This window comes from Moritella sp. PE36, assembly GCF_000170855.1.
Lineage (GTDB): Bacteria > Pseudomonadota > Gammaproteobacteria > Enterobacterales > Moritellaceae > Moritella.
Map to the genome: position 1 here is coordinate 1 of NZ_ABCQ01000014.1, position 57,671 is coordinate 57,671.

Consider the following 57,671-nt stretch of genomic DNA (forward strand, 5'->3'; position numbering starts at 1 on the left):
GCGGCTATCTTGTTGCTCATCATGTTTATTCTTGTCAGACAGTAGGATCTTATCTACCCAGCTGCATAACGAACGTCCAGGGCCCATTTCAATAAATACCCGCGCACCTTTATCATGTAAGGTATTCACTAGACGTGGAAAGTCCACCACATCACACAAGCATTTAGCAATACTGTGCGAAATCGCTTTGCTGCGTTGCGGAATAGGTAAATAACATGAGCTTGAATACATTTTGGTTTTGATACGTTCAGTGACATCCATATGATATAACTCAACCATATTGTCATATTCGGCATAAGCTGGAGCACTGTGGATCGCGTTGGCCATATTTAATGCCATTGCCCGCTTGCCTAATTTTTTAATCACTCGCTGGCAAGCTTCTGGATAACCCGCCAGTAATAAACTATCAGGCGTATTGATAATGGTGCAGTACACACGATCTTCATCTGCAGCCGCGATCTCGACCTGTTCGATAGTCGCCTTGATGGTATAAGTTTCCCAGATCTGCTCAAAAGTACCGTTAGCAACATCAGCCATGCCCCAATGCTGGCGTAAGGTTCTTAACTCACCACAAAGCTGGTGATTAAAGGTATTTGATTGTGCCAAACGCGCACTCATCAGTCCCGGTTGTTGCCAGCAGCCGAGTGCTGCATACATACTGACTTCACCCATGCTATAACCCGCGGCAAAGTCTGCTTTAACCGCAAATACTTCTTCAAAAACCTTGGTAAATACACAAGCAAAACCCACACCCGCTTCGGCTATATTGGCTAGGTTGCCACGCAGATCCAGATCCAGCTGTTTTAGCTGTTTGAAACTATGGCGCGTAATGCTGCGCGGATTAAGTAAGGTATCTTTCAGGCTAGCGCCAATGTCATCTGCTAAAGCAGCGACAGGCTGGAAAATTTGAGGGAATAAATGAAATAAATCACGGCCTAAACCAACATAAGTAGCGCCGATACCCGGGTATAAAAATGCCACACCACTTTGCACGTTGTTATCCGCATCGCGGTTAGCTGGCTGCCCAGTAAAATAACTGCCCTTCGGGGTTTTCCATTCATTGGCATCATTGTTAAACACACTAGCGATACCTGCAAACGCAAGGGTGATCTCTTTGCTTAACTCTTCAGCTGTCTCGGCAATAAGTACCGCGCTATAAACTTTGTTGGTATCAGTACGGGCATAACAATCCGCCGCGATCTGTTTAATATCGGTATTATTTAATTCTCCGGCAATAGTCTCTAATTCACTGCGTAATTGTGCTTCGTCATTACCTTGAACAATAACCAGTGCTAAATCGCTCGATGCAAAAAAACCATTACTGCGCACATCGCTAACCGGATGAACTTGGCCGGCAATCTTAACCTTGTTTTCTTGTAAGATTACGTGACAATAGCCATGTTCTAATATCGATTCTGATAAGGAATGAGCAACGCAACTATAAGCCGCAACATGCGCGCTACCATCTGCATTCGGAAACCAAGGTCTGGCATCAACAGGCATATAGAATGGCGAACGCTGCCACTGTGACATTTGTGTTGCAATAGGTTGTTGCCAGTCTTTAATAGCGGGTATATAACGCTGATGTAAGCTAATTACTGCTTTTAATAAACCCGCAACCTGCGAGAAATACCCGTCTTCACCAGTCACACTACTTGCACAGCTTAATGCGGTATGTAAAGTTTGCGTATGATTATAAGCAGACATTAAACCCTGGCTTTCAGATAACGCCAATGCTGCTTTAGAATCTGCAGTGACTTCTAATAGACCAACCTGCTGAGCTGTGATTTGAGCTTGCTGTAACGCGAGGCTGGCAGTATGAGCAATGTTTTCACTACTAAGCTGAGAGTTTACAGCTAACTGAGCGAAACCTTTAATGCTGGCATAAACATAACATTGATTGGCACTGGCAAAATTGGTTGAGGAGATAAGTAAACTGGCGAACCCTGCAACACTGGCATAACTACTAAATGTGTCATCAAAGCTGATAGTTGCCGCAGGAGCCTCTTCAGTATCCGTTTTATTGCTCGATTGATTAGCAGTATTACTAATACCCACGACAGCTACAGCACAATCTTGATTATTGACTAAATCAGTTGCTTGCTTCAGTGCTTGGCCTAGGTCTGTAATAACAACACAGCTCGCACACTGCTGCGCGACTTGTTGTACCAGATGGTCATCGGCACACTTGTTCACATCAGCAATAAGCAATACCGCTATTTTAGCCATGTTCAACTGATTAGTTTCTGCTAATAACGCCACAGACGTTAACACTGTTGCTGAAGCGCTTTGTTGCTCTTCAGCAGAACCAATACCGCTGGTGCTGATGCTATTTCCAACATTAGCGCCTAAATAGAAAGCACGTTCAACACGGTCAATATTGTCTTGTCCGCTAAATTTAGCATCCATACCAATAACAGCTAATTCCGTCATATTCTCTTTAATATCCTATTTCGAATAGTAATAGCTAAAAACGCTGGAAACTGGAATTTAAGCCAACCGCTTTTAGCTATTAATATTGTTAAAACAATGAAGAAAATAGACGCCATGCTAATCATGACGTCTATCGTTATTATTTACTTATTTACTTATTTACTTATTTACTAGCTCAAGACATATCGTTCAAAATGTCACTAACACTGACTTGCGCAGATTTAACTTCTGCAAGTAATTGCATATCAGCACTGATCAATTGAATATCACAACAGGCTTTACTGCCTCGTGAACCCAATAGATCATGCTCGACAACGTTAAGTTGCAAATAAAACAACTCATCAATCGCCACTTCACGATATACAGTCCAAGCTGCGGTTACAGACGGTAAGCTACCTAAATTAAATTGCTTACGCACCCATACCAACATAGCCTGATAAACCAAGTCATTAGCAAAGATATTGTTCACTGCTAAGGGGAATGCTCCCTGCTTAGCTGCTGCAACGTCCGGTACCTGACACGCCAGTAATAGTCCTTGCTCATCACAACGTAATATCTGCTTAATACCCTGCAGACTGTCGCTATGGAACAAGGTGCCATTGCTGTATAAGGCTTGCGCTTCATCACTAGTACGATTCTCAACGTCCGCAGTTAATGCCGGAAGCTTAACCTTCACCACATCAAGTGGTTGAGTAGCTAACAGTATCGTCGCAGCATAATGAAATACTGGTTTACCATTACTTTTCAGGCTAAATATTTTTGCCGCAATACGGACAACTGTTTCCTGTTCTGAAACAGCGGCTATAGGCGACAATTGGATTTGATAATCCGCCGCCTCATTGCCATCAAAAACCACCCCTTTAAACAATTTATAATCTTCGAAACCGACATATTTCAATGTACAGTCTCGTTTACTATAAGTTGCTTGTGCTGCATCACTCATCCAGGCAATCGCGCATACCGTAGGTAATACCTGATTGCCTTTAATCATGTGGTCAGCTAAAAAGCGGTTATCGTTTACTTGAAAATCACTGTTAGTCGCTTTGATGCTTTTAATGACTAAAGCATCTGATAAACGACTAACTTGTGGCTTTTTTACAGCTACACCGTTTTCATCGCTAGCATCTTTTGATAAATCATTACCCACTAGAATTTGTGGACAACGGTTATCATTAGCCGCTAATTCATTCAGTAACAACTGAGCACCTGCATCAAGTGGTATAATGTAAACACCACGTTGATCAAACATACGTTTAAGCTCAGGCGTTACCATTCCGCCATCCCAAGGACCCCAGTTAAAGCTCAGAACCTGTGCTTGTGGGTGCAATGATTTAAAACGGTATGCAGTTTTATTTAAGATCTCATTGGCAATCGAGTAATCAGACTGGCCCGGGTTACCGTAGAAACCAGCGGCTGACGAGAACAATACCAATTGCTTGATGTTGCTTGCCTCAGTCACAGATAGCAGCGATAACAAACCGTCAATTTTGGTGCTGTAAACAGACTCAAAATCGCTCAGTGTTTTTTGCTCAATGAATTGGTCAGCTAAAACGCCAGCGCCATGAATGATACCTGTGATATCACCAAATTTAGCGATAACGGGTGTCACAGCAGCCTTTACGTTTGCAGCATTGGTTACATCAGCAGAAACATACTCAGCTTGGCCACCAGCCGCGGTAATTGCTGTTAATGTTTGTGCAATTTCACGATTAGCTTGAATAGGTTTGATTAACTGGACGATCTTCATCGGTGTTGGTTTATCACCAGCAGCAATCAAAGACTGCATCGCAGCTTTCTTTAACGCAGCTTCATCGCTAATGCCATGTGCCCAGCTTGGCTCATCGGTTGAGAACTTTGAACGTCCCAATAAGATAAACTTAGCTTGATACTCTTTAGCAATACGAACAACACAATGTGCAGTCACACCTTTAGCACCACCACTAACCAAGAATACCGAGTTAGCATCAATGTTATTACCTGCGGTTAATGCGTAACTATCAGTAACAACGCCTGTTAAAGTGACACGTTCAACGCCATTTTTCTCTGCTGGCTGGTAACCGACTTCAATTAAAGTGGTGTCAGCATCAAGCAGTTCATCACTAACAATGTTGGCCACTTGCTCTGCAGTTAATGACGATGGCATATCTACTGCACGACAGAATACGTTATCCCATTCGTGTGATAGTGTTTTAACTAAACCGTTTAAGCCACTTTGTACTAAGTCACTCTTTACTAGATCATCGTGATTAACTAGGTCTTCGTGCTTAACAACAGTAGCGTCACTAAAACCTAATGAACCACCCTGTTGAGTCACTACCATAAAAGTACCACGCACTTTAGCGGCTTGAGTGACTTTGCTTAATTTAGCTAATAAGAACGCCAACATTAGGCCTTGTTTAGACGCTTGCGGGTATTCGATATGGTTAATCTCAGTGCTTGCATGCAGATAGATAACCGCATCAAGTTGCGCATTAGCAGTAATGATATTATTAATTTCAGTTTCATCAACCGCGTTTAACATCACTACATTCACAGACTTAGCAAACGTTTGTGTGCTGTTCGTTGTGATCCAACTCGGTTGCAATGCAGTTACATTCCAGCCAGATTGAATTAATTTATCCGCTAATTGCACCGCACTATCACTACCGTCAGCGACGATTAAGGCGTTAGCACCTTTAGCATCTTGACTGATTTTAGTGACTGAGCTTAATCGCGTAATCGCAACCGTCGCACTCGGTGCTGGTTGAAACGCTGCTTTAGGCTCTGACGCTGCTGTGATGGTTGCAACACTGTCATGCATAAATGCATCCGAAACAGCGTTTTTAGCATCGACACTGCCCGTCGCCTTACTTTGCATATAAGTAACAATTTCTTCGAGGGTACGCAGCTCAGCTAAATCTTCTGGGTTTAGCTCAGGTAAATCTGTAATGATCTCCTGCACCGCACCTAAAATTTCAACTCGTTTGATTGAATCAATACCGAGGTCCGCTTCCATGTCCATTGCTAGTTCTAGCATGTTGGCAGGGTAACCCGTCTTATCCGCAACAACATCCATCATCACGTTTTGAATACGGTCTAAATCAATCGGGGCAGTCACTACTGTATTAGCAACGTCAGCTACAACCGGAGACTCAACTTTACTCTGCATGTAGGTAACGATTTCACCTAAAGTGCGCAATTCAGCTAAGTCTTCTGGGTTTAGCTCAGGTAAATCAGTAATGATTTCCTGTACTGCACCTAGAATTTCAACACGTTTGATTGAGTCGATGCCAAGGTCCGCTTCCATGTCCATGCCTAATTCAAGCATGTCTACCGGATAACCCGTCTTGTCTGCAACCACTTCCATCATTACCGTTTGGATGTGATTTAAGTCGATAGTCGGTGTAGCGCTAGCTGTTACAGCGGCAGGTGCACTTTCTGCTACAGGAGCCTTGCTCTGCATATAACTAACGATTTCACCTAAGGTGCGTAATTCCGCTAAGTCTTCTGGGTTTAGCTCAGGTAAATCAGTGATGATCTCCTGCACTGCACCTAAAATTTCTACACGTTTGATTGAATCAATACCTAAGTCAGCTTCCATATCCATGCCCAGCTCGAGCATGTCTGTTGGATAGCCAGTCTTATCAGCCACAACATCCATCATTACTGTTTGGATGTGGTTTAAATCGATAGCGGGTGCTGAACTTGTTGCTACAGGTGCAGTTTCTACCGCTGCAGGTGCTTTGCTCTGCATGTAACTAACGATTTCACCTAAGGTGCGTAATTCCGCTAGGTCTTCTGGGTTTAGCTCAGGTAAATCAGTAATGATCTCCTGTACTGCCCCTAGAATCTCAACACGTTTGATTGAATCAATACCTAAGTCAGCTTCCATATCCATGCTCAGTTCAAGCATGTCTGTTGGATAACCAGTCTTATCAGCCACAACATCCATCATTACTGTTTGGATGTAGTTTAAATCGATACCAGGTGCTGAACTTGCTGCTACAGCGCCTGTCGTTGCTGCAGGTGCTTTACTCTGCATGTAACTAACGATTTCACCTAAAGTACGTAGTTCTGCTAGGTCTTCTGGGTTTAGCTCAGGTAAATCTGTAATGATCTCCTGTACTGCCCCTAGAATCTCAACGCGTTTAATTGAATCAATACCTAAGTCCGCTTCCATGTCCATGCTCAGTTCAAGCATGTCTGTTGGATAACCAGTCTTGTCGGCCACCACTTCCATCATTACTGTTTGGATGTGGTTTAAATCGATACCAGGTGCTGAACTTGCTGCTACAGGCGCCTTGCTCTGCATGTAACTAACGATTTCACCTAAGGTGCGTAGTTCTGCTAGGTCTTCTGGGTTTAGCTCAGGTAAATCAGTAATGATCTCCTGTACTGCACCTAAAATTTCAACACGTTTGATTGAATCAATACCTAAGTCAGCTTCCATATCCATGCTTAGTTCAAGCATGTCGGTCGGATAACCGGTTTTATCAGCAACCACTTCCAGCATTACAGTTTGGATGTGGGCTAAATCAATACCAGTAACAGAAGCACTGTTGGCAGGCACTGTTGTTGGTATTGTTGCAGCTACTACCGCTTGCGCTTTTGATTTCATATAATCAACAATTTCACCAAGCGTGCGTAGTTCAGCAAGATCTTCAGGGTTAAGCTCAGGAAGATCTGGGATCAGTTCCTGTACTGCGCCTAAGATTTCAACACGTTTGATAGAGTCGATACCTAAGTCCGCTTCCATATCCATGCTCAGTTCAAGCATATCTGTCGGATAACCGGTTTTATCAGCAACAACGTCTAACATCACCTTGTTAATCGTTGCTACATCGATACTCGCTTGAACGGCAACTCCAGATACAACAACTGGTTCAGCCACGACTGCAACCAATGCAGGTGCAGCAGCAACCGCCGGAGAACTCACCGGTGTAGGCGCTAATGCCACAGTTTGTACTGCAACAGCCGCACCATTTGCAACACTACTTGCAACATGAGATACAACATTAGTCACGGTATTTACAACAACAGGACTTGCCACTTTGGCATTAACAACCGGAGTTATTAGCGATGCAGTGTGTACTGGCTGTTGTGGCGTATTCAATGCAGCTTTAACAGGTGCAGCAGACGTTGCTATAACGTTAGCTTCAGAACCAGTGAGTATGGTATTCATATGACTGGTTTGATTGTTCAGATAAGTTGCATGTACGCGCAGAGTTTCAGATTGGAACTCGTTATACATAGATAGAGTACGATCTAAACTTTCTGGTAATTCGTTGTTGGTTTGCGCTGCAAGTACCGCTTGAACTGTTTTAGCATAGTCTTGTGGACCCTGCATAAACTGCTCATGCACGCTTAATAATTGCTGCTGGTGCTGAACAAACTGACCAACACTGCGCTCAATAGAGGCTACAAGCTCGGCATCAGTATTATTTATAACGTTGTTAACAACCGCGCTGTTAATGACATTGTTAGCAACAGCATTGCTATTATTTTGCGATGCAAGTGAACCATCAGCATTAACGTAGACAATCTTCTCTACTTCAACGATTCTTTCTACTATCTTCTCAACTTCAACGATCTTTTCAATCACTTGAGGCTGTGGAACGGCAACAGGCGCAGCTTTTGCTTGTTTAACAGTCCAACCGTCGGTTAACGCATCTTCAAATGCTTTTTTAGTTTTCGGACTCACATACGATGCAGCAGACAGTTTCATCACCATCGGTGACGCTTTCGGCGCCGTTAATGGACGCTTAACCGCATCAAACGGGTCAATATTTTCTAACGCAACACCAAGCACAGCCATCTGCAGAGCAGCTTGACGCATTTGCACATCAGCAGGTTGTTTTGGATTGGCATTTACAGCGATGGCTATTGCATCAGATTTGTCGTTAAGAATATTTTCAACCAGTTTAGTTAATACATTCTTCGGACCAAACTCGATAAAGATACGACCACCATCTGCATAGATATTGTCAATTTCTTGATTGAAATGGACAGATTCCAACATATGCTTTTTCAGGCTTTTCTTAATTTCGCTCGGTTTATTTGAATGGACTAAACCTGTGCCGTTTGCAAAGACTGGGATTGTCGGTGCTTTAAACTTAGCGCTATCAACCGCTTTGGCAAATGGCTTTTGAGCGTGACCCACTAATGGAGTATGGAACGCTGCCGATACAGGTAAAGGTACAACTTTAAAACCAGCCTTACCCAGCGCTGTAATAGCAACAGCAATTTGTTCGCTCGACCCAGCAATAACCACTTGGTTATTAGAGTTGTAGTTAGCAATAGACACATCATCAATCGAATCGATGATAACTGCAACTTGTTGTGGGTCGCCCACGACAGCCGCCATCTTGCCAGCATCAAAGTCTTGTTGCTCTGGCGCAGCCATTGCTTGACCACGGCTACGCGCCAACATCATGTAATCACTGTCGCTCAATACGTCAGCTGCCCATAATGCCGTTAACTCACCGAAACTGTGACCGGCGGTAAAATCAGCTTTGAAACCTGCTTGTTGGAAAGTTTTAAACAGACCAACACTCAAGCAACCAATCGCGGGTTGTGCATGTTGAGTTAAACGCAATTGCTCTTCTTGTAACTTACGCTCAGCATCAGTATACACAGGGATCGGATAAGTGATCGCAGACAACTGGCCTAAACCAGCAGTACTGAATTCTTTATCCATCGCCGTCGCACTATCCATCATGCTTGGGAAGTTACACGTTAACTCACGGCCCATGTTCACATATTGCGAACCTTGTCCGGAGAATAATGCGACAACTTTACCATTGGCATCAATACCCGCTTGGCGATAATAAATCCCCGTTGGTACTGACCATGTTGCTTTATCTGCATTGACGCTGAATTGTTTCAACGCCGCATCAATCATAACGATGGCTTCGTTGGCATTACGTGCAACAAAACCTAAACGCGCTTGGTCTGCTGATGGTGTTTTTAACGGCCAGGTAGTCACTAAATCGTTAAACGCAAACGTCTGCAGATCAGCCTCTACTGCTAGCTTAGTACGCCAGTTATTTAATTCTGCAATAATACCCTGTTGGTTAGTCGCAGAGATAAGGACTGTTTGCGAGACTGAGTTTAATCGATAAGCGCTATCATGGCTCGGGCGATACTCTTCTAATACAATGTGGAAGTTAGTACCACCAAAACCGAATGAGCTAATACCCGCACGGCGTGGCATACCATCTTCACGTGGCATCCAAGGACGCGTCTCACTGTTTAAATACATCGGGCTATTTTTGATATCCAAGGCTTCACTTGGTTTATCGATATGAATAGTCGCGGGTAAGATTTTATGATGCAGTGCTAATGCTGCTTTGATCATGCCCGCAGAACCTGCCGCAGCTTTGGTATGGCCAATTTGTGATTTAACCGAACCTAATGCAATATGCTGTTTCTTATCACTGGCTGCACCAAAGTGTTGGGTTAAACCACCAAATTCGGCTGCATCACCGGCTTTCGTACCTGTACCGTGACCTTCAATTAAGCCACATGTTTCCGGTGCAAAACCAGCATCTTCATAAGCACGTTTAAGCGCTTTAGCTTGACCATCTGGACGTGGAGCGTAAATAGACTTGAAACGACCATCAGAAGACGTACCGATACCTTTAAGGACAGAATAGATTCTATCGCCATCGCGTTCAGCATCTTCAAGGCGTTTAAACGCCAACATGCCAATACCTTCACCAACCAGCATACCTTTTGAATCGTCATCAAACGGACGGATATCATCATTGGTGGTAAAGGCCGGGGTTTTTGAGAATGACATATACATGAATGGTGAGTTATCACAACATACACCACCCGAGATCATCACTTCTGAACGGTAATCCAGTAAGTCTGAAATCGCCATCTTAATTGCTGCGAGGGAGCCGGCACACGCCGCATCAACCACACAGTTAGTACCACCAAAGTCGAAGCGATTAGCAATTCGACCGGCAATAACGTTACCTAACATACCAGGGAATGAATTCTCTTCCCAACCGATGTAGGCTTTTTTGAATTTTTCGATGATCATTTCGCGATCATCTTCATCAATACCAGAGGCTTTTAATACTTTTTCTAACACTGGGCCTTGCAGGCGAGCCGTTAACGGTGAAATTTGTTTCTGACCACCACCAACACCTAGCGTGATACCAATTTTATCATGGTCATAATCACTGCCAATACCCGCATCACTTAATACGTCGCGTGCCACGATTAACGACAGCAGTTGAGCGATATCAGTTAGCTCTAAGATATTTGGCGGCAGGCCAAACTCCATCGGATCAAAATCTAGTTCAGGAATAAAACCACCGCGTTTGCAGTATGTCTTGTCTGCAGCTTTTTTATCTGCCGAGTAATGGTCGTCAATGTTCCAGCGGTCGCTAGGCACATCGATAATCGCATCAACAGAGTCAACGATATTATCCCAGAATTGATCCAGATTTTTCGCGTCTGCAAAAACCGATGCCATACCAATGATTGCAATTGGACATTCTTGTAAACGTGAATTTAATCGTTGTTCATCACTACTTAACACATCCTTGCCGTGCTTAACCGATGTGGTGTTCTTTTTAGCCATTGTGTTATTGCTCCTGTAAGGATCTTCCTGCACTAAAAACAATGCTCATTAAACGTTCATTTGAACACTAAGTCAATTACTTGAGCGTACAAGTGTACTCTTAAAGTGCGAAAAAAATCTACCGTCATTTCATTTCACATAAAATAAATTCGGTAGAGTTAATTGTTTTAAATTTTATCCCAATAGTCAGCATTGAACTTTACCGTCCAACGCCAGCATTGTTATTATTTACATCTGCAATAATATACACAGGATTAAAAACCAACTCAAATACACTAGATTTCACTTGCGGCAGACTCATCAGATCAGGAGATAACTGGAAATAGCTGATTCAGCATTATAAAAAACAGCATATTTATGTATTTAAGCGCTGTTTTAACTACATATTCAGTCATAAACATGACATTTCAGCTAAAAGCGTCCTTCGCAAAAAAAATCTAGGGACAAATAATTAATCTTAAATCTGCGTGACATCTCATTTTTAACACGTATTTGTTAGCGTAAACAACGTAATAAATGAGCAGAAGCTTACACTAAATTACATAACAACCGTGGTGATGTCAGAATTCAATCAGAATTAATGATTTATAGACTAAATACTCAGCATTTAAAATGTACTTATAACCGTATTTAATCCTGATAAAACGAGCAAGGACATGTGAAAACGTCGCTATTAGCGATGGTTTAATCGTGACAGGAAGTCACATAAACGTAAAGGGAGGCATCAAATGCCTCATTATTTCATTATGATTTTTTCGAACTCAAATTAGCTAACGTCAGATATTAACCATTGACCATTGCGGTTAACACATCGTCTGGGATCGGCTGTAAACGTTTTTCTTTATCTAAGCACACCATTTCAATGTCACCGATAACAGCAGCCCTGCTTGCATTAGGACGCCATACTTCCTGACGCCAAATAGTTTTATATTTTCCGTCGAGTACAAATGAAGTGCGGATGTCACAAACTTCAGCAAACTCCACCCCATCCTGAAACGTTAAATTAGCTTTATAAACCGCAAAACCTAAGCCACGTTCATTCCACAATGTCGCTAATAAATCACTGTTGATCACATGTTCACGAGCGCGTTCAAAATACTTTAAAAAGTTAGGGTGGTAAACAACGCCAGAGTGATCCGTGTCTTCATAATAAATTTGTACCGGGTGATGGTATATTTTCGTCATTACTGGAATTAACCTATTTGGTCATGTATTTAAAAATATATAGCATATAGATAAACTGGAGAAATAAAAGCGCAGTATTGAACAAGGTGTCATGTATTGACACAGTCCTTTAAATTAACCGGAAATTGCTTATCCAATAATGAACAAGGACCGGTTAACAGCAACCGAAACCTAGTCTTCAGTGACCATTTTCACATATAACGCTTCAACTTTTTCACGTGCCCAAGGCGTTTTACGCAAAAATTTAAGGCTAGACTTCACACTTGGATCATGGGTAAAACAACGAATATTAACGTAGTAGCCAAGACCATCCCAACCATATTTATCAACAAGGCTGTTAATTACGTTTTCGAGTGTCATGCCGTGAAGCGGGTTATTTATTTGAGTCATGTTTACCGTGATAAATTATTGAAGATTAATTGTTGATGAGTATAACACAAGAGTTACTAACAGTATTAATGACCGAACCACCTTGTAAAGGGATTCTTTTTCGAGTTACTGTTGGCTAAACTTTCCTTTAATTCGATAATACTATCACATTGCTCTTTTGCTGCTTCGTAGCCAATCTGAAAGATTTCTCGTAATGATTTTTCGTCTGTTGTAAATGTATTGTAATTGACTAATGCTTCGGGATAAATTTGCACATCACATTGAGATAATTTCTCTAATTCAGCGCCACTTCCCTGCAACGTAAATGCGCGTAATACAACGTCTTTGATACTCGACAATTCCTCAGGTTCAACTTGACGTATTGGCGACACATACACGCCGATTATTTTATCACAATCGTCTTCTATAACACTCACCGGAAAATGATTAACGATACTACCGTCAGAATAGACCTGCTCATCAATGATCATAGGTGAGAATACTAAAGGATAACTTGCCGATGCCAACAAGGCGTTAATGACGGAGCCATCTTTAAAAATATGTTCTTTTCCAAGAAGCATATTAGTAGCAACGATACGTAATTCAGGCTTAAGATGTGTAAAGCTATCTTCCGGAATATACTTTAAAAATTCAGGGTATAATTTAGCGGGATCAATAAAACCGGCCGAGGCTCGAGTAAACTTCCAAGAGAATGGCTTAACATCAATAAAAAACTGTAATATTTCGTCGATCTCTAATCCAGAACAATAAAGTGCACCGACCATAGATCCGGCACTCGTGCCAGCAATTAAATTTGGTCTTACCCCCTGCTCTAACAGATACTTTAATACGCCAAGGTGAGCAATGCCTTTCGCCCCGCCACCAGAAAGAACTAAGCCAATTTTATGTTTAGCACTACCCATCTCTTTGATTAATCCCAATTAAGTTTACTCACTGAATATTAACTTTATCTTAAATATAGGTATAAAAAAAGAGAGCAAGCGCTCTCTTTTTTATTACAATGTCAATTTAACAACTTAAAGTTGGTGAACTGATGCCGTGTTTGTTGTGCCTGATGGTACAAGTGCACCTGACACCATAACAACAATATCACCTTCTTTCGCTAAGCCAGTTGCTAGCGCAAGTTCTTTACCTTTACGGTAAAACTCATCCGTGCTATCAATTTGCGCAACGATACAAGTGCTAACACCTTTCGTTAGGCATAATTGTTGCGCTGTTTTTTCGTTAGTCGTAATCGCTAAGATATTTGCTTTCGGAAAATATTTACGAACAGACTTCGCTGATTTACCGCCGCGAGTAGCAACAACAATCAATGGCGCGCATAATTTTTCAGTTGTTTCTACCGCACCTTTACACACAGCTTCGGTAATACGCATGCTTTTTGCAACAATATTTGCACCCAAGTCAGAAGACATTGAGTTATCGGTACGTTCACAAATGTTAGCCATGATAGATACCGCTTCAACCGGGTATTTACCTTTCGCAGTTTCACCAGAAAGCATTACCGCATCAGTCCCATCAAGTACAGCATTGGCAACATCGCCCGCTTCTGCACGTGTTGGACGAGGATTGTTGATCATTGAATCAAGCATTTGCGTTGCAGTGATCACAACTTTACCTGCTTTATTACATTTCTTGATCATCATCTTCTGTGCCATGATCACTTCTTCAACAGGGATCTCAACACCGAGATCGCCACGAGCAACCATGATACCGTCTGATTCTGCAAGGATCTCATCGAAATTATCAACACCTTCTTGGTTTTCAATTTTTGAGATAATCTGAATGTTTTCGCCACCATTATTAAATAAGATTTCGCGAATTTCTCTTACATCGTCAGCTTTACGGATGAATGATGCAGCAACAAAATCAACTTCTTGCTCACAACCAAACGCTAAATCTGCTTTATCTTTTTCTGACAATGCAGGTAGACCTACACTGATGTTAGGTAAGTTAACACCTTTGTTTTCACCAAGTGCGCCAGTATTTAATACTGTACATTTTACTTCTGTATCAGTTGTTTCAACAACTTTCATTTCAATCAGACCATCATCGACAAGGATGATCGCGCCTGCGCTGAGATCTTTAGCAAATCCAGGATAAGTTACAGCAACACTATCTTTATTACCTACAACATTAATATCAGTTGTAAATGTGAATAACTGACCAGCAGTCAGTATTACGTCTTCACCATTTTCTAATTTAATCGTACGGATCTCTGGACCTTTAGTATCCAGTAATACTGCGATTTTTTCATTTAGGTTTTCACTTACTTCACGGATATTTTGAATACGAACTGAGTGCTCAGCAAAGTTACCGTGAGAGAAGTTTAAACGCATTACGTTCATGCCTGCTTTAACAAGCTCTGTTAGTTTCTCTACTGATTCAGTTTTTGGACCAATTGTACAAACAATTTTAGTCTTTTTCATTCTTATGCTCCGTATGGGATATTTTATATTTTTAAAACTTGGTTTTATATTTATAGTCTAGATGAGAAATAATTCTATTAAATGTGAATGCGACTATAAATCAAAATTTTTATTGAAACGAAATATTCTTTTATTGAAACGATACCGCTTTCATATGAAACCAATTGTAACAAGTAAAGATTGAAAAACATAGAGTGGAATACACAAAGAAGGACAGAATAGATACCTAGATCAAATTTGTTTGGATCATTAGACTAAAAACAGAGCAAGTAAAGGCCAAATCATCGTTAAAAGTTATATTAGGGAATGTTTCAAGATAAGAAAAGTGACATATGAAATGCAGTAAACACCCTATCGAGGTTAGTATAGGGCGTTTACTATAAAGTTGTTAATAGATTTTTTTACCATCTGGGCGTGTTCTTAATAATCTTAACGTCCACATGTATTGATCCACACCACATTCAATCAACGCTTCAATCTCTTTATTCATCATGACCGCATCTTGCTCTGGGCTTTCTGATGGGAAATTTTGCATTGCCGGTCGAATAAAGGTTTCAAACTTGCCAAGCTTTTCATTATACGCGGCATACATAGGCACCACTGTCGCATTTGTTTTTTGCGCTAATTTACCCAACACAGGTAGCGTTGCTTTCTGAGTCGCAAACAACGGGGCAAATACACTACGTTTAGGACCGTGATCTTCATCGGGTAAATAATAACAACTCTCTCCATTCTTTAAGCCATGGACAAGTGCGCCTAACCCTGCTTTTCGATGGTAAAGGCTACCACCGAATTTAGTGCGTTGGCGTGTCATTAACCAATCAAATAATTCGTTTTCAGAATTATTAAACATGGAACAAAAAGGGGCGCCATAAGACACGATATACAAACCTGCAAAATCAATTGCAAAAGTATGGGGTACTAATAAAATGCAAGGCTTGCCTTGTTCTAATAATGGAAAGAGGTGCTCACCGCCATGAACAATCATACGATTACGGTTATAAGCCAGGCTACGTGCACTTGGTTCTGCATAGCTTAAAATCGTTTGGCAAAATGTAACCAGGTTCATCATGATAATACGATCTTGTTCAACATCATCCATTTCAGGAAAACACATAGATAAGTTTATTTTTGCAATTTTCTTACGCTTAGCCATTAATTTTAAATCGAATAACTTAGTAGCAATGAAACGAGCGAATTTATCACGCGGTTTCACTGGCATAAAGGCTAATAAGTATAATACAAAGACGCCGAACCACACTGGCCAAAACTTGGGTAGTAAAAACGTTTTTTTGAAAGAAAGGTCGTACGGTTTATATTTATCAGACATATAATTTTATCAAACCTGTTTAAATTACAAAATATTACAAGACAACAAGTCAATTAGTTTATGCAGTTCTGTCTTCAAATCCAACTATTTTTTATGTTTACTCGATTATTTGAACCCTTTTAATAAATTATTAATCAATATGGGTAATTTAAATTACCCTACGCCCCCTAATTGACTGCTGATATTCCCTATTAACCCATTAATTTTAAATATATTTAACCCTTATGCTAAATTGCCATTGAGCTATGGTTAATTATCATGATAAATTTAACTTATGCGGTTTATTATTGTATTTAAATTATTTACTTAGTACCACATTTAGTACCATATTGCGTTGAATGGATTCAATCGTACTTCGTCTAATTAAGATGTATATTGCTCCCCCTTTCACCGCAAATTATTGAAACGTGATTTTTTCATGTGTTTTTTTGATGATTCCATATTGAATTGCAACTTTTATGAAAGTTATGTCATTTTTAATTGCAATTAAATCAGAATATGGCAAATTAGACACACTATTTAGAAAGTTAGCTGCAAACGCAGCATCAGAAGGAATTAGCTATGTGCTCAATATTCGGAATTCTAGACATCAAGTCAGACATTAAACCTCTTCGTGAACAAGCACTAGAGTTATCAAAATTATTACGTCACCGCGGCCCAGATTGGTCAGGTATCTATACTAATGATAACGCTATTTTAGTTCATGAACGCCTTGCAATTGTTGATGTTAATAATGGTGCACAGCCTTTATATAATGAAGAAAAGACTCACGTACTCGCTGTAAATGGTGAAATTTATAACCATAAAGATTTGAAGAAAACATTAAACGTTGATTTTGAATTCCAAACAGAATCTGATTGTGAAATTATTCTTGCGCTATATAAAGAAAAAGGCACACAGTTTTTAGATGACCTGAATGGTATCTTTGCTTTCGCTTTATATGACGAAGAAGAAGATGCTTACCTGATTGGTCGCGACCATATCGGTATTATCCCGCTTTATACTGGTTATGATGAACACGGTAACTTCTACGTTGCATCAGAAATGAAAGCATTAGTACCTGTGTGTACACAAATTGAAGAATTCCCTGCAGGTCATTACCTGTGGAGTAAAGACGGTAAGGTAACACCGTATTACCAACGTGATTGGACCGAGTTTGATGCTGTTGCACAAAACGGCGGTGATAAAGAAGTCGTTAAGCAAGGCTTAGAAGAAGCGATTAAACGTCAACTAATGTGTGATGTTCCTTACGGTGTATTATTATCTGGTGGCTTAGATTCATCGGTCATTTCAGCTGTTACTCAACTGTATGCAAAACGTCGTATCGAAGACGGCGGCAAAACAGAAGCATGGTGGCCACAACTACACTCTTTCTCTGTGGGTCTAAACGGCTCGCCTGATTTAGCTGCTGCGCAGAAAGTAGCTGATCACTTAGGCACTATTCATCACTCGATTGAATTTACCGTACAAGAAGGTATCGATGCATTACGTGATGTGATTTACCACATTGAAACATATGATGTAACGACTATCCGAGCGTCAACGCCGATGTATTTAATGGCACGTAAGATTAAAGCCATGGGCATTAAGATGGTACTTTCTGGTGAAGGTGCTGATGAGTTGTTTGGTGGTTATTTGTATTTCCACAAAGCGCCAAATGCAAAAGAGTTCCATGAAGAAACTGTACGTAAAGTATCTAAACTGCATATGTTCGATTGCTTACGCGCGAATAAATCAATGGCAGCTTGGGGGATCGAAGCACGTGTACCTTTCTTAGATAAAGAATTTATAGATACTGCAATGCGTTTAAACCCTGAATTGAAAATGATCACGGGCGACCGCATTGAGAAAAACATCATCCGTGAAGCATTTGAAGATTTATTACCTGAAGAGATTGTATGGCGTCAAAAAGAACAATTCTCTGATGGCGTTGGCTATTCGTGGATTGACCAACTTAAAGTACACGTGGCAGAAGCGGTAACAGATCAAATGCTAGCAAGCGCAGCATATAAGTTCCCAATTAATACGCCAGATACTAAAGAAGGTTATTACTATCGTGCCATCTTTGAAGGTCACTTCCCGGGTGACTCGGCTGCTAAATGCGTACCATTTGGTAAGTCTGTAGCTTGTTCAACGGTAGAAGCATTAGCATGGGATGAAAGCTTCCAAAACAATGCAGATCCATCGGGTCGTGCGGCTGGTGTACATAACGAAGCATACTAAGACTAATCTCGTTTAATCTTTCGTTAAGCCTCAATTAAAACAGCACTTCGGTGCTGTTTTTTATTTCCCACCATACCTCAGCTACCCAATACATCTCTTTATTAACACAGCCCTTTACTAACACACCTGTCTTTATCAATTCGTCATGCTTTTGCTCGACCCACGGTAAACGTCGATTCAGTTCAGTTACACTACTGACAGCGAATGACAACAGTATAGTAATAACTATAAATAACGGATATTGCCAAGTACAAAAAAACGCCAATACTCTGCAGTATTGGCGTTGATGTTTATTACGTTTATCTAGTAAAATCGATAACTTATTTTTCTAAAATCGCCGTGATGCCTTGACCACCAGCTGCACAAATCGAGATTAAACCACGACCTGAACCTTTCTGATCAAGTAGCTGTGCTAACGTAGCAATAACACGACCACCGGTTGCAGCAAATGGGTGACCAGTCGCTAAACTACTGCCTTTCACGTTCAACTTCGTCATGTCAATTGAACCAAGCGGTGCATCAAGACCTAACTTCTCTTTACAGAATTTTTCATCTTCCCAAGCGGCTAACGTTGATAAAACTTGTGCCGCAAATGCTTCATGAATTTCATAAAAATCGAAATCTTGTAATGTTAGACCTGCACGCTTAAGCATTTTTGGCACTGCGTATGCGGGTGCCATTAACAGGCCTTCTTTTTTGTCGACAAAATCGACAGCTGCTGTTTCGCCAAATGTTAAATAAGCTTGAACGGGTAAGTTGCGTTCAGCAGCCCACTCTTCACTTGCAAGTAATACTGCTGACGCACCATCTGTTAAGTTGGTACTGTTACCCGCCGTCATCGTACCGTTAACTTTATCAAAACAAGGCTTTAATTTAGCCAGCTTTTCAATTGTCGTGTCTGCACGTAATACGTTATCTTTGGTTAGACCCGCCATTGGCGACACTAACGTATCGAAGAAACCTTCTTCATATGCAGCCGCTAATTTTTGATGACTTGCACAGGCTAATTCATCTTGTGCTTCACGTGAGATATTCCACTCTTTCGCTGTCACTTGACAATGATCGCCCATCGCCATTTTAGTACGCGGCTCTTTATTCGCAGGCGTTAAAGGTGCAAAATGTTTAAGACGTAAACGAGAAAGCGCACTCAAGCGTTGTTTACCCGTTTTAGCACGGTTCAACTCAAGTAAAACACTGCGCATACCTTCACTTACTGCAATTGGTGCGTCAGACGTGGTATCAGAACCACCAGCAATACCTGCATCTATTTGACCAAGTGCAATCTTGTTTGCTACTTGAATAGCAGCAGCTAGACCGGTACCACAGGCTTGCTGAATATCATAACAAGGTGTTTCAGGTGCGAGACCTGCACTTAATACTGATTCTCGTGTTAAGTTAAAATCACGAGAGTGTTTGATAACGGCACCCGCTACAACTTCACCAAGCTGTTCACCGCGTAGATTATATTTAACCACTAAACCACGGATACTTTCCGTTAGCATGTCTTGATTACTTAGTTTCGAATATGCTGTATTTGAGCGTGCAAACGGGATACGGTTACCGCCGATAATTGCAACTCTTCTTACTGTTTGACCTGTCATGGTTTATTCCTTTAATTTAAATGAGCCCGCAGCACATTAGAATTTAGATACATTAATGTAACATTGTTGATACAAGTTTAAAATAAAAACTCTAATTTGGTCGATTGTTCACCGCAGTCTACCTCGGAAGGTAGAGGTAGCGCCTTTAGAGCTGATGGTATATTCACCATTGATGATTACATAATCAAAGTTTGAATATTATTTAGGTATACTATAACAATTTATTACACGTTAAACTGGTCAAGTTATTATGTAGCTTTGGCATATAGGTCATAGTAATACAGTGATTTTTAACACATGCTCAGTATCTTTATTGATGTTGTTCACTATAACAAGGATTAGAAAATGACGGATACTTATGCAAAACTCGCTAATGGAAAGTGGACATCAGGTTTATTCAAAGCGCTTAATCTTCCTCAGCCAGTTACGTTAACACGTTTCTCCCAGGGCTCAGATCTCATCTCAGGTCACTTACTCATCGGCGCGGCGAGCAACAGTGAATTAGTTAAACCCATCATTGAAACATTTAAGGATGCTGAACTCGCAATTTCTTATCCTAATAGCACACCGCAATTAGCTAATCTTAATGACCAGTTTAATGCCGCATCCCTAAGCGCGACGCCAATCAGTCTTAATGCTGTCGCTAAATCAGATAAATTCAACGGTATTATATTTGATGCCTCAGGCATTAAGACAAGTAACCAATTGAGCGCATTACATCGTTTTTTTCAACCTGTCATTAAACAGCTATCACCCTGCAGTAGAGTTATCGTTTTAGGCCGTCCAAGTGAACACCTTGAAGATGTGAGTCATGCAACAGCACAGCGTTCCTTAGAAGGGTTTTGCCGTAGCGTAGCCAAGGAAATAGGTAAAAATGGCAGCACCTGCCAACTTATCTATGTACAACCAGGCAGTGAATCATTGTTATCGGCCCCGCTACGCTTCTTAACCTCGGCGAAATCAGCTTATATATCAGCACAAGTCATTAGTGTAAAACCAGGCGTGATTCAGGGAACAGTCAACTATTCTAAACCCTTGCAAGGCAAAACAGCGCTTGTTACCGGCGCATCACGTGGTATTGGTGCTTCGATTGCAGAAACACTTAGTCGTGATGGTGCACATGTCATTTGTTTAGATATACCAGCATTGAAACAAGACCTTGAGAAAATAGCGACTCGCTTAAAAGGCAGCAGCATTGTTGCTGATATTACCTCTGCGGATGCCCCCGCTATTATTGCCGAATTTGTGCGTGAGCATTCTCTTGATATCATTGTTCATAATGCCGGGGTAACAAAAGACAAGACCCTAGCCCGTATGACCAATAATCACTGGGACGTACTCATGGATATTAACTTGTCGGCAATGGAAAGAATTAATGAGCGGTTATTAAACGATAATCTGTTGAATGAATATGGTCGCATTATTTGTGTGTCGTCGATGAGTGGGATTGCTGGTAACTTTGGTCAGACTAATTATGCGACGTCTAAGGCCGCTGTCATTGGCTATGTCAACGCAATGCAAAAACCACTTGCTGAAAAACACATCACCATTAATGCGGTTGCGCCCGGTTTTATTGAAACTAAAATGACCGCTGCAATTCCGTTTACCGTACGTGAAGCAGGCCGTCGCATGAATTCGTTAAAGCAAGGCGGTAAACCCGTTGATGTCGCTGAAGCGATAGCCTTTTTTGCGCAACCGCAAGCAGCCGGGATCACAGGTAATACCATTCGAATTTGTGGTCAATCGTTAATTGGCGCTTAGCTTTAGATAAGTAATAAGACAGGTAATTCAATACTAGAGATGAGTAATAGTGGCTGTATATGATAAAAGCCGCTACTACTCTAACGAAAAAAGAAATACTAACCTTTCGCCTGAGTATCCGCCCGCTTACTGCGGCGATATTCAATCGGCGTCATTTGTACCCAACGCTTAAATGCACGATAAAAAGTACTTGGCTCTGAGAAACCAGTTAGATATACAATCTGATCGATTGATTCATCCGTATTCGCCAACAGTTTTTTTGATAACTCACAACGGAAATCAGCTAATATTTGGTTAAAGTTATATTCAATATCAGCCAACTTAGCTCTTAACATGCGTGGTTTCATATCAAGCTCAGTTGCAATACTTTCTAATGTCACCACACCGGATTCAAGCTGTTGCGCGATTACAATGCGAACCTTATCCACAATATCTTGCAGCTCTAACTTCGCAATTTTGCGACTTGCTAACTGCTCATGCAGTGCAAACAGTTCTGGCTCTGCATGTGATGAAGGGCGATCAAGTAAATCAGCATCAAAATAAATATAATTGTCTGCAGCAGAAAACTCAAGTGGGCACGGGAATACGCTAGTATATGCAGTTAAGTCTTCAGGACTTGGATGAGCAAACGCTATTTTATTGGCTTTGAATTCGCCATCAGTTACATGCTGGCAAAATTTAAACATGCCAATAATCAAGCAATCATTCAAATGACGATTAGCATCTTCAGTCACCCCGTCTAAGTTAACAGACAACCTCGCCACATCACCTTCAATTTGAATTGAAACACTTGCCGCATCGCTAATCAGCCTAAAGTATTTTGTTGCGCGTTCCCAGCCGGTACCGAATGTTGGGCTGCTCAAAAAAAGATACTGTAGCACCTGACCTGTAAACACAGGCATGCGCTCACCCAGTGAAATACCTATATTAGGATCTTTTGAAACATCTTCGAGAACTTGCCAGAAATGTGTTTGCGCATGATTAGGTGTACGCAAATTTTTATCATTCAACACTTCTTCACTAATGTTACAACGAGAGAGGACTTCGACTACATCGATATCTAACTCTTTCATTGCCTTATAAGCAATGCGTAACAACATACCCGCATCTTGCATAATTATCCACTTCTTAGCTTTAAATCTTTATTCAGAACAATCACTTTAACACTATCAAACGTATGAGTAACGAGTTTAGCCGAAGTATTTGACCGAACTGCCATAAACCGATTACTCATTCGCCAATTCAACTTCCACCGCAATTCATTAACATAATCATTACATTTGTTTTCACGGTTTATTTATTAATGAGCACTAACCAGATCACACACTTAAACAACCAACCTTTTATCCCGCTGTTATACGCCAAAGCAGTGCTCAATTCGATACTAAAAACGGCGACAAACACTTGGTCAACACGTCCTTTTACCCAGCAATATAGCGTGAGTGGTCAATCCATCGATAGCAATAATTTACAACGCTATATTCAATGTTGCAGATATCGTAATACCGACTATGTGCCAGTGACTTATCCATTCGTTATGGCTTTTCCATTATTGATGAAACTCATGACATCAGCACAGTTCCCTATCTCTGTACTGGGACTAATCCATTATAAAAATACAATAACTCAACATTCACCAATAAATAAAAGTGCCATAGTGACCATCATATGCAGTGTTAGCAATGACAATACCGCTGACAAAGGTCGTTTCATCGAGACTCATATTGATATTTTTGTAGATGGTCAATTAATGTGGGAATGCACCTCGACATTTTTACAGAAATCGAGACTCAAACAAACGAAGCAACATTCGGAAGATTCTGAGAATAGCCCCTCGCATAAAGACCTGCTCGATAGTCCCGCTATGGAGACAATTTCTGCATTGAAATTCAGTCATTTTGACGCATTAAAATATGCATACATCTCCAAAGATACCAATCCAATCCATTTACATTATATTCCCGCAAAATTAATGGGATTTAAGTCGACAATTATGCATGGCATGTTAGCGAAGGCTCGCGTGCTTGCACAGTTAGAAACGTTTATTGATATTCAACATATTAGTATTGATGTTCAATTTAAAAGTGCTATTTTTTTACCCGCTCAAGTTTGTTTGAACGTCGCATTATCACCGCAGAACAATTCATTTAATTTAACAAATGCAAATAATCGCGTGACCCATCTATCTGGTGTCATTTATCCTCTACTTAATAAAACGAACTAGCTTATGACTGTTATAACTGGCAAACAAATATTCAAAAGTACAATCAATATATTAAAGACTCCAAAGCCCATAATTAAAGGTCTGTGGCACTTGCAGCAAGCAAAGCCAGAACGATTCATGTCTATTGGTTTGTTACTAGAGCAACAAGCGGTTAATAACTCTGATCTAGTAGCAATACAGTTCAAAGATCAACGTTTTAGCTATGACGAACTGAATAAACAAGCAAATCAATATGCGCATTTTCTGCATGAATACGGCATTAGCAAGAATGACAAAGTAGCAGTAATGCTCGATAACCGCCCTGAAACAATTATCATCGCGCTCGCCGTTGTAAAGCTTGGTGCAATTGCTTGTATGATTAATACCACTCAACGCAACGCGATCCTCGAGCATAGCCTTGCCGTTGTCGAAACGAAATTACTTATCGCTGATGAAATATATATACCGGCCATCAATAACATTAAAGCTAATTTACCTTCGACGTTACAACAGAATCTATTTTATATTCCAGCATTAACAGCATCAGAGGCCGCGGTTGAGTTTAGAGATATATCTAAGCAGGCAGCAAATTATTCCGTATTAAATCCCGACTCAACGGCTAAGATTCAACTTAAAGATTCGGCATTTTATATTTTCACATCCGGAACAACAGGGCTGCCAAAAGCAGCAAAAATGAGTCACCATCGCTGGTTTAAATCGATGGCAGGTATGGGTATGGCATCGTTACGCCTAACCGCTGACGACGTATTGTATCTATCATTACCCTTGTACCATAACAACGCGCTTACGGTTTCATTAAGTGCAGTATTTGGTAATGCAGCAACACTTGCTCTCTCTGAAAAATTCAGTTCAAGTCGATTTTGGGATGAAATACGGGCTCATAAAGCCACCGCATTCACCTATATCGGCGAGCTTTGCCGCTATCTATTAAATGTGCCTGCACAAGATAACGATAAACAACATGGCGTTAAAAAGATCATTGGTAATGGTTTACGCCCAGAGATTTGGGATGAATTCCAGCAGCGTTTTGGCATCGAGCATATCAACGAATTCTACGGGGCAAGTGAATGTAACCTGGTATTTACCAATGCCTTCAATTTACCTCATACCGCGGGTGTTACGCCACTTGCTTTTACCGTGGTGCAATATGATATTGATAATGACCAACCCGTTTATAATAGCGCAGGGAAAATGATCAAAGTCAAAACGGGTGACGTCGGTTTACTATTAACGAAGATAACGAAGCGTTCACCATTTGATGGCTATACCGATGAAAAAGAGAGTAATAAAAAACTGTTTAAATCGGTACTAAAAGAGGGTGACTGCTATTTTAATACGGGTGATCTGGTCAATTACCAAGGTTTCCGCCATATCGCCTTTGTCGATAGATTAGGTGATACATTCCGCTGGAAGGGTGAAAATGTCGCGACAACGCAAGTCGAAGGCCAAATCAATGATTTTAATCAGATCGAACAGAGCGTCGCCTATGGTGTGGAACTTCCTCATCATGATGGTCGCGCAGGAATGGTCGCGCTTACTTTAAATTGCCCAATTCAAGAATTTTCAGCGTCTGAATTCTATCAGCATGTCACTTCTGTACTGCCAAGCTACGCACAACCTATATTTGTACGTTTACGGACACAGCAAGACATGACAGGCACCTTTAAATACAAAAAAACAGAGTTAAAAAAGGAATCATACCTACCTAACGCTGCCGAAGAAATTATTCTAATAAAACATCCGGGTCAGAACAGCTACACGACTTTAGATAACAACGCGATAGATGCGATTGAGCAAAAGCAACTGTCTTTCTAGTAATATTTACTCGTAATCATTGATCTAGGCGACCTAAGTCGCCTTTTACTCTTCCATATTATATAAAACTACCTATGCTTGTTAAATTATTTTTGATAAAGAGAAACATATGACGATTACAATAGAGGTATGTGTTGATAATATAGAGTCACTTCTTACTGCTCAACAATCTGGTGCTGATCGTATTGAGTTGTGTTCAGCATTAGCGCTAGGGGGATTAACCCCCAATGCAGGCTTTGTTCAAAAATCGATTGATCTGGCGACAATCCCTCTTTACACCATCATTCGTCCTCGCGCGGGAGATTTTGTATATAGCGAACAAGAAATTGATATTATGGTTTCCGACATCAAATTCATGAAACTACTTGGCATCGAGGGCGTTGTTATCGGTGCACTAACCCCAGATGGAGATATTGATGAAGCGGCATTAAAACGCTTAATGTCAGCATCTCGTGATATTGGCGTCACTTTCCATCGTGCATTTGATTTGTGTAATGATCCTAAACAAGCCTTAGAGATCTTAATAAACGCCGGCTGTGAACGTGTCTTAACTTCAGGACAACAAGCTAAGGCTGAACAAGGCTGCGAGTTGATCAAACAATTAGTAGCTCAGGCTGATGGCAGAATTAGTATCATGCCTGGCGCAGGCGTTAACCCAGACAATGCTGAAAAAATTATCGCTATCACGCAAGTGAAAGAGCTGCACTTATCAGGCAAAACCACGAGAAAAAGCGCAATGAAACCTAATTCAGCAGTTCAAATGGGAACCGAAGCTGAGGCCGATAGTTTAATATCGATCACTTGTGCAAAAACAATTTCTGAACTAGTCAATGTGATTAATAACTAATACGCACGACGCTAATGCCATAACTTCAGAAATGTCGTTAGATCAATCACATCCTAAGGTAAATCATCAAGATTAAATGTTTTCAGAATATGATAAGCAGGTTCTTCATAAGGGTGAGCAGAAATTAACGCGTTAATTGCAGCCCTTACATTCTCAGCACCACAAACCATTTCAACCCGATACTCATCGACTAATTCAATCTCATCAAGCTTGCCGATATGTGGTTGGCTACCCTGTAAGGGCTTAAACTGACCAGTACCTAAACATTGCCAAGCACAACTATCATAATCACCAATAGTTCCAGCACCCGCTTTAAAGAGCGCTTCTTTCACCGTCTGCACATTTACTTGCGGCACATAAAAAACAATCACGAACATAAATATATCCTACTGTAACGACACCTATTCACTAAGCTATTATAAAAAAATTTTGTTTTGCTGCCTAGTTACGTTTATATTAATAAAATCAATGAACCGAGGCGCTAACTTGTGGAAACCAAAATAAAAACTGACGTTGAAAGTAATAGTGATGTAAATCCCTTCCAGATCTTTATGTTGATCTTATCACTGCATGTTGTGGTCTCATCTCTACTGCAACTTATCTTTACCTTTTCAAGTAACGTCACCGAAATATTAACAAGTGTGGACAACACTATTTGTTTATTCTTTTTCACTGACTTTATCATTCGCCTTTATCAAGCTGATAATAAGCTACAGTTTATGAAATGGGGCTGGATTGACTTATTGTCGAGTATACCAATGGTCGAACAGCTGCAATTTATTCGTATTATTCGTATTGCTCGAGTTTTAAGATCTATCCAACATATCCGCTCATCAAAAATTATGTTCAAGATGATATTTGAGCATCGCTTTAAAGCCACCTTTTCATTAGTGGCAGCATTATCATTTGTCCTGCTGACCTTTGGTGCTATCGGTATTTTATTATTAGAACAAGGGCAAGTAGGCAGTAACATCAACAACGGTACCGATGCGCTTTGGTGGTCATTCGTGACGATAACTACGGTTGGGTATGGCGATCATTACCCCGTGACAACAGGCGGCCGTATCATTGCAGCGTTACTAATGACTGCTGGTGTCGGTTTATTCGGTACGTTCACAGGGTTCATTTCGTCATGGTTTGTTGATGGTGGAGACCTATCTACAAGACAACAAGCGCCAAGTACTGACGCATTACATGGCGAAATTTCTGAATTGAAGCAAGATATTGCTGAACTCAAAATATTGATTGTTCAGCAATCCCATAACCTTGATTCTAAATAAACACCCCGTATCTGATTAAGCCGCGCTTGCTAGTCGCTCAATCTTGTCGATGAGTACATCTTTCTTAAAAGGTTTAGCGACATAGTCATTCATGCCGACATCAAAGCAGCGTTGAATATCCGCATCCAGTACGCTTGCAGTAAGGGCTATGATCGGTGTTGGCGCAACTGAACTCGATTTTTCCCATTCTCGAATTTGTTCCGTTGCTGTAAACCCATCCATTACCGGCATCATACAATCCATCAAGATTGCTTTATATTTATGCTGTCCAGAAGATACCATCTCGACAGCCTCTTTACCGTTATTGGCAACATGACTATCGTACCCACACTGTTTGAGCAGTAATGTCGCGACTTTTTGATTTATTAAATTATCTTCGACAACCAGGATAAGCGAATTATCCTTTGGGCTCATATCCTTTTCCATCTGCAGATGTTGTTCTAAAGTGGCCTCTTCGGACAAACTAGCTGCAATACTCGTTTGTGACTCAAGTTGATCTTCTAGCGCTGAATTAATTACTTTTAATAACCGATTTCCAAGCAATGGCATTGTCACCAAACCATCAATCCGACTGTCGAAATCGTACTTATCATCGGCATGTGATTGTACCAACACAAAGCTGTATTTTAGGGTCCGTTGACTTAAAAAATCTATATCCTTTAAGGTCAATTTAATACTGTTTTGGCAATATATGATCAAGTGATTAGCATCTTTATCTTCTACCCGATCATTTATCGTTAGGCTGCTAAACAAATCTTGCGTATAGGCCACCGTCGTTATGTCGGTTATATTATTACGTGATAATTCTGCGCATATAGCGTCACAAAAAACCATTTCATTACTAATAACGGTGACGATCGTATTTGTGGGTACGATTTTCTGAACCCGAACTTCGGCAGTAAATTCTGCTTCAATAGTGAAATAAAAGTTGCTTCCCTGCCCTTTGGTAGAATCAACACCAATTTCCCCACCCATTAGTTCGACTAACTGAGTACTAATCGCCAAGCCCAGTCCCGTCCCGCCGAATTGACGCGTAATAGAACCGTCTTCTTGTGTAAAAGGTTCGAAAATTTTCTGCTGTTTATCTTCTTCTATACCAGTACCCGTATCTGCCACTGAAAAATACAACTCCGATCTGGAATTTTCAATTACTTTACTGCTAAGTGTTAAGCTAACTTGACCACTGTCGGTAAACTTAACGGCATTGGATAATAAATTCATCAATACCTGACGCAATCTATGTTCATCAAGTAAGAATTCATTCGGCAGTTCAGGGGCAATATTAACACTAAAATCGAGATTCTTAGCCGCTGCACTCGGGGTGATAATAGCCACGGTATCATAAATAACTTCGCGTAGATCACAGCGATGATTCGTTATCGCAAGGTGTCCGGATTCAATCTTCGAAAAATCCAAAATATCATTAATCAATATAAGTAATGTTTGCGATGAATTTTCAATAATGGCAAGGTGGTCTTGCTGAGATGGCGTCAATTTGGTATTTGACAAGATATTAGACATACCGATCACGCCGTTTAACGGCGTTCTAATCTCATGTGACATATTGGCCAAAAATGAACTTTTAGCCACATTTGCTTGTTCCGCAGATTCCTTAGCTTGGATTATCTGTTTTTCATTGATGTGACGTTCTTCAATAAGCTTATTCAGCATTTTTGCAAACGCACTAAACTCATCATTGCCGTCTATTTTTATTTTTAATGAATAATCATGTTTCTCTTCGATACGGGTTAACGTGGTTATAATTTCTTTCAAATTACCAAGAATACGTTGTATTAACATCCAACCTAAATAACTTGCACACACCAATAGTGAAATAATAAAAATAGAAAATGCGACAACATGCATTTTTGCTTCAGCAACTTTAGCTTTAATCTTAACGGATAAGTGCCCCCCAACATTAGCAACAACCTCGCTAATAAGTGCTAACCGCTTATCTAACGCAGAGATATCATAAGCACTCGCATTTGTTTGGAAATGTCCATTCTGGATCAAATTACGTAATGCATAACTATCGGTAAAGGCCTGGTCAGAAAAAGTACTCTGTAACAGAGAGATCTGATTATTATCAGCACTTATCGCGATGAAGCGTTCAATAAAAAGTTGTTGTCTTTCTACAATCGGCGGTAACAATACTTTTGCATCGCCCTCTATACCTCTGACGATAAGATTTATATACCAGTTTTCTTCATTTGCCCAAAAATAGAGCCATTGCAGTTGATATAATACTTCTAGATTATTTTGTATTTCTTGATCATCAACCTCAAGATGATTTTTTTCTAATATAAGCAGTAATTGACTTGTCGAATCTGATATCCAACTTGACCAATCATTAATATCCTCAGCACTCAAAAAGGCAAACTCTTCCTCTACCCCTTCTAAATCAGATAATAGATCCATGGCATTGCTATCATCTTGTAGGGCTAAAGGCGCTAATACTTTTAATGTACTTATTGAAGCAGCAAATGCACCAAGGTGCTCTTCATTAGTGACATGACTCGCTGACAACTTACTCACCCTTAAAGAATGGAGTAATGAATTTAACTGTAATGACTCTGCCAATAATTCAATTCTCGATTTCAACTTATCAAGTTGACCTAACGTAGACACAGACTCACTGACTCGATCGCCAATCAACAACGTGAGTAATAATAACGGGCATAATAATAGAATTATCAGCCGTTTTTTGATCGATAGCGTATTAAGCATAAGTTTTTGACTTCCATGTAAAAATTTATTTGTTATTTACTCTCATTCTTACTAACTTAAATGATAGATAATAGAATCGAAATTAGCAGGTAAACATGTTTAAAGGATTAAACTTACGCATTTTTTGCGTCGGACTACTCATTATTTCACTCTCCCCGCCATTTTTAGCCTCTGCTAATGAAGATACGAGTGAAGATGAAGGCCGAAGTTTTGCCGTGTTTTCATTAAACAATTCCTTTCCAGTACTGAGTAAAAGTAAAGTCAGGATGATTTATAAAGGGAAAGTGAAACGCATCAACAAGGAAAATATTAATCTTGTTGATCTAACAGAGGATAGCAATGATAAAGCGAATTTTTACCAAAAGCTACTTGGTAAATCGCTATCTCAAATGAATGGCTACAGAGCAAGTTTAGCATTCTCAGGAAAGGGCAACTTACCAGTCACCATATCAAACAATGACATTGCTACAATCTTAGACTGGTTAGAAGAAAACCCTAACGGTATCGCTTATGCCACCATCAAGTCATTACCAGAAAATGTTAATGTTTTATTCATTTTAGAGCCGGAGGAATAAAGCATGCATATATCCAAAATCTGCTTTATAGCAACAACACTATCGCTGACTACATTCACAACCAACGCAAGAATAAATCTTACCGATGACATCTCGTTGAGTGGTTTTGGTTCTACATCTATTACTCAATCTAATAATGCTACGCCGTTGTATGTAAACAGGGAGATCACCGACGATACTTGTTACGACTGTGATACCACGTTAGGCTTACAAGGTGATATCCGTTTCAACGATAGCTTTAATGCGTCAATTCAAGTTGTTAAACGACCACAAGATGATTGGTCATCTCCGCAGTTAGAATGGGCGTATGTTGGTTATAGCGTATCCGATTTTAATTTAAAGATTGGTCGACTACGTTTGCCATTATTTCTAAGTTCAGAGTATTACTATGTCGGACAAGCTTATACTTCAGCACGTCCACCACAAGAAGTGTATAACTCAATCTTAGGGATCACGTCTTATGAAGGTATTTCCGGGACTTGGGATATCGAAATAAATGATGAGAGTTATTTAACCATAGCACCCTATCTAGGAATAAAAACTGACGGTGAAGTTAACATAGGTACAACTCACTATGATTTTAATATTGAGAATACTTTTGGTCTGAATAGTGAGTTAAGTGGCTTTGATTATCGGATTATGTTTAATTATGCATACTTCAAATATGCCGTGGGTGTAACGACACCGCAAGGAAGTCAACAATTCCCCGCAGATGACATTAGTATTTACACATTGGGTACAGAGTATTCACTCGATCAATGGCTACTGACCGCAGAAGTGCTTGTAGATAAGATGCATTTTAATTGGTACTCAAGTTTAGCTTATAATATTGATGAATTTACCCCTTATGTGACCTATGCTGAATCACATCATACTAATAAAAATAACTCATTATTATTAGGTACACGCTATGATTTAACAACAACAATATCACTAAATGCAGAGTGGAAATACACCAATCCAAACGGCGGGGATAATGGTGAGTTAATCACAGATCCTACTGATGGTGATACAGATGCGCAGTTGTATACGTTAATGCTTAATTTTATCTTTTAGATAAACCGTCCAATTAAATAACTGAATAACGCTAGGTAATTAATTACCTAGCGTTATTCATATCATTATACTTCTGTTTGAGCTTCGACTATATCGGCAATAATTTGCATGCGCTCTGAGCCCGTTATACCAAGATAAAGACGACTAACGCGAACAGCATAACCAAACTTATCTTTACCCAATGCTTTAACCAACTCTGGTAATAATATTGCGTCGAGATGAAACGTTTTTATATAATGTTCGATTGCATGCTCAACACTGACAAAGTCGGTACCATCAAAGGTAAAACCACCAGCCTCATCATCTGCTGCAAGCGGGATACCGTCAACACACAAAGGCCAACCTGCATAGTTAACCCTTTCTTTTGTCATGGTAAACATCATCCAGGCGCTTCGTTTAAAACCTTCAAATGCCGCACCTTCAAATTCAGACTCTTGCAACTCTTGCTCAGTCCAATTTGAACCAATGCTTAACACTTTTTGATATTTACGCGTTAACGCTGCCTTTACGGCATTGCGGTATTGATAAATAGACTGACAACGGGCCGCTTTAACAACCGACGTACATTCGGTACACGCAGGCACCGATAAAGGATCATGCGGCGCGTTATGTATATCATCGGCAGAAAATGGGATGTTAACATCACTATTAGATGGCTCGCCACAAAATAAACACGTGTAGCGAACATCAAACGGAATGTCTATCTTAGGGTAATGATCAAATGACATTATATTGGACTACTTCTTTTTCAACGACAGAGTACCTTTAACACGAGGCGCAGCTGGACTAGCTTTGGTGGCATTAGCCAACTTGGCTTTTTCACGGTCAGCAATAATACTGAAACGTGTAGCAGGTTTTTTTCGTTCTTTTTTCTTTTCAGCCGAGTTAAAACGCGCTCTTGATGCAATTTGTTCATCGGAATAAGACGCTGGTTTATCTTGCTGAGCTATATCTTCAGACATATCTGAAGATACATTAGATGAAACATCAGCATCAGACGATTTTTCATTTTGCGTCCAAAAATTAGACGTCGGTTCGTCGTTCTTATCTAGATCAGCGACTGTTTCATCTTGATTCCAAACATCTGAACTCGCTTCATCATTCAAAACTTGACCAGGGGTTGCTGCATAGTCTCCGTAGCCAAAACGTTTCTGGCGAGCAGCACTGTTAACGCCACGTTTTGAATGTTGGCCTTTGACCTTAGGCTTTACTTGGCCATAATCAGACGCTTCTTCGGTACTGCTAGAACCTTCAACCATGGCGTTTATTTCTGCCATTTCATTATCCGTTAGCAAACGCCACTGGCCAGTCGCTAAACCTTTAATATCAATGTTCATGATACGGGTACGCGTCAGTGATTTTACTTGGAAACCAAAATGCTCACACATGCGTCGGATCTGCTGATTTAGACCTTGCGTTAAAATTATTTTGAATTCAAAGCGACCTTCACGCGTTACTTTACAAGGTTTAGTGACCGTGTCTAAAATTGGTACACCGCGCGCCATGCCGGTTAAGAATTTATCTGTCACAGTGCTATCAACTTTAACAATATATTCTTTTTCGTGCGCATTACCTGCACGTAGTATTTTATTAACAATATCACCGTCATTGGTTAAAAAGATAAGACCTTCTGAGGGTTTATCAAGACGACCGATTGGGAATATGCGCGTACTGTAGTCAATCAAATCAATTACATTACCGTGAATGTGACGCTCAGTTGTACACGTGATGCCTGCAGGTTTATTTAAGGCAATATAGATACGTTTTTGTTTTTCTTTAACGGGTCTACCATTTACAGAAACCATATCGCCATCTGACACTTTCGTTCCCATTTCTGGAATTTTACCATTAATGGTTACGCGACCTTGTTCAATTAAGCGGTCCGCCTCACGGCGAGAGCAATAACCCGTGTCACTGATATATTTATTAAGTCGTGTTAGTTTGATGTCTTGTTGCGTCATGATAATTTATACTAATATTAAGGGAATTGGGAATTGCGAAAAGGTTTTGAGAATTTATACTTCAGAAAGACCGCAATTATGTGCGCGGAGTATAACAGAAGGCATTATTATCAAGCAATATTAGTGTATATATTTAACCTTTCACGTAATTAATACTAATTCATCCGCAAATATTGGGTTTTTTTCACGCTTCGTGGTACATTGCCCGCATTATTGGGTGATCTATAATAACCCTCATTATTTCAAGACAGAGCAAAGCACTATGGCAGAATTAGGCAAGTTAAATACCCTAGAAATTATCAAAGAAACTGGATCGGGTTTCTACCTGGACGGCGGTGTATTAGGTGAAATACTGTTACCTTTTACAAACTCACCATTGGATATAGATATCGGTGATGAGCTTGAGGTATTTATCTACCTTGATTCAGAAGACCGTATCATTGCAACAACGCAAAAAGTACTAGGTGCAGTTGGCGAATTCGTCATGCTAAAAGTAAAACAAGTAAACAATGTGGGTGCATTCCTTGATTGGGGCTTAGACAAAGATCTGTTAGTACCATACAGTGAACAACGCACCCCATTACAAGTGGGTCGTGAATACCTTGTTGCTATCTATCTTGATCGCATTCATGGTCGTATTACAGCAACCACAAAACTTGATCGTCATGTTGATAATACGCCAGCACGATACAAAATACATGAACAAGTTGAAATTACACCTGTTGATCCAACTGATCTTGGTTATAAAGTCATTGTAAATAACAGCCATTGGGGTGTTGTATACAAAAATGAAATGTTTAAGAAATTAAACCGTGGCGAAAAACAAAAAGCGTACATTCAAAAAGTGCGCGAAGACGGTAAAATTGATATCTTACTGAATGAACCCGGTCACGGTAAAGTATCAGACTTTAGCCAAGTGTTATTGTCAGAATTAAATAAACATGGTGGTTTCATGCCAGTGACAGATAAAACTGACCCTGAAACAATCGCGCGTTTATTTGGTGTAAGTAAAAAAACATTCAAAAGCGCAGTAGGCCAATTATTCAAGAAAGGTATCATTGATATCGTTAAGACGGGTAACGTTGGTTTACAAGTTAAAGATAGTGAATAACACACGCTATAAATAGTTTTAGTCCTATCTATCAACGCCGATAATACTAACACTGATGATAATAAAAATGGAAGCCAATTGGCTTCCATTTTTTGTTCTACGTTACTGTAATTTGAATGCTTAATTATGAATTAATGAACAATTTGCAAAATGGCAACGTTAGCTTGTTTATCCATTTCAGCAGAGCCTAGGATCATAATCAACTCGTCATCAGAGTAAGCAGATAAGTCGTTAGCTTGTTCGATAATATCTTCCATAACAGGGTTCAAGTCACCGTCATGAACTCGGTGCCATTGATAAAAACTAATCAGTAAAACTTGTAACACGTAACCTTCATCTAATAGAGCTACGTCAATACCACTTTCTAATGCCACCGCTTCCAATGTTTCAATATCAAAGGAAACACTGCCGTCATCATCCAGTTCTAGTTCTAATGAATCAAAATTAATCCCATCAGGGATACTAATTTCGACTCTAGTTAATGCGGAAATATCCATATTTCATTCCCTCTTTAAGCCAAGCATAGTTACAAACTAACACTAATTCGAAAAAAAACAAGCTTATACAGCATTCAACAAATTATGTTTCTGTTGCAGTTACCTTGGCATTGGTAAATGTAAAAGCTAACTCATCACCGTTCAATTGAATATCAACCGCACCACCATTGGATAGTTTGCCAAACAAGATTTCATTAGCAAGGTTGCGCTTAATTTTGTCTTGAATAACACGCGCCATTGGTCTTGCGCCCATGGTTTTATCATAACCTTTATTCGCTAGCCATTTACGCGCATCGTTTGATACGTTCAATGTCACTTGCTTGTCATCAAGCTGGGCTTCTAACTCAACTAAGAATTTATCCACAACCATATGAATAACATCCATATCTAAGTGATTAAACCAAATAATATTATCAAGACGGTTACGGAATTCAGGCGCGAATATTTTATTCACCTCACCAAGCGCATCACTATTATTATCTTGTTCTTTAAAACCGATGGACTGGCGAACTGTTTCAGCTGCACCCGCATTCGTCGTCATCACCAGTATAATATTACGGAAGTCCGCTTTACGGCCATTATTATCCGTTAACGTACCGTTATCCATGACTTGTAATAACAAGTTAAACACATCCGGATGGGCTTTTTCGATTTCATCTAAAAGCACAACTGCATGTGGCTGTTTGATAACCGCATCCGTTAATAAACCACCTTGATCATAACCAACATAACCAGGAGGCGCACCGATCAGACGAGATACAGTATGACGTTCCATATACTCAGACATATCAAAACGAATTAGCTCAACACCCATTATTTTAGCTAAGCGTTGAGTCACCTCGGTTTTACCGACACCCGTTGGACCAGCAAATAAGAATGAACCAATTGGTTTAGTCTCTGCACCAAGACCAGAACGAGATAAACGGATCGCATCAGTGAGAACTTCAATCGCTGGATCTTGACCAAACACAACCATCTTCAGGTTACGCTCTAAATTTTTAAGCACATCACGATCGTTTGATGAAACTGATTTTTCAGGAATTCGAGCCATTTTTGCAACAATAGACTCAATTTCACTGATACCAATTGTTTTCTTACGTTTATTCTCTGGTAATAAACGCTGTTTCGCCCCAGCTTCATCCATTACATCAATTGCTTTATCAGGCAGTTGACGTTCGTTAATATACTTCGCAGATAATTCGGTGGCTGCACGTAGTGCTTTCGCGGTATAGCGTACATCATGATGTTCTTCGTAACGTGATTTCAACCCTTGCAGGATCTTCACCGTATCATCAATAGAGGGTTCCACTATGTCTACTTTTTGGAAACGTCGTGCCAATGCACTATCTTTTTCAAAAATCTGGCTATATTCAGAATAGGTCGTCGAACCGATACAACGTAACGAACCATTACTGAGTAGTGGCTTAAGTAAGTTCGCGGCATCCAGTTGGCCACCAGATGCGGCACCAGCACCGATGATGGTATGAATTTCATCAATGAATAAAATTGCATCATCATGTTTTTGTAACTGTTTCAATAATGATTTAAAACGTTTTTCAAAGTCACCACGATATTTGGTACCGGCAAGCAGAGCGCCTAGATCAAGAGAGAACACCTGGGTATTTTTCATTACATCAGGCACTTCTTTATTCACAATACGATATGCGAGACCTTCAGCTATTGCTGTTTTACCGACCCCAGCCTCACCCACTAACAATGGGTTGTTTTTACGACGGCGACATAAGATTTGAATCGTACGAGTGAGTTCTTCATCGCGTCCAATCAATGGGTCAATGCGCCCTTCAACAACTAATTTATTTAAGTTCGCGGAGAAGTTTTCAAGTTTTGTCGATTGATCGTCACTATCATTAATCGCTTGTTCTGATGCATCCTGATTATCTTCAATCCCTGATTCTTCGTCGTTTTTACGAATACCATGTGAAATAAAATTAATCACGTCAAGACGACTCATGCCTGACTTCTTCAAAATATATGCAGCTTGTGACTCTTGTTCACTGAAAATAGCGACAAGCACATTGGCACCTGTTACTTCATTATTCCCTGAAGATTGCACATGAAACACAGCACGTTGTAATACTCGCTGAAAACCAAGCGTCGGTTGTGTTTCTCTGTCTTCATCTGACTCAGGTAAAATAGGTGTTGTCTGTTCTAAAAAAAGAAGTAGTTCATCACGAATAGCATCGATATCACCAGAGCAGCCTTTGATTGCTTCGCAGGCCGATTTGTTACTTAAGAGTGAAACGAGTAAGTGTTCGACCGTCATAAATTCATGACGATTTTCACGTGCAGTTTTAAACGCTTCATTTAGCGTAACTTCAAGATCTTTGCTTAACATAGGCATCTCCCTATAACTACGTGTTGCGTAATATTGCTATCATTACGCTTGTTCCATGGTACATAATAAGGACTGTTCGTTATCTTTCGCATATTGCATCACCTGTGATACTTTTGTCTCGGCTATCTCAGCCGTAAATACACCACAAACACCCCTGCCCCGATGATGAACAGTTAACATGATCTGGTTAGCCTTATCTATATCCATAGAAAAAAACCTTTGTAGTACATCTACAACGAAATCCATTGGAGTATAGTCATCATTATTCAAAAACACTTTGTAAAACGAAGGTGGTTTGAGTTCTAGCTCACTTTCTATACTTGTTTTGAAATCAATCAGTTCATCTAACTTACTCATAATTCTATCTTAGTACCTATCAGAGATTTGGGCTAATAACTTTCAACCTTTCGACTAAGTTTACCCCATTTTAACCATTTTTAGGAATATTAACTTGACTATAGTTGCGAATAAACTAAATTTATTAACAAGATGAATTATAACGTTAACATTCTAGCAACTTATAATGTTGATCGTTATATACATCTATCACCCTTCTGATTAAAAGGGGGAAAGACAGTTCAGTAATCAAACAATTTGCAATTAAAGAAAGGATGCAGAGGTATGGCAACCGGTACGGTTAAATGGTTCAATAATGCGAAAGGATTCGGCTTCATTTGTCCTGAATCTGGTGGCGATGATGTGTTCGCGCATTTTTCTATCATACAAATGGATGGATATCGCACATTAAAAGCAGGGCAACTGGTGGATTATGAAATAGACGAAGGACCAAAAGGCTCTCACGCTGTTTCCATTTCAGCACATGAGACAAGCGAAATAAAATAACTGGTCTTCTACCGTGATACAAAGCAGCTTAGCTGCTTTTATTTTATGCGCTGAGGATTAAGATTAACGACTAAACTTGTAATATAAATCGACAGCACTATCCACACCGCTCACTAACTCTATGTACAGCTTGGGTATGATCTCGTAGCGTACAACAACTTCACTCAAATCCGAAAATAAACCAATGCCATAACGGATCTGAACACCTGGTAGTACATAACCACTCACTTCCACCCGAGTATCGTCGCCCTGTCCTCTCGTATCAATAGCAAAGTCTTTAACACCTAATGTATCACCTAAGAAACCGATAACGTCTTTACCTTGGCCTAGGCTGGAGCCTACGAGCATTGTGGTGATAACAACATCCTGACTAGTTTCGTCTTCCGAGTTTATATCGCGACCACGCAATAAATACGAGATCATTCTGGTCTGCTGCATTTCTGGTTCTGAAAATATCGTGAATACAGGTTTCTTTACGGGTCCGATTAAGCGAATACCAACAACCACATTATCTTCGGTTAGCTCTGTATTACGTATTGCTTCAACATTAATATATGGGTTTTCAACCGAGCCAGAGAAAACAACCTGACCCTTACGAATATAGAGGTCTTGTCCAAACGAGCGGTAACGACCGTTTTCAAACTGCAACATACCATCAGAAAACAAGTTACCATCTTCGTCAAGCACAATACTTATTGCACCAGTTATATTAGATTCTAACCCAAAAGAATCAATTTTAACGTTATCTAACAGTTTGATATTCACTTGAACATCAAGTGGGTAAGTTTGTTTTACCGTAAACTCATCTGAATCAATAATGATAACATCGTTAGAAACCTGAATCGCACTTTGCGGTAATTTTTCAACTTTAATTAGCGCATAAGGTATGACAATATCGCCGGTTATTTTAGCCCCCTTATCGTCACCTTCAACTAGAATTTCAGGGCTGAAATGAAGTTTTAAGCCCTTATTATCGTCAAATTCGAAATTGTCACCATGTAACAACATTCGGTAGTTGAATTCATCCACCCACACAAGACTACCCGTGATCTTTGCTAATCCCTTACCTGAATTAGCACTACCAGTAATACTGGCTCGTTCTCCGCTGGACTCGATACTGAATTGAAAGTTTTCCAACGTCACAGGCAATTCATCACCCGCTAAATAGCCATTATTAACATTGAACTGACCAATAACCTCAGGCTTATCCAACGTACCTCCGACAATACCGGCACCAGAGACAACACCATTAAGTACATCGACCTGATAAATCAAAGGTTCAATAAATGCTAAATCAATGTCCACGATATTTATATCACCACTCAATTCTCGGCTATCAAAGAGATCATCGATACGAATATCACTTGTCATCCCACCCAGCTCACGGGATTGAATATTAGTTTTTACGCTTACACTAGATTCGTCTAATCGAACCTGCATTGTTAGGGTGTCAAAATTTGCGGTACTACTTTCTTCTTCATTATAAATAAGTGCCGAGCCATCAGTGATACTCACTTCCGAGTTGAGCTGTAACGGTTGTCCTTTACCCCAAGTCACTTGACTAACAATATTCAGTAAACCTTCAATTTCAAGGTTATTGGCGGTTTCTAAACCCAGTTTATTAATATCATAGTCATGTAATTGGAACTCAAACTTATCCGAATCTTCAAGTTTACCGTCAAAACCTAAACAGAATTTTGCTTCTTTTTCATTCCAACAATGTTGCTCAACAGAAAGGTAATAGTCTTTATCAGAGAACGAAAGTTCGACATTGGGATCAACAATCCAATTTCCGTATTCAGAGTTAATACGTCCTTTCGTCACTTTGCCTCGCCAAACCTCTCCAAGCCAAGAGCCTGCCACCTTCAATACCGCGTTGTTTTTGTCATTTTCAATATTTAAACTAATACTGTTACTGCCATTGTCGGCTTTATAATCGACTGCGACCTTACTAATCAGCTGCTCACCAATGTTCAATTCTTCGCCCGACAGTGAGATCACGCCCTCTGGACGTTCCGTCAAACTGATTCGACCATTTAGATCTGCGCGTGATAATTTATTATTTTCCAACGCCACATGATCTGCGAACAAATCGAAATTTAGCCAAGGTTTAGATTTATTACCTATAACAGTAAAATAACCAAACGCACTGCCTTTACTTCCAGCAAGATAGGGGGTTAATGATTTTACATCGACTTCTCCGCCTAACTTAAATTGCTCATTGATAATACCATCGAGTCGAATAGAATCGTCACCATGGGAAAGAGAGAAACCATTCAAATGCCAATAAAGATCTTGATTTAACGTGAGTTTCCCTTGTAACGTTAATGGATAACTTGCTATATCCGCAGCAACATTAATATCATGTATATCTACGCGCCAATCATTATCTGATTCGAGTTTAAAATCGACTTTCGCATCACCACTGGGCCGGAGTTTTACTTCTGGCCAGTATTTATCTAACTGTACACCTTTCGTCTCTATGTCACTGCTAACCCGAATACCATCAACCCAATCTAGTTGTGCCGACGCAACGACAGTCCCGCCCAAAGTCTGAGCGTTTATGGTAGAAAACATTAATCCTTGCAAACTGCCCTTACCCTCTGCATCTAGATTAATTAACGGTGCATTATCAATGTCGAGTGAACCGGAAATAACGATATTATAATCATCTAAATCTCCTTGTAATGATAACGAACCGTCTTTTGTCTCTATATAAGCAGGTGACAGTAATGGCCAGCCTAAATGCTGCCAATTAGCATGGATCGTAAATGGTAAAGCAGGCTGTAATGGCGCTAATGAGGCGTCTATGTGGGTATTGAACGGCCCGGAGGTCTTAATCGCCAAGTCGATTTTATCAAGGCTGCCGCCCGCTTTTACGTCAATGACAAGGTGATTTAATAATTCGGGCTGTTTGAATGTCGTGCGGGCATTTACATACAAAGGATAACCTTGCTGTAATACAATATTTCCTTTTATGCTGGTATTAGCCTGGGGCATATCAACGACAAGTTTTTCAATGTTCACCTCACCGGCATCAATAAAACCGATTAAATCGATTGCATTAAAATCAAGAAATAAGTCGTTAATCTGAAGTTTCGATTGCATCAATTTAGCGTCATGCACATCGACACGTAATGGAATTGAGACCTGATAAAGCTCAAATTCATTTAATAATGCTGACACAGCATCTAATTGTTTATTAATTTCAACGCGAGCGATAGCTTGTTTCGTGCTTGCTAGCGCGTTGCTTTTTTCTGCCGTCAGCACTTGAACAAATACATTTGTCGTTTTGACTTGGGTAACCGAAATATCTCGTCCTGATAAATTCACCGCACCTTCAAGCCGATCGGCGGTTATTTTGGTATTAGCGATAACCACATTTATATTATGAATATCGATATTGGCAACACGAATGAAAATCGGGATGTCTAGCTGCCAGTCATTATTGGTAATGTTATCATCAAGTTCAGCAATACGTGTTAAGGCATCACTTAAATCTATGCCTAAAAGTACGCTGCGTTCTTTCTCAAGGGCCATCGAATAGCTGACGGCAGCAGCATTAATCGAATTGACACAAAGCTCACCACCGAATAAACAAGATAAATCGATATCGTAATCTAAATCTACAATTGAGAGCTGAAGTAAATCGCCTTGCCAGTCTATTTTTGTCCAGCGCGCTTGACTAAATACAGTGCCGTTATCAAGTTCAAGATACAGTGGTAACCCTGCGTTATTCAGTTTCTCAATAATGTATTGGTTACCGGCATGGCTACCAAGCAATGCGGTAATGCTGCCAAGCATTAAAATCAGTAAAACAAACGTGATTTGAAGAAAACGCATTACAATTCAGGTCCAATATACAAGTGAAAAGTATACTTAGTATCAGTATCAGAATTAACCGGCACCGCAAAGTCAACTTTAACAGGGCCGATCGGTGTCATCCAGCGAATACCAGTACCCACACCAATACTAATAGGTTCGGAGAAATCATTGGTTGAAGTACCTGCATCTACAAAAAGGCCAATTCGCCATTTCTCAGCAAACTGATAACCGTACTCAAACGAACCCACCGTTAGATATCGACCACCGATATAGGCATCTGCCGCATCAACAGGCGTAACCGTTTCATATTGATAACCACGGATACTCTGGCTACCACCAGCAAAAAAACGCATTGAAGCAGGCACACTTTCAATTTCATCGACATAGATAGCACCAAGATCCACTCGCGTAGTAAAAAAGTGAGTTCGATCAAGAGAGCGTAAATACTTCGTTCTGCTTTGTACTTTAGCCATGTTAATGTCAGCGCCCCAATAACGACTAGCCACTTCAAAATTAAACAGTTGTTGATTACCCCAATACGGATCGACACCACCGCGTTGTTTTGTTCGCGCAAAACTGACACCAGGTAACACCATAATGCTACTACCAACTTGACTCGCTTGAGTAAAATCTTCTTGTTCAAATTTGACAAACCAAGTACGTAACCATTTTGATTCTAGTTCAAATTGACGCTGTAACTGTAACGTAAACAGTTTACTTTCGGTGTCTTCATTGTCTTTACGTTGATAACCAAATTGAATTTTAGCGATGTTAGTGATTGGATCTTCAATGGGAATATCATAGTTAAAGGTAAATTCTTGCTGTACTGTCGAATACTCAAATTCTGCAGAGACACTGTCACCGCGATTGTTGATCCAAGGTTTCTTCCAGCCTAACGTCCCTCTAAAACCGACATCACTCAAAAAACCGACACCAACCTCATAAGTATTGCTGGGATGGTTAATCACAGTGATCACGATTGGGACTTTACCGTCTTTCCTGGCGTTAATATCAGGCACGACAGAGGCCGACTGGAAATAACGACTGTTGAACAACGCTAAACTATACTCAGCAACTAAATGCGACTCATAGGCTTGCCCTAACTGAAAGGTGGCTAATTCAGTGACGACAGTCCCAGACTTGGTTTGATTAGATAACACCGAATCACCAAATACATATCGCTGCTTACTGTCGAAAATAAGATCGACATCCGCACTATTCTTCTTAATGCTAACACGCACTTCACTTTGCGCCCACTTACCGTCAAAGTAGCCCCGTGCTAATGCTAATTTTGTAATTGCAGCTTTGAATTGGTCATAATCTTGATGCGATAAATAAGTTCCGGACTTAAGCGGCACAGTACTAAGCAGATCTGAAAAAGCAGGATCATTGCCCGCGTCACCGTTGATCCGAATATTAACCTTTGCAAGTTTAATTCTGTCGCCAAGTTTGATGTCGATAAATACAATGAGTTCATCATCATCTAGCGTCAGGTTAACCGTCGTTTCTGACTGATAAAAACCGAATACTTGGATAGATTCAATGATATGTTTTCGGACTTTAGATTCAAAATAACTGTAGTTATTACCTTTGGGTGTAGATATTGTCGACAAATAAGAATTAACGTTATCCTCGATAGCACCGGAGACACCTTTAATTTCGAAATCAACACTTGAGACAGCAAACGCAGAAGGAGAAAAAACAGAAGAATATAACAATAGCATCAATGCGAACGGAGCGGGTAATTTCACTAACTGAGGCCTTAACTTAGCACAGTTCAAATATAGAATAGTACTTTCCATGTAAAGGAAAATGATGAGTAACAGATTAGTCTAATTAGTATAAAAAAACAATGACGTGGTATTTACTACACCATTGTATATGCCCAAGCTACTTCGAGCAGCACAATCAGTAAACCTCTGATATAACATCTTGAAGTAGTTTGGGTATATTAACTAAAGGCCTTCGCTAATAATACGCTTAGCTAAGGTTGTTGGGCAACCAAACTCGGTCCAATCTTCAGTCAGTAGCACGGTGTCATATTTACGGCAAATGTGCGGTAAAAATGTGTCATGGCAATCAGAAATTAATTGCAGATAATCACGTGGCGTACCTTGCTCGGCATCACGAGCGCGTGAAAGCATACGTGTATAAGCCGTTTCAGCGTCACAACGTAGATATACAACAGCCGATACGCGCGGGTAATCGACTAGTTTAGTCTGGATATCGTAATAATAATCAAGATCTTTGCCATCAGGGCGGCAAGCTTCTGCTAGATTCGCTTGGCAGAATACCAGGTCAGAGAATAATGAACGCTCAATAATGTAATTAAACGCAGGGTCCAAATCTTTACAGATATCAGATCTTTTGTTGGTAATGTAGCGCTGAAATTCAATGCGGCGTGCAGGATCAACCGTAAACGCTTGTAATAAGCGTTGAAATTCAGGGTCTGAATCAACATCTTCTAATATTAACTGCCAGTCGGCGTTATCATGTTCTGTTAATTCTTTAGCCAACAAAGGTAGCAATGTTGATTTACCGACACCGATATTACCTTCAATTGCGACTAGTTTAAACGTTTGCTCATTACTCATTATAAAACCTATGATGCTAATATAAGCGGAAGATTATAGCATATCGACAGGGCTATCCAAGCTCAAGCATGTTTAAATACTAAGCAGTTTAATAAATTAAGTCTGATTTATTTATCCGTTAACGTAAATGATACATTCACCTAAGTTATTTATTCCTGTATAATATGCCGCCTTAATGAGGCATATTGCCCAGTTGCTAGGATATCCAATGAAATTTTCATCATATAGTTTTACTCCCGAAATTTTACGCGCGCTAGATGCTTGTAATTATGACCAAATGACGCCTGTACAACAGCAAGCTATTCCAGCAGCTGGTCGCGGTAAAGATATTCTAGCGAACGCACAAACAGGTACTGGTAAAACAGCCGCGTTTGCTTTACCTATCTTGCAACAAATCGCAGATACGCCAAAAGACATCCATTCAGGCAGTGTACGCGCACTGATCTTAGTGCCGACACGTGAGCTAGCAGCACAAGTAACAGACAACATTAAAGCGTACAGCCAATTCATGGAACTTAACGTTGTGAGTGTATACGGCGGCGTTAAAATGGAAACGCAAACTAAACAGCTTAAACAAGGTGTTGATGTTTTAGTCGCTACACCTGGCCGTTTATTAGAACACCTACAACTTAACCATACCAACCTTGCTAACGTTGAACACTTAGTACTAGACGAAGCCGATCGTATGCTAGATATGGGTTTCATCACCGATATTCGTAAGATCTTAGAATCTATATCGAATGATTTCCAAACAATGCTTTTCTCGGCAACGTTATCTCAACAAATGAAGCACCTAGCAAATGAATTACTGACTAGCCCTGTGATTGTTTCAGCTTCAAAAGAAAACTCGACAGCGTCAACCATTAAACACGTTATTCACCCTGTTGAGCAGCGCCGTAAACAAGAATTACTCTCTGAGTTAATCGGTACTAAAAACTGGAAACAAGTATTAGTTTTTGTTAACACCAAAGAAGCGGCTAATAACATCGTTAAGGAATTAAAACTTGATGGTATTAAAGCTGACGTTTGTCACGGTGATAAAGGTCAAGGCGCACGTCGTCGTGCATTAACTGAATTTAAAGAAGGTAAAATCCGCGCACTTGTTGCGACAGATGTTGCTGCACGTGGTCTTGATGTTCAAGGTCTTAAGTATGTAGTTAACTATGATTTACCTTTCCTAGCTGAAGATTATATTCACCGTATCGGTCGTACAGGCCGCGCTGGTGAAACGGGTAATGCAGTATCATTTGTATGTCGTGAAGAAGAACATGGTCTGGCTGACATCGAAGCGATGATCGGTTATAAGATTGAGCGTGAAGTAGTTAAAGGTTATGAAGTAAGTAACCGTGATCGTCTGATTGCTGATATCAGTGGCCGTGCTGCGCATGAGCGTCGTCAACCTCGTCGTAACAAAGCTGTTGGTGAAGAAAAAGTTGAACACAAGCCAAAAACAACGGCGCCAACGAAAAAAGCAAGCAAAGGTAAACATCGTAAAACAAGTGCGAAGTTACACCGTAAAGGTAATGTAGCGGCACCAAAACAACGCTAACAATTAGCGTTGCTATTGATGAGTAAATAAATTAAAGGCCTTATTAAATAGTTTAATAGGGCCTTTTTGTATTTACGGAACAGTATCTACGCTTCATGATTTACAGGATGTAATTACTTCCAACGGTCGGCTGCTGTCGTATCCGTTTCTCGGGCATCTACCCAATGAGAACCCGCTTGGGTTGCTTCTTTTTTCCAGAATGGTGCTTGAGTCTTTAAATAGTCCATAATGAACTCGCATGCTTGAAAAGCATCACCACGGTGCATACTGGCTACACCAACGAAAACAATCTGGTCACCTAACGCCAATTCACCAATACGATGAATCACTTTAACACCTTGAATTGACCAACGTGTTTCAGCTTCAATCAAAATCTTAGCCAGTGACTTTTCAGTCATGCCGGGATAATGTTCAAGCGTTAAACCTGATACGTTATCACCCTGGTTAAAATCGCGTACCTTACCGATAAAAGTAACGACGGCACCAGTACTGTGGCTTTTACCTAACGCCGCATATTCAGTCGCTAAATCAAAATCTTCAGTTTGGATTTGAATGGTATCTGTATTCATTTAACCTCCCGTAACGGGTGGGAAAAATGCCACCTCGACACCGTCGTTAAGTGGCGAGTCTAAACTACAAATTTCTTGGTCAATCGCCACCAGCAATTTATCAGAATCAAGCGCCAGCGCCCACTTACCGCCTTTACCTGCTAATTCAGCACGTAATGCATTCACAGACTCAAACTGGCCAGTCACTTCTAATTCAGCGCATTCAACCAATTCTCTAATCTGTGCAAAAAATAATACTTTAATCATCATAATACCCTGCGCAATCTAAACTTTAAAATGACCTGACTTGCCACCAGTCTTCTCAAGTAGCTTAATACCATCAATGATGATGTCTTTTTGAACGGCTTTACACATATCATAAATGGTTAATGCAGCTACTGATGCCGCTGTTAACGCTTCCATTTCTACGCCGGTTTTACCCGAAAGTTTACAACAGGTTTCGATACGTACAAGGTTATTTTCTGGCTCTGGTGTTAACTCGACCGTCACTTTAGTCAGCATAAGCGGATGACAAAGCGGGATAATATCAGAGGTTTTCTTCGCGGCTTGAATGCCAGCAATACGCGCAGTGGCAAATACGTCACCTTTGTGGTGGTCACCCGACATGATCAGTGCCAGTGTTTCTGCCGACATACGCACAATCGCTTCCGCTCTTGCTTCACGTTGCGTTACTACTTTTTCAGTAACATCAACCATATTTGCTTCACCAGAAGCATTTACATGAGTAAATTGTTGAGACATTAGAATTCCTATTACTTAAATATGTGGCATAAAATTGCATGGACGATGAGAACTATTTAACTGCTCACGTAAGATCTTATTCCAACCTGTTTTGCATGCACCCGTTGATCCTGGCATACAGAAAATAACGGTTTTATTGGCAAAACCACCAACTGCGCGGCTTTGAATTGTCGATGTTCCGATCTCGTCGTATGAAACTGCACGGAATAATTCACCAAAACCTTCGATTGCTTTATCAAATAATGGCTGTACGGCTTCTGGTGTCATGTCTCGTGCAGTAAAACCAGTGCCACCGGTAATTAACACACCTTGGATATCTTCGTCAGCAATCCACTGAGAGACGATCGCACGGATCTTATATTTATCATCAATGACGATCTTTTTATCCATTAAAATATGACCGTCAGCAACAAGTGCTTCTGCAAGAAAGCGCCCTGAAGTATCTGTTTCTTCATTACGGGTATCGGATACGGTTAATACCGCAAGTTTTGCGGCTTTAAACGCTGATTCAGCATGGCTCATTATTTTTCCTTTTCAATTCAGTCATGTTAATTAAACAATTATAAGACATTGAGCTCATCGGTCGTTGATCTTGATCAGCTAGTAAATAACGTAAGTGTTAGCTGCAGCATAATTAAACAAGCTCAACGCTGAAAATGACCATCACACGTCGTTAGTATTTACTATTTGTTATTTACAGTCACTTTGACTTTGTTGTTATTGTCGCGACTGTCTCGAATCAATGCATCATTGGCGATGGTATCTGCAGATTTAGCAAGACGATCGTATAAAAGTACATTCACAGTTGCAGCAAGGTTCATACAACCCACTGTCGGTACATAAACAACCGCTGATGCACGATCAATGACTTTTTGATCTATGGTGCCGTCTTCAGGACCAAAGATATAGATAACGTTATCAGGATGCTCAAACGCCGGTAACGGGATTGCGCCTTCCGCTAATTCAACGCAAACAATATTGGTTGATTCTGGAATACTATCGAGCCAATTATCAACACCTGTTAATGGCGTTTTAGCGGCGATATTTTGGGTATCGGTTTGAAAGGCAGACGCGCGATCATATCTTCGCCCGGTATAATAAACCGCATCCGCTTGATAACAACCAGCTGCACGCATTACCGCACCGACATTAGTAGGACTTTTAGGATTGGTTAAACCAATTGATACATTTTTATTTTTCATTCAATGCTTTATTTTATCGATAATAAACGGGATCTTGTACCGGCTATAATACAGGGATATGAGACCTATCTCAAGGCCATCACGGGAGAACAAAAAAGGCCACATTATACAAATGCGGCCTTAACATTATTCATCTAGTTTACGTGTGTGTTATTTATTTCTATCTGCCGTGAGCGACAATGCCCATACCGAGAACCCTGCCACGCCAGCAAAACCAGCGAGTAAAATAACCGGCATCGCCGTGTAACCTAAGATATGCCAAATAACGTATTCTAACGTACTCATAATTGTGCTTCCTTTTTTCGATCTACCAACCAGGTACGTCAGACATATCTGGTAGTTGATGGGCAATACCTTTATGGCAATCAACACAGGTTTTTTCACCACTTGCTAATGCGGTAGAATGTTGTTTTCTACTCCGTGGGCCTTGCTCAGAGAAATCCATGTATTCAAAGTTATGACAATTACGACATTCCTGTGAATCATTTTCTTTCATCCGCTGCCATTCACGCACAGCTAAGTGTTTACGACGTGCTTCAAATTTTTCTTGAGTCGAAATGGTTCCCATCAAGAATGCCACAATTTCATTACTCGCTTGTACTTTACGTACAATTTTGTCTGTCCAGTTATGTGGTACGTGACAATCAGAACAGATTGCACGCACACCCGAACGGTTCGAGTAGTGAATTGTTTCTTTTAGCTCTTTAACAATTGGCGCATGACAAGCAGAACAGAATTCTTCTGTGTTGGTCGCCTCCATCCCCATGTTAAAGGCACCCCAGAAAATAATACCACCGAGAAAGCCCATGGCTAGGACAGTACCAACAGCCGCTTTACTGGGTGTGGTTAATGTTCGCCAAAATTTTAAAATTAGTTTCATTTTATCGCCTCATTTATTCGTTGATTAACTTAGCGTAATGAATCTACACGTTTAAAATCATTGTCGATTAACGGCGTGGCATCAACTTGAGTAACATGGCATTGCAAACAAAAGTAACGACTTGGTGATACGTCTGCAAGGACTTGCCCTTCCCGCGACTGGTAATGCGTTACACTGATCTTGGTCGCGCCCATTTCACCCGCATATTTCCAGCTATGACAAGATAAACACTTATTGGCATTGAGTGATACTTCATAATGACGTGTTTGATGCGGAACAAGTGGCGGTTGATAGACGTAATCACGATCAATTGGGCTACGATCTTTAATCACGCGCTTCAACTCATCTGCTTTACGCGTGGTATCTAATTCAGTAATACCGCGCAATGACGCAATACCGCCGTTATTTACATTTTCAATTTCGGCTGTCTCTGTCGCTAGCACTGAAACAGAAAATAACGCTCCTGCAGTTAGCAATGCAGCTAATAATTTTTTCATATTGTATTCTCCGCCTATTGGCAAATAAATCTGTTTTTTGCCAGCATTGATTGCTGGAAAAACCTGTATCTAGCAATGCATTTAATCATTACACTTTGGTAATTTTGACTGCACATTTTTTATAATCCGTTTGTTTAGATAACGGATCGGTCGCATCTAGACATACCTTATTGATTAATACTCGCGCATCAAAAAACGGAACAAATACTAAGCCTACAGGTGGACGGTTACGGCCACGTGTTTCCACGCGACAACGTACTTCACCACGAACAGATTGAACAAGTACTTCATCACCACGACGAACATTACGTTGCTTGGCATCATCCGGATGGATGTAACAAAGCGCATCAGGCATTGCACGGTATAACTCAGGTACACGCGCAGTCATGGTACCTGTGTGCCAATGTTCAAGAACCCGACCGGTACATAACCACATATCATATTCTTCATTTGGTTCTTCAGCAGCGGGTTCATAAGGGGCAAAAATAATATTCGCTTTGCCATCAGGTTTTCCATAGAACTCAAAACCTTTACCTTTGCCTACATAGGGATCACTGCCTTCTGCAAAACGCCATTTCGTTTCTTTGCCATCGACGACAGGCCAACGTAAGCCACGTACTTGATGGTAAACATCATAAGGGGCGAGATCGTGAGCATGACCACGGCCAAAGGAAGCGTATTCTTCAAACAAGCCTTTTTGCACATAAAAACCAAAGTCATGTGATTCATCATTCAATTCTTGTGCCTCACTCACAGGGAAAGCATCCACTTGACCATTTCGGAATAAAACCTCATACAAGGTTTTGCCTCTGTGCTCAGGCATTTTAACTAACAGTTCTTCGCCCCATACTTCTTCCACAGTGAAACGCTTTGAAAACTCAATAACCTGCCATGAATCAGATTTAGCGCCTTCAATTGGTTTAACTTGTTGATACCAAGCTTGAGTTCGACGTTCAGCATTGCCATAAGCGCCCTCTTTCTCCACCCACATAGCGGTTGGTAAAATAAGATCAGATGCTTGAGCCGTTACAGTTGGGTACGGGTCTGAACAAACAATGAAGTTAGCTGGATTACGGTAACCCGGTAAACCTTCTTCCATCATATTTGGCGCAGCTTGCATGTTGTTATTACACATAGTCCAGTACGCATTTAACGTACCGTCCTTAAGTGCGCGGCCTTGTGCAACGGCATGTAGACCCGGTTTTGCAGGAATAGTGCCTTCGGGTAATTTCCAGATTTTTTCAGCTATAGCACGATGCTTAGGATTTTTAACCACCATATCAGCAGGCAGACGGTGCGAGAATGTACCCACTTCACGCGCAGTCCCACACGCTGATGGCTGACCCGTTAGCGAGAATGGACCATTACCCGGTTGTGAGATCTTACCAACAAGTAAATGGATGTTATAAACAAGGCTGTTCATCCATACGCCACGCGTATGTTGATTCATGCCCATCGTCCATAGCGACATTACTTTGATGTTTGGATCAGCGTATTGTTTCGCGAGTATAATTAGTTTCTCTACTGAAACACCTGAAATCTCAGACGCTTTTTCGACCGTGTATTCAGCAACAGATGTTTTATACTCTTCGAATGTCATTGCCGACAATTTACCCGAGTTAGGGTTTTTAGCTTTCTGTTGTAGCGGATGCTCGTCACGAAGACCGTAACCAATATCAGTTGCAGTACGTTTAAAGTTAGTATGTTTGTTAACGAAATCCCAATTGACGGCATCGTTTTGAATGATGTAATTAGCAATAAAATTCGCCATGGCCAGATCAGATTGCGGATGGAAAATAACGCCTGTATCAGCTAGCTCAAATGAACGGTGTTTATATGTGGATAGAACGTTTACTTTCACATGCGGGTTACTTAAACGTCGGTCTGTTATGCGAGTCCACAGTATTGGATGCATTTCAGCCATGTTTGACCCCCAAAGTACAAACGAGTCGGCATGTTCAAAATCATCATAACAACCCATTGGTTCATCAATACCAAAGGTACGCATGAAAGCACCAACGGCAGACGCCATACAGTGACGTGCATTTGGATCTATATTATTTGACCGGAATCCTGCTTTCATCAATTTAACCGCAGCATAACCTTCCATTACCGTCCATTGGCCAGACCCGAACATGCCAATAGATGTTGGACCGTTCGCTTTTAGTGACGCTTTCCACTTCTCGGCCATGATATCAAAAGCTTGATCCCATGAAATTGGCGTAAACTCACCATTTTTGGCAAATTGTCCATCTTTCATGCGTAATAAAGGTGTCGTTAAACGATCTTTACCATACATAATTTTAGATAAGAAATAACCCTTAACACAGTTAAGACCTCTGTTAACGGGTGACTCTGGATCACCTTGTGTCGCAACAACTTTACCGCCTTGCGTACCAACTAAAACTGAACAGCCGGTACCACAAAAACGGCAAGCCGCTTTGTCCCATTTAATCTTAGTTTCTGTCGAACTTGCAATCAGATTTGTTGCAGTCGCAGGAAGTGTTACCCCAGCAATTGCTGCTGCAGATACCGCTGCATTTGCTTTAACAAATGCCCGTCTGGTCAGTTTCATAGATCACCCTCTCATGATGGATTTAACATTTAGCTGATACGCTATATTTGAATAATTCCATCTATTTTAGCGGTTATCTTCTGTTAGGAACTTTGCGCTAAATCAAATAGTGTTTCTTCCGCACCATACTTTTACCACTTATGTGATACCACCAACAAGGTACTGACAAGCCTATCAAAAACACTACCAACATTTACAGCTAAAACCATGAATTTTAGGCAAAAAAAGGCCGCATTGTAACAATGCGGCCTTCACTTTATTTATCTAGATAACGTGTGTGTTATTTACTTTTATCTGCAGTGAGTGACAATGCCCATACTGAGAATCCTGCCACGGCAGCAAAACCAGCGAGTAAAATAACCGGTATTGCCGTGTAACCTAAGATATGCCAAATAACGTATTCTAACGTACTCATAATTGTGCTTCCTTTTTTCTATCTACCAACCAGGTACGTCAGACATATCTGGTAGTTGATGGGCAATACCTTTATGGCAATCAACACAGGTTTTTTCACCACTTGCTAATGCTGTAGAATGTTGTTTTCTACTACGCGGGCCTTGCTCAGAGAAATCCATGTATTCAAAGTTATGACAATTACGACATTCTTGTGAATCATTTTCTTTCATTCGTTGCCATTCGCGTACAGCTAAGTGTTTACGACGTGCTTCAAATTTTTCTTGAGTCGAAATAGTCCCCATCAAGAATGCCACAATTTCATTACTCGCTTGTACTTTACGTACAATTTTGTCTGTCCAGTTATGTGGTACGTGACAATCAGAACAGATTGCACGCACACCTGAACGGTTCGAGTAATGAATTGTTTCTCTTAGCTCTTTAACAATTGGTGCGTGACAAGCAGAACAGAATTCTTCTGTGTTGGTCGCTTCCATACCCATGTTAAAGGCACCCCAGAAAATAATACCACCGAGAAAGCCCATTGCTAGGACAGTACCAACAGCCGCTTTACTTGGTGTCGTTAATTTACGCCAAAAATTTAAAATTAGTTTCATTTTATCGTCTCTTTTTCGTTTCGGCTACTTTCATTTGAGATAAATCAACGCAATGAATCTACACGTTTAAAATCATTTTCGATTAACGGTGATGCGTCTGCTTGTGTCACATGGCACTGCAAGCAGAAGTAACGACGTGGTGAAACGTCTGATAATACTTCGCCTTCACGTGATTGATAATGCGTTACACTGATCTTAGTCGCGCCCATTTCACCCGCGTATTTCCAGCTGTGACATGACAGACATTTGTTCGCATTTAAAGACACTTCATAATGACGTGTTTGATGCGGAACAAGTGGCGGTTGATAGACGTAATCACGATCGATTGGGCTACGATCTTTGATCACACGTTTTAACTCATCCGCTTTTCGTGTTACATCTAACTCAGTAATACCACGCAGTGATGCAACACCACCGTTGTTTACATTTTCAATTTTCGTCGTTTCGGTGCTTTGTGCCGATACAGAGAATAAAATCCCCGCAGTTAGCAGCACAGCCAATAATTTTCTCATATTATGTTCTCCGCCTATTGGCAAATAAATCTGTTATTTGCCAGCATGACTACTGGCAAAATAGTTAATTAAAAATATGCAGTTGGTGATTACACTTTGGTAATTTTAATTGCACATTTTTTATAATCCGTTTGTTTAGATAACGGATCGGTAGCATCTAGACATACCTTGTTGATTAATACTCGCGCATCAAACCAAGGAACAAATACTAAGCCTACCGGTGGACGGTTACGGCCACGTGTTTCCACACGACAACGCACTTCACCACGAACAGATTCAATAAGAACTTCATCGCCACGACGAACATTACGTTTCTTGGCGTCATCAGGGTGGATGTAACAAAGCGCATCAGGCATGGCACGATAAAGCTCTGGAACACGCGCTGTCATCGAACCTGAATGCCAATGCTCTAGAACACGACCGGTACATAACCACATATCATATTCTTCATTTGGCATTTCTGGTGGCGCTTCATAAGGTGCAAAAATAATATTTGCTTTACCATCTGGTTTACCATAGAACTCAAAGCCTTTACCTTTGCCAACATATGGATCACTGCCTTCGATAAAGCGCCATTTGGTTTCAACACCGTTAACCACAGGCCAACGTAAACCACGTACGGTGTGGTAAACATCATAAGGGGCTAAATCATGACCATGACCACGGCCAAATGTTGCATATTCTTCAAACAGGCCTTTTTGTACATAGAAGCCTTGATCATGTGCATCATCATTTAACTCTTGCGCTTCACTGATTGGGAAGGCATCAACATTACCGTTACGATAAAGTACATCGTACATAGTCTTGCCACGGTGCTCAGGCATTTTAGCGAGTAAATCTTCACCCCAAACTTCTTCAATTTTGAAGCGTTTAGAGAATTCCATTAACTGCCATAAATCTGATTTTGCACCTTCAATAGACTTAACTTGTTGATACCAAGCTTGAGTACGACGTTCAGCATTACCATAAGCGCCCTCTTTTTCTACCCACATTGCTGTTGGTAAAATAAGATCAGATGCTTGCGCAGTAACAGTAGGGTACGGGTCTGAACAAACAATGAAGTTAGCTGGATTACGGTAACCCGGTAAACCTTCTTCCATCATATTTGGCGCAGCTTGCATGTTGTTATTACACATAGTCCAGTACGCATTTAACGTACCATCCTTAAGTGCGCGGCCTTGTGCAACAGCGTGCAGACCAGGTTTTGCAGGAATAGTACCTTCTGGTAGTTTCCAAATTTTCTCTGCAATAGCACGATGCTTAGGATTTTTAACCACAAGATCAGCTGGCAGACGGTGTGAGAAAGTACCCACTTCACGCGCAGTACCACAAGCAGATGGCTGGCCTGTCAATGAGAAAGGACCATTACCCGGTTGTGATATTTTACCAACAAGTAAGTGAATGTTATAAACAAGGCTGTTCATCCACACGCCACGCGTATGCTGATTCATGCCCATCGTCCATAAAGACATTACTTTAATGTTTGGATCAGCGTATTGCTTGGCAAGCGTGATCAGTTTCTCAACCGGTACACCTGATATTTCAGATGCTTTTTCAACAGTATACTCAGCAACCGACGCCTTATACTCTTCAAATGTCATTGCTGTCATTTTGCCCGAGTTAGGGTTTTTAGCTTTTGCCTGCATTGGATGTTCGTCACGTAAGCCGTAACCGATATCCGTTGCTGTACGTTTAAAGTGTGTATGCTTATTAACGAAATCCCAGTTCACTGCATCATTTTGGATAATGTAGTTAGCAATAAAGTTAGCCATAGCAAGATCGGATTGCGGATGGAAGATAATGCCTTCATCAGCAAGTTCAAAAGAACGATGCTTGTAGGTAGAAAGTACATTGACACGTACGTGAGGATTACTTAAACGATGGTCTGTAATACGCGTCCAAAGAATAGGATGCATTTCCGCCATGTTTGAACCCCAAAGTACAAACGAGTCTGCATTTTCGAAATCATCATAACAACCCATTGGCTCATCAATACCAAAGGTACGCATGAAACCACCTACCGCAGAAGCCATACAGTGACGTGCATTTGGATCAATGTTATTTGAACGGAAGCCAGCTTTCATCAATTTAACCGCTGCATAACCTTCCATTACAGTCCATTGACCAGAACCAAACATACCAACAGATTCAGGGCCATTTGCTTTTAACGACGCTTTCCATTTCTCTGCCATGATATCAAAAGCTTGATCCCATGAAATTGGCGCAAATTCACCATCTTTAGCAAATTTACCATCTCTCATACGCAGTAACGGCGTTGTTAAACGATCTTTACCGTACATGATTTTAGATAAGAAATAACCTTTAACACAGTTAAGGCCTTTATTTACCGGCGCTTCAGGATCACCCTGAGTCGCAACAACTCGACCACCTTGTGTACCGACTAATACAGAACAACCGGTACCGCAGAAACGGCATGGGGCTTTGTCCCATTTTATTTTTGTTTCATCACTACTTGCAATCAAATTTGTTGCGCTAGT

Annotated in this window: 43 protein-coding genes (1 of these 43 running past the window's edge); 11 read left to right on the top strand and 32 right to left on the bottom strand. The window is 40.5% G+C overall.

The window, feature by feature from the left end:
- The 7 genes from PE36_RS10135 to lpxM form a co-directional block, all read right to left on the bottom strand.
- On the bottom strand, positions 1–2,433 hold a 2,433-nt coding region (locus PE36_RS10135; protein WP_006031919.1), incomplete at its 3' end, for a PfaB family protein.
- Positions 2,434–2,608: 175 nt separating this feature from the next.
- Positions 2,609–11,008 carry a type I polyketide synthase gene (locus PE36_RS10140; protein ID WP_006031920.1) on the bottom strand — a complete coding sequence of 2,800 codons (8,400 nt, stop codon included), beginning with the start codon at positions 11,006–11,008 and terminating at the stop codon, positions 2,609–2,611.
- Between the two features lie 783 nt (positions 11,009–11,791).
- Positions 11,792–12,193 carry a thioesterase family protein gene (locus PE36_RS10145; protein ID WP_006031921.1) on the bottom strand — a complete coding sequence of 134 codons (402 nt, stop codon included), beginning with the start codon at positions 12,191–12,193 and terminating at the stop codon, positions 11,792–11,794.
- Between the two features lie 171 nt (positions 12,194–12,364).
- Positions 12,365–12,583, bottom strand: a complete 219-nt coding sequence (locus PE36_RS10150) for a VF530 family DNA-binding protein (RefSeq protein WP_006031922.1) — start codon at positions 12,581–12,583, stop codon at positions 12,365–12,367.
- Between the two features lie 65 nt (positions 12,584–12,648).
- A complete protein-coding gene (locus PE36_RS10155) occupies positions 12,649–13,503 on the bottom strand; it encodes a patatin-like phospholipase family protein (RefSeq protein WP_232286566.1) in 855 nt (284 codons plus the stop codon).
- A 96-nt stretch (positions 13,504–13,599) separates the two neighbouring features.
- Positions 13,600–15,012 carry a pyruvate kinase PykF gene (pykF, locus tag PE36_RS10160; RefSeq protein WP_006031924.1) on the bottom strand — a complete coding sequence of 471 codons (1,413 nt, stop codon included), beginning with the start codon at positions 15,010–15,012 and terminating at the stop codon, positions 13,600–13,602.
- 388 nt (positions 15,013–15,400) lie between these two features.
- Positions 15,401–16,342, bottom strand: coding sequence for a lauroyl-Kdo(2)-lipid IV(A) myristoyltransferase (lpxM, locus tag PE36_RS10165; RefSeq protein WP_006031925.1), 942 nt, complete (start codon positions 16,340–16,342; stop codon positions 15,401–15,403).
- Positions 16,343–16,903: 561 nt separating this feature from the next.
- Between lpxM and asnB the strand changes: the two genes are divergently transcribed.
- On the top strand, positions 16,904–18,565 hold the full coding sequence (gene asnB / locus PE36_RS10170) for an asparagine synthase B (protein ID WP_006031926.1): 1,662 nt from the start codon (positions 16,904–16,906) through the stop codon (positions 18,563–18,565).
- Positions 18,566–18,885: 320 nt separating this feature from the next.
- Here the strand turns inward: asnB and PE36_RS10175 are convergent, their stop codons facing one another.
- Positions 18,886–20,166 carry an acetyl-CoA C-acetyltransferase gene (locus PE36_RS10175; protein WP_006031927.1) on the bottom strand — a complete coding sequence of 427 codons (1,281 nt, stop codon included), beginning with the start codon at positions 20,164–20,166 and terminating at the stop codon, positions 18,886–18,888.
- A gap of 345 nt (positions 20,167–20,511) precedes the next feature.
- Between PE36_RS10175 and PE36_RS10180 the strand changes: the two genes are divergently transcribed.
- Entirely contained in the window at positions 20,512–21,927 is a 1,416-nt protein-coding gene (locus PE36_RS10180) for a 3-oxoacyl-ACP reductase (RefSeq protein WP_006031928.1), read from the top strand.
- Positions 21,928–22,025: 98 nt separating this feature from the next.
- On the opposite strand, the gene PE36_RS10185 is transcribed toward PE36_RS10180, so the two are convergent.
- Positions 22,026–23,042 (bottom strand): AraC family transcriptional regulator, encoded by a 1,017-nt coding sequence (locus PE36_RS10185; RefSeq protein ID WP_006031929.1) that lies wholly within the window; start codon positions 23,040–23,042, stop codon positions 22,026–22,028.
- 188 nt (positions 23,043–23,230) lie between these two features.
- Here PE36_RS10185 and PE36_RS10190 point away from each other — a divergent pair, with 188 nt between their 5' ends.
- From PE36_RS10190 to PE36_RS10200, 3 genes are all read left to right on the top strand, one after another.
- Positions 23,231–24,151, top strand: coding sequence for a MaoC/PaaZ C-terminal domain-containing protein (locus PE36_RS10190; protein ID WP_006031930.1), 921 nt, complete (start codon positions 23,231–23,233; stop codon positions 24,149–24,151).
- 3 nt (positions 24,152–24,154) lie between these two features.
- Positions 24,155–25,966, top strand: a complete 1,812-nt coding sequence (locus PE36_RS10195; protein WP_006031931.1) for a long-chain-acyl-CoA synthetase — start codon at positions 24,155–24,157, stop codon at positions 25,964–25,966.
- 109 nt (positions 25,967–26,075) lie between these two features.
- On the top strand, positions 26,076–26,813 hold the full coding sequence (locus PE36_RS10200) for a copper homeostasis protein CutC (RefSeq protein WP_006031932.1): 738 nt from the start codon (positions 26,076–26,078) through the stop codon (positions 26,811–26,813).
- A gap of 53 nt (positions 26,814–26,866) precedes the next feature.
- Here PE36_RS10200 and PE36_RS10205 read toward each other — a convergent pair whose 3' ends face one another.
- Positions 26,867–27,190, bottom strand: coding sequence for a hypothetical protein (locus tag PE36_RS10205; protein WP_006031933.1), 324 nt, complete (start codon positions 27,188–27,190; stop codon positions 26,867–26,869).
- Between the two features lie 111 nt (positions 27,191–27,301).
- On the opposite strand from PE36_RS10205, the gene PE36_RS10210 reads away from it, so the two are divergent.
- Positions 27,302–28,093: an ion transporter gene (locus PE36_RS10210; RefSeq protein WP_006031934.1), complete on the top strand. Its 792-nt coding sequence runs from the start codon at positions 27,302–27,304 to the stop codon at positions 28,091–28,093.
- Positions 28,094–28,108: 15 nt separating this feature from the next.
- Here the strand turns inward: PE36_RS10210 and PE36_RS10215 are convergent, their stop codons facing one another.
- Positions 28,109–30,820, bottom strand: a complete 2,712-nt coding sequence (locus PE36_RS10215) for an ATP-binding protein (RefSeq protein ID WP_006031935.1) — start codon at positions 30,818–30,820, stop codon at positions 28,109–28,111.
- A 95-nt stretch (positions 30,821–30,915) separates the two neighbouring features.
- On the opposite strand from PE36_RS10215, the gene PE36_RS10220 reads away from it, so the two are divergent.
- Together PE36_RS10220 and PE36_RS10225 are read left to right on the top strand one after the other, a co-directional pair.
- Positions 30,916–31,395: a hypothetical protein gene (locus tag PE36_RS10220; RefSeq protein WP_006031936.1), complete on the top strand. Its 480-nt coding sequence runs from the start codon at positions 30,916–30,918 to the stop codon at positions 31,393–31,395.
- 3 nt (positions 31,396–31,398) lie between these two features.
- A complete protein-coding gene (locus PE36_RS10225) occupies positions 31,399–32,451 on the top strand; it encodes a hypothetical protein (RefSeq protein WP_043994416.1) in 1,053 nt (350 codons plus the stop codon).
- Positions 32,452–32,516: 65 nt separating this feature from the next.
- On the opposite strand, the gene PE36_RS10230 is transcribed toward PE36_RS10225, so the two are convergent.
- Together PE36_RS10230 and rluF are read right to left on the bottom strand one after the other, a co-directional pair.
- Positions 32,517–33,179: a hypothetical protein gene (locus PE36_RS10230; protein WP_006031938.1), complete on the bottom strand. Its 663-nt coding sequence runs from the start codon at positions 33,177–33,179 to the stop codon at positions 32,517–32,519.
- Positions 33,180–33,188: 9 nt separating this feature from the next.
- Entirely contained in the window at positions 33,189–34,412 is a 1,224-nt protein-coding gene (gene rluF, locus PE36_RS10235; RefSeq protein ID WP_006031939.1) for a 23S rRNA pseudouridine(2604) synthase RluF, read from the bottom strand.
- Between the two features lie 262 nt (positions 34,413–34,674).
- On the opposite strand from rluF, the gene PE36_RS10240 reads away from it, so the two are divergent.
- Positions 34,675–35,523, top strand: a complete 849-nt coding sequence (locus tag PE36_RS10240; protein WP_006031940.1) for a S1 RNA-binding domain-containing protein — start codon at positions 34,675–34,677, stop codon at positions 35,521–35,523.
- A 131-nt stretch (positions 35,524–35,654) separates the two neighbouring features.
- On the opposite strand, the gene PE36_RS10245 is transcribed toward PE36_RS10240, so the two are convergent.
- The 3 genes from PE36_RS10245 to clpS form a co-directional block, all read right to left on the bottom strand.
- Positions 35,655–36,020, bottom strand: a complete 366-nt coding sequence (locus PE36_RS10245) for a hypothetical protein (protein ID WP_006031941.1) — start codon at positions 36,018–36,020, stop codon at positions 35,655–35,657.
- An 82-nt stretch (positions 36,021–36,102) separates the two neighbouring features.
- Positions 36,103–38,376 carry an ATP-dependent Clp protease ATP-binding subunit ClpA gene (gene clpA, locus PE36_RS10250; RefSeq protein WP_006031942.1) on the bottom strand — a complete coding sequence of 758 codons (2,274 nt, stop codon included), beginning with the start codon at positions 38,374–38,376 and terminating at the stop codon, positions 36,103–36,105.
- A gap of 42 nt (positions 38,377–38,418) precedes the next feature.
- A complete protein-coding gene (gene clpS / locus PE36_RS10255; protein WP_006031943.1) occupies positions 38,419–38,733 on the bottom strand; it encodes an ATP-dependent Clp protease adapter ClpS in 315 nt (104 codons plus the stop codon).
- A 264-nt stretch (positions 38,734–38,997) separates the two neighbouring features.
- Here clpS and cspD point away from each other — a divergent pair, with 264 nt between their 5' ends.
- The gene (gene cspD, locus PE36_RS10260) at positions 38,998–39,219 is read left to right on the top strand and encodes a cold shock domain-containing protein CspD (RefSeq protein WP_006031944.1); all 222 of its coding nucleotides are present in this window, start codon (positions 38,998–39,000) and stop codon (positions 39,217–39,219) included.
- 63 nt (positions 39,220–39,282) lie between these two features.
- On the opposite strand, the gene PE36_RS10265 is transcribed toward cspD, so the two are convergent.
- The 3 genes from PE36_RS10265 to PE36_RS10275 form a co-directional block, all read right to left on the bottom strand.
- The gene (locus PE36_RS10265) at positions 39,283–43,062 is read right to left on the bottom strand and encodes a translocation/assembly module TamB domain-containing protein (protein WP_006031945.1); all 3,780 of its coding nucleotides are present in this window, start codon (positions 43,060–43,062) and stop codon (positions 39,283–39,285) included.
- Entirely contained in the window at positions 43,062–44,795 is a 1,734-nt protein-coding gene (locus PE36_RS10270; protein ID WP_043994417.1) for an autotransporter assembly complex family protein, read from the bottom strand. Before PE36_RS10270 ends, PE36_RS10265 begins: the two co-directional genes overlap by 1 nt.
- A 204-nt stretch (positions 44,796–44,999) precedes the next feature.
- Positions 45,000–45,638, bottom strand: coding sequence for a deoxynucleoside kinase (locus PE36_RS10275; protein ID WP_006031947.1), 639 nt, complete (start codon positions 45,636–45,638; stop codon positions 45,000–45,002).
- Positions 45,639–45,846: 208 nt separating this feature from the next.
- On the opposite strand from PE36_RS10275, the gene PE36_RS10280 reads away from it, so the two are divergent.
- Positions 45,847–47,187, top strand: a complete 1,341-nt coding sequence (locus tag PE36_RS10280) for a DEAD/DEAH box helicase (protein ID WP_006031948.1) — start codon at positions 45,847–45,849, stop codon at positions 47,185–47,187.
- 113 nt (positions 47,188–47,300) lie between these two features.
- Here PE36_RS10280 and moaE read toward each other — a convergent pair whose 3' ends face one another.
- The 13 genes from moaE to napA (PE36_RS10335) form a co-directional block, all read right to left on the bottom strand.
- Positions 47,301–47,756, bottom strand: coding sequence for a molybdopterin synthase catalytic subunit MoaE (gene moaE / locus PE36_RS10285; protein ID WP_006031949.1), 456 nt, complete (start codon positions 47,754–47,756; stop codon positions 47,301–47,303).
- Positions 47,757–48,002, bottom strand: coding sequence for a molybdopterin synthase sulfur carrier subunit (gene moaD / locus PE36_RS10290; protein ID WP_043994418.1), 246 nt, complete (start codon positions 48,000–48,002; stop codon positions 47,757–47,759).
- An 18-nt stretch (positions 48,003–48,020) separates the two neighbouring features.
- Entirely contained in the window at positions 48,021–48,497 is a 477-nt protein-coding gene (gene moaC / locus PE36_RS10295; protein ID WP_006031951.1) for a cyclic pyranopterin monophosphate synthase MoaC, read from the bottom strand.
- Between the two features lie 15 nt (positions 48,498–48,512).
- The gene (gene moaB, locus PE36_RS10300) at positions 48,513–49,019 is read right to left on the bottom strand and encodes a molybdenum cofactor biosynthesis protein B (protein WP_006031952.1); all 507 of its coding nucleotides are present in this window, start codon (positions 49,017–49,019) and stop codon (positions 48,513–48,515) included.
- A gap of 161 nt (positions 49,020–49,180) precedes the next feature.
- A complete protein-coding gene (locus PE36_RS10305) occupies positions 49,181–49,699 on the bottom strand; it encodes an RNA methyltransferase (protein ID WP_006031953.1) in 519 nt (172 codons plus the stop codon).
- A gap of 150 nt (positions 49,700–49,849) precedes the next feature.
- Positions 49,850–49,984 (bottom strand): TIGR02808 family protein, encoded by a 135-nt coding sequence (locus PE36_RS24000; protein WP_006031955.1) that lies wholly within the window; start codon positions 49,982–49,984, stop codon positions 49,850–49,852.
- Positions 49,985–50,006: 22 nt separating this feature from the next.
- Positions 50,007–50,579 carry a NapC/NirT family cytochrome c gene (locus tag PE36_RS10310; RefSeq protein ID WP_006031956.1) on the bottom strand — a complete coding sequence of 191 codons (573 nt, stop codon included), beginning with the start codon at positions 50,577–50,579 and terminating at the stop codon, positions 50,007–50,009.
- Between the two features lie 29 nt (positions 50,580–50,608).
- Complete coding sequence (locus PE36_RS10315; RefSeq protein ID WP_006031957.1) at positions 50,609–51,076, bottom strand: nitrate reductase cytochrome c-type subunit; 468 nt, start codon at positions 51,074–51,076, stop codon at positions 50,609–50,611.
- Positions 51,077–51,164: 88 nt separating this feature from the next.
- Entirely contained in the window at positions 51,165–53,651 is a 2,487-nt protein-coding gene (gene napA / locus PE36_RS10320) for a periplasmic nitrate reductase subunit alpha (protein WP_006031958.1), read from the bottom strand.
- Between the two features lie 280 nt (positions 53,652–53,931).
- Positions 53,932–54,066, bottom strand: a complete 135-nt coding sequence (locus PE36_RS24005) for a TIGR02808 family protein (RefSeq protein WP_006031959.1) — start codon at positions 54,064–54,066, stop codon at positions 53,932–53,934.
- Positions 54,067–54,088: 22 nt separating this feature from the next.
- Complete coding sequence (locus tag PE36_RS10325) at positions 54,089–54,661, bottom strand: NapC/NirT family cytochrome c (protein ID WP_006031960.1); 573 nt, start codon at positions 54,659–54,661, stop codon at positions 54,089–54,091.
- Between the two features lie 44 nt (positions 54,662–54,705).
- Positions 54,706–55,173 (bottom strand): nitrate reductase cytochrome c-type subunit, encoded by a 468-nt coding sequence (locus PE36_RS10330; protein ID WP_006031961.1) that lies wholly within the window; start codon positions 55,171–55,173, stop codon positions 54,706–54,708.
- An 89-nt stretch (positions 55,174–55,262) separates the two neighbouring features.
- Positions 55,263–57,671, bottom strand: partial view of a periplasmic nitrate reductase subunit alpha gene (gene napA / locus PE36_RS10335; RefSeq protein ID WP_006031962.1) — the 3' portion only. It continues 78 nt past the right edge of the window; the window shows 2,409 of its 2,487 coding nt (coding positions 79–2,487); its start codon lies off the right edge, out of view — the gene reads right to left on this strand; its stop codon occupies positions 55,263–55,265.

Bases quoted from the DNA above. Each gene is read 5' to 3' on its own strand.
- pykF (WP_006031924.1), bottom strand. From the start codon at position 15,012: ATGAAAAAGACTAAAATTGTTTGTACAATTGGTCCAAAAACTGAATCA.
- clpS (WP_006031943.1), bottom strand. From the start codon at position 38,733: ATGAGTAAGTTAGATGAACTGATTGATTTCAAAACAAGTATAGAAAGT.
- PE36_RS10150 (WP_006031922.1), bottom strand. From the start codon at position 12,583: ATGACTCAAATAAATAACCCGCTTCACGGCATGACACTCGAAAACGTA.
- lpxM (WP_006031925.1), bottom strand. From the start codon at position 16,342: ATGTCTGATAAATATAAACCGTACGACCTTTCTTTCAAAAAAACGTTT.
- PE36_RS24005 (WP_006031959.1), bottom strand. From the start codon at position 54,066: ATGAGTACGTTAGAATACGTTATTTGGCATATCTTAGGTTACACGGCA.
- napA (WP_006031958.1), bottom strand. From the start codon at position 53,651: ATGAAACTGACCAGACGGGCATTTGTTAAAGCAAATGCAGCGGTATCT.
- PE36_RS10245 (WP_006031941.1), bottom strand. From the start codon at position 36,020: ATGGATATTTCCGCATTAACTAGAGTCGAAATTAGTATCCCTGATGGG.
- PE36_RS10240 (WP_006031940.1), top strand. From the start codon at position 34,675: ATGGCAGAATTAGGCAAGTTAAATACCCTAGAAATTATCAAAGAAACT.
- PE36_RS10225 (WP_043994416.1), top strand. From the start codon at position 31,399: ATGCATATATCCAAAATCTGCTTTATAGCAACAACACTATCGCTGACT.
- PE36_RS10175 (WP_006031927.1), bottom strand. From the start codon at position 20,166: ATGACAGGTCAAACAGTAAGAAGAGTTGCAATTATCGGCGGTAACCGT.
- clpA (WP_006031942.1), bottom strand. From the start codon at position 38,376: ATGTTAAGCAAAGATCTTGAAGTTACGCTAAATGAAGCGTTTAAAACT.
- PE36_RS10265 (WP_006031945.1), bottom strand. From the start codon at position 43,062: ATGCGTTTTCTTCAAATCACGTTTGTTTTACTGATTTTAATGCTTGGC.
- rluF (WP_006031939.1), bottom strand. From the start codon at position 34,412: ATGACGCAACAAGACATCAAACTAACACGACTTAATAAATATATCAGT.
- moaB (WP_006031952.1), bottom strand. From the start codon at position 49,019: ATGAGCCATGCTGAATCAGCGTTTAAAGCCGCAAAACTTGCGGTATTA.
- moaE (WP_006031949.1), bottom strand. From the start codon at position 47,756: ATGAATACAGATACCATTCAAATCCAAACTGAAGATTTTGATTTAGCG.
- PE36_RS10310 (WP_006031956.1), bottom strand. From the start codon at position 50,579: ATGAAACTAATTTTAAAATTTTGGCGAACATTAACCACACCCAGTAAA.
- PE36_RS10305 (WP_006031953.1), bottom strand. From the start codon at position 49,699: ATGAAAAATAAAAATGTATCAATTGGTTTAACCAATCCTAAAAGTCCT.
- PE36_RS10330 (WP_006031961.1), bottom strand. From the start codon at position 55,173: ATGAGAAAATTATTGGCTGTGCTGCTAACTGCGGGGATTTTATTCTCT.
- PE36_RS10205 (WP_006031933.1), bottom strand. From the start codon at position 27,190: ATGTTCGTGATTGTTTTTTATGTGCCGCAAGTAAATGTGCAGACGGTG.
- PE36_RS10195 (WP_006031931.1), top strand. From the start codon at position 24,155: ATGACTGTTATAACTGGCAAACAAATATTCAAAAGTACAATCAATATA.
- PE36_RS10230 (WP_006031938.1), bottom strand. From the start codon at position 33,179: ATGTCATTTGATCATTACCCTAAGATAGACATTCCGTTTGATGTTCGC.
- asnB (WP_006031926.1), top strand. From the start codon at position 16,904: ATGTGCTCAATATTCGGAATTCTAGACATCAAGTCAGACATTAAACCT.
- PE36_RS10280 (WP_006031948.1), top strand. From the start codon at position 45,847: ATGAAATTTTCATCATATAGTTTTACTCCCGAAATTTTACGCGCGCTA.
- PE36_RS10325 (WP_006031960.1), bottom strand. From the start codon at position 54,661: ATGAAACTAATTTTAAATTTTTGGCGTAAATTAACGACACCAAGTAAA.
- PE36_RS10140 (WP_006031920.1), bottom strand. From the start codon at position 11,008: ATGGCTAAAAAGAACACCACATCGGTTAAGCACGGCAAGGATGTGTTA.
- cspD (WP_006031944.1), top strand. From the start codon at position 38,998: ATGGCAACCGGTACGGTTAAATGGTTCAATAATGCGAAAGGATTCGGC.
- PE36_RS10180 (WP_006031928.1), top strand. From the start codon at position 20,512: ATGACGGATACTTATGCAAAACTCGCTAATGGAAAGTGGACATCAGGT.
- moaC (WP_006031951.1), bottom strand. From the start codon at position 48,497: ATGTCTCAACAATTTACTCATGTAAATGCTTCTGGTGAAGCAAATATG.
- PE36_RS10220 (WP_006031936.1), top strand. From the start codon at position 30,916: ATGTTTAAAGGATTAAACTTACGCATTTTTTGCGTCGGACTACTCATT.
- PE36_RS10145 (WP_006031921.1), bottom strand. From the start codon at position 12,193: ATGACGAAAATATACCATCACCCGGTACAAATTTATTATGAAGACACG.
- PE36_RS10315 (WP_006031957.1), bottom strand. From the start codon at position 51,076: ATGAAAAAATTATTAGCTGCATTGCTAACTGCAGGAGCGTTATTTTCT.
- PE36_RS10190 (WP_006031930.1), top strand. From the start codon at position 23,231: ATGAGCACTAACCAGATCACACACTTAAACAACCAACCTTTTATCCCG.
- PE36_RS10200 (WP_006031932.1), top strand. From the start codon at position 26,076: ATGACGATTACAATAGAGGTATGTGTTGATAATATAGAGTCACTTCTT.
- PE36_RS10275 (WP_006031947.1), bottom strand. From the start codon at position 45,638: ATGAGTAATGAGCAAACGTTTAAACTAGTCGCAATTGAAGGTAATATC.
- PE36_RS10185 (WP_006031929.1), bottom strand. From the start codon at position 23,042: ATGCAAGATGCGGGTATGTTGTTACGCATTGCTTATAAGGCAATGAAA.
- PE36_RS10215 (WP_006031935.1), bottom strand. From the start codon at position 30,820: ATGCTTAATACGCTATCGATCAAAAAACGGCTGATAATTCTATTATTA.
- moaD (WP_043994418.1), bottom strand. From the start codon at position 48,002: ATGATTAAAGTATTATTTTTTGCACAGATTAGAGAATTGGTTGAATGC.
- PE36_RS24000 (WP_006031955.1), bottom strand. From the start codon at position 49,984: ATGAGTACGTTAGAATACGTTATTTGGCATATCTTAGGTTACACGGCG.